Genomic DNA, 56,610 nt, shown 5'->3' on the forward strand with positions numbered 1-56,610 from the left:
CATGGCGACGAGCGTCCGCCGGAAGACCGCGCTGAGCGCCAGCCCCAGCGCGAACCCGAACAGCGCGTACCCGGCCTGCATCAGCGGCGCGGCCTCGAACGCGTCGGACCCGAACGGCCCGAACGGCAGGTACACCTGTTGCGTCGCGCGGGTCGACGCGACCCAGGCGTTCACCGCGCGCAGCAGCACCGTCGTGGCCGCGCCGAGGCCCGCCGCGAGGGCAACCGCCGGCACGACGAGCAGCACGACCTTGCCCGCCAGCCACCGCGTGGGCGAGAGGTCCTGCCCCCAGGCCAGGACGTAGGTGCGCTGCTCGTACTCGTGGGCCAGCAGCGGCGCGGCCCAGAACACCGCGACCAGCCCGCCGAACACGGTGGAGAGGATCACCATGTTCCGGCCCGTGGCGGTGAAGCCGATGACCTCGCGGAAGAACGCGGGCACGTCGGCGTCGGCCTGGCCGGAGAACGAGGCCATGACGAGGCTGAACGCCGACCCCAGCACGACCAGCCCGCCGAGGGCCACGACCGCCCAGCGGTGTTGCCGCCAGGTCAGCCACGCCAGGTCACCCCAGCCGATCCCGGTCCGCCGCCGCACGGGCGTGGACGTTGTGGTGGCGCTCATGCACCGTGCCCCTTCCTGGTGACCGCGAGCTGCGCGAGCACGTACTCCTCCAAGGTCACCGGCCGCTGCACCCACGGCTCGGCGACCGCCGGCCGGGACTGCCCCCCGGGCAGCTCGACGAGGAACGTCGACTGGGTGCCGGTGTGCCGGGCCTGCACGACCGCGCCCGCCACGGGCGGGGCGTCGGCGGTCGGACCGGCGTAGGACGCGTGCCGGGTGAGCAGCTCGTCCACGTCTCCCCCGGCCAGCAACCGGCCGCCGGCCAGCAGCAGCAGGTAGTCGGCGACGCCGGCCAGCTCCGCCACCACGTGGGTGGACAGCAGGACCGTCATGCCGGTCTCCTCGACCTCGGCGAGCAGCTCGGCGGTCACCTCGCGGCGGGCCAGCGGGTCGAGGTTGGCCAGCGGCTCGTCCAGCATCAGCACGGTCGGCCGCGCCCCGATGGCCAGCGCGAACGCGACCTGCGCCTGCTGGCCGCCGGAGAGCTTGCCGCACGGCCGGGTCAGCGGGATCTCGAAGCGCTCCAGCCAGCGGACCGCGCGGTCCTGGTCCCACACCAGGTTCAGCCGCTTGCCGACCTCCAGCATCTCGGCGGCGGTGAAGCGCCGGTAGACCGGCTTCTCCTGCGCCACGAACGCCACCCGGCCCGCCGTGCGCACGGTGCCCTCGTCGGCGTTGAGCAGGCCCTTGAGCACGCTCATCAGCGTCGTCTTGCCGGCGCCGTTCGCGCCGACCAGCGCGGCCACCCGCCCGGCCGGCAGCTCGAACGCGCACCCCCGCAACACCCACTTGGCGCCGTAGCGCTTGCCCAGGCCGTCCGCCCGCACCGCCGTCGCGGACTCGTCGACGGTTCCCGTCACGGCAGTGGTCATCCGACCCCCACCCCTTCCCCCTCGTTCTCGCCGGCGGCCACCACGGACCGCACCAGCGCGTCGATGTCCTCGTCCTCCAGGCCGGCCGCGCGCGCCCCGCGCACCCAGTCGGCCAGCCGCGCCCGCAGCACGGCCATCACCTCGGGGTCGGTCGTGCCCAGCCCCGCCTTCACGAACGTGCCCGAGCCCTGGCGTGCCTCGACCAGGCCGGACATCTCCAGTTCGCGGTACGCCTTGAGCACGGTGTTCGCGTTGACACCGCTGCTCGCCACCACGTCGCGCACGGTCGGCAGCCGGTCGCCCGGCCCCAACCAGCCGAGCCTGAGCGCCTCCCGCACCTGGCGCACGAGTTGCAGGTACGCCGGCAGCCCGCTGGACCGGTCGATGCGGAACTCCACCACCCGCCTCCTGAAGTGTTCTACTCAACTAAGACACTAGAAGACCAGAACGGTCGCCGACCTGTCAACCGGTCCGTCCCGGGAGCAGCGGGGGCAGTCCGAGGCGACCGACGCAGACACGGGTGACCTGGGAAAAGAAGAGACCCGCGACGTGGGGGGAACGTCGCGGGTCTCGGCGTGGAGGAACGGGCGGGCGCTGGACAGGGGGTGGATCAGCGCCCGAGCCCGGCCAACAGTTCGGCGGCCTGCTCATAGGTGGCCGGCAGCTCCTCCAGCCAAACCTCCGCCGGTCCGGTCGGGGCCACGTGGGGGTCCACCGCGAGCCGATCGGCCGTCAGCAGCCTGAGGTTGCCCACCGTCCGGCGCAGCCGGTCGTCCTTCCTGACCAGCACCGCCGCCAACGACGGGCCGAGGGACGCGATGGTCTGGCCCGAGTCGAACACCTCCCGCAGCGCGTCCGCCAGCAGCGTCATCGCCACCACCCGCGACCAGCCGGACGTCCGGCTCAGGTCCAGCGCGACGAGCACCAGCAGGTGGTCCTGGTGGCCGGTGGTGCGCGCCTCGGCGTACACCTCGCGCAGCCTGGTCCGCAGGTACGCGCCGGTCGCCAGGCCGGTCAGCGGGTTGTCCGCCGCGCAGGTCGACGCCTGCCTGCTCATCACGTCGCCCCAGCCCAGCGCGGTCGCGCGGAGCATCCGGGACGGGACGGCGTCGACGTCGGGCGAGACGATCCCGGTGGAGCCCGGCGGCTCCCCGACCACCGCGTGCAGCGCGGCCAGGTCCAGCAGGGTCTCCGCCAGCCCGGCGCCCGCCTCCGCCCGCGCGCCGCCCAACCGGTACAGCTCCGCGCCGGGGTCGGCGGTGCGCAGCACGGCGGCGCACACCTCGTCGACCTCGGCCAGCGGCCAGTCGGCCGGGTACGACCACCCGGCCGCCATGCTCGCCGTCCGCCACCTGGACCGGAGCGCCCGCGCGCCGTCCGCGCCGGACCGGCGCGTCATCGCCGGCTTGCCGGCCTCGCCGGCGGCTGCTTCCCGCACACCCACCCGGATGCCTCCTCGACCTCGGGATACGAATACGGGACGTCGCGGCGGCTGATCCATGACGGCACTCCACCGCCCCGGTTGGGGGGTTCCGGGTGACGGTCCGCTACGCCGTAGGTCACACTGGGCGCGCGAGGAGGGAAAACACGTGGCGACCGTTCCTGCTGAAGTCCAGGGACCGAGCGACGCGGAGCTGATCGACTCCGTGCGCGGCGGGGCGATCGACGCCTACGGGCAGCTCTACGAGCGCCACGTGGGCGCGGCCTACAACCTGGCCCGACAACTCGCCCGCTCCGCCGCCGAGGCCGACGACCTCGTGGCGGACGCGTTCGCCAAGGTGCTGGACACCCTGCGGGCCGGGCGCGGCCCGGACTCGGCGTTCCGCGCCTACCTGCTCACCGCGCTGCGGCACACCGCCTACGACAAGACCCGCCGGGACAAGAAGCTCGACCTCGCCGACGACGTCACCGCCGTGGCCGGGGCCGAGGCCACCTCGGTGCCGTTCCGGGACACCGCCGTGGCCGGGCTGGAGCGGTCGATGGCGGCCAAGGCGTTCGCCCGGCTCCCCGAGCGCTGGCAGACCGTCCTGTGGCACACCGAGATCGAGGGCCAGTCCCCCGCCGAGGTCGCGCCGCTGCTCGGGTTGACCGCCAACGGCGTGTCCGCGCTGGCCTACCGGGCGCGCGAGGGGCTGAAGCAGGCGTACCTCCAGGTGCACCTGGCCGAGACCCGGGCCGAGCGCTGCCGCGCCACCGCGGACCGGCTGGGCGCGTGGACCCGGGGCGGTCTGTCCAAGCGGGAGACCACCCAGGTCGAGGCGCACCTGGACGAGTGCGCCGACTGCCGGGGGCTGGCCGCCGAGCTGGCCGACGTGAACGGCGCGCTGCGCGCGTTCGTCGCGCCGCTGGTGCTGGGCCTGGGCGCGGGCGGCTACCTGGCCGCCACGGCCACCACCGCGAAGGCCGCCACGGCGGTGGCCGTGGGTGCCGGCGCGGGCGGTGTCGCGGGCGCGGCGGGGTCCGCGCCCCGGCAGCTCTTCGGCGCCGCCGCCTCCGTCGCGGCGCTGGCCGTCGCGGTGGCGATCGGGCTGGCGTCCGGCGGCGGGGACGAGCCGCCCGCCGCGCAGCCGTCGCCACCCCCGACCACGCAGGTGCAGACGACCCGGCAGACCCCGCCGCCGTCCCCGGCGCAGACCGCGCCGCCGCCACCCGCGACCTCCGTCGACCCGCCGTCGCCCACGCCGTCGCCCACCCCCGGGACCACATCCGAGACCCCGACGCCCACGCCGGAGCCCCAGCCCCAGCCCGAACCGCAGCCCCAGCCCGAACCCGGACCGACGCCCCCCTCGCTGGTGCCGACCGTGCCCAGCGGGTTCGCGCTCACGCCCGGTTCGCCGCCGGTCGACCTGCCGATCACCGTGCGCAACACCGGGGGGACGACATCGCAGCCCGCGAGCGCGGCGCTCGTCCTGCCGCCCGGCGTGCGGTCGGTGGGCCCGGCCGCGCGGCTGGTCGGCGGCCGGCTGCTGCAGGTCGACGGCGCGGCCGACGAGACGGTGCCGTGCCCGGCCGGCGAGGGCGCGATCACCTGCGCCACCGCGCAGGGCCTCGCGCCCGGTGGGTCCGCCACGTTCGTCTTCCGGCTGCTCGCCGCGCAGGACGCGGTGGGCGGCACGATCAACGGCACGGTGTCCGCCGGCACCACGATCTCCGTCGGCATCCGGCTGGACGTCGAGATCCGGCCCGTGGACGACGACCTGGACCTGCGGGCGCACAAGTGGCACCACGGCTTCTGGGACCCCCGCATCGACATCAAGGCCACCAACACCGGCGGCCGACCAGGCACGCTGCGGCTGGTGGTCGAGGCCGACGAGGACATCGTGCTCGTGGGCCTGCGGCCGGACTGCGAGCGCGGCCGGCAGCAGGTCGTGTGCGAGCGGGAGCTGGCGCGCGGCGAGTCGTTCCGGCTGTCGGTGTGGGCGTTCGGCCTGCCCCACCGGGGCGGGCAGGTCACCGTGACGGGCACCCTCGGCTCCGCCTCGAAGTCGGTCACCGTGCCGGTCTGGCAGCACCCCGGCCACGACGACCAGGCGCCCGAACCGCCCGTGGACGAGCCGGACACGCCCACCACCACGCCGACCACGACCACGACGGCACCGCCGACCACCACGACCCCGCCGACCACGCCCGTGTCGGAGCCGCCCGCCGGCACCACGACCGTCGAGCAGCCGCCCACGACCGACCCGGTCCCGCCGTCGACCGGGACACCGGAACCGCCGGCCACCACCCCGCCACCGGCCACCGACCCACCGCCCACCACCGCGCCGCCGACGCGCCTGGAGCCGCCGTGCGCGCCCGCGCCGACGTGGTGGCCGCCCGGCCTGGGCGACCTGCTGCCACCGGGGTTCTGCCGGCCCCCTCGGTGATCGACCGGGGCCGGCGTCGGTAGGCTGCCCCGGTGCTGCCACTAGTGCGCCGGATCTTCAGCCGCCTCCCCGAGCCCGTGCGGTTCCTGGCCAACAAGCACCGGGAGCTGATCAGGTTCGCCGTCGTCGGCGGCACGACGTTCCTCATCGACAACGGCATCTGGTACGCGTTGAAGCTGACCATCCTGCAGGACAAGGTGGTCACCGCGAAGGCCATCGCCGTGCTGGTGGCGGTGATCTCGTCCTACGTGCTCAGTCGGGAGTGGTCGTTCCACACCAGGGGCGGGCGGGAGCGGCACCACGAGGCCGCGCTGTTCTTCGTGGTCAGCGGGATCGGCATCGGCGTGAACCTCGCGCCGCTGACCGTGTCGCGGCACTTCCTCGACCTGCACAGCGAGTTCGCCGACTTCGTCAGCGGCTCGATCATCGGGATGCTGCTGGCGACCGCGTTCAAGTTCTGGGCGATGCGCAAGTTCGTGTTCCCGGAGGCCGACGCCCGGCCGGACGTGCGCCCGCTGCGGGCCCGGCCCGAGGACCGGCGCGACGTCGCCTGATCAGCGTTTCCGCCCGTTCTCCGTACACTCGACCGGGTGTCCGTAGTCGAGAGCGTCGTCCGCCGCCTGCCCGAGCCCCTGCGTTCGCTGGCGCTCAAGCACAGAGAGCTGCTCAAGTTCGCGGTGGTCGGCGGCACCTGCTTCGTGATCGACACCGCCATCTTCCTGGTGCTGAAGACCACGGTGCTCGCCGAGAAGCCCGTCACGGCCAAGGTGGTCGCCACCCTGGTGGCCACCATCGTGTCCTACGTGCTCAACCGCGAGTGGTCCTTCCGGACCAGGGGCGGCCGGGAGCGCCACCACGAAGCCGCGCTGTTCTTCCTGGTCAACGGCCTCGGCATCGCCCTGAACTCGCTGCCGCTGTGGGTGTCGCGCTACCTGCTGCACCTCCAGGAGCCGCACGTCGGCCGGCTGGGCGAGGAGGTCGCCGACTTCGTCAGCGCGCAGATCGTCGGCACCCTGATCGCCATGGCGTTCCGCTGGTACGGCTACAAGAAGTGGGTGTTCCCCGAAGCCGACGCCCGCCCCCGCGCCAAGCGCTCCTACGACTCGGCCGACGACGAGAACCTGGGCCACTCCTAGGCGGGCGTCCCGGTGCCGCCGCCCAGCAGGGTGAGCGCGGCGTCGTGCAGCAGGCCGTTGGTGGACAGCACGTTCCCGCCGTCGAAGCGGTCCACCCCGGACAGGTCGCTGAACCGACCGCCCGCCTCGCGCACCAGCACCTGGAACGGCGCCACGTCCCACGGGTTCACGACCGGCTCGGCGGCGACGTCGATCGCGCCCTCGGCCACCAGGCAGTGCTGCCAGAAGTCGCCGAACGCCCGGTTCTCCCAGCACGCGTCCACCAGCCGCAGGTACGCCTCCCGCGAGTGGTGCTCCACCCACGACCCGAGGTGCGTGGTCGACAGGTAGGCGTCCGCCAGGTCCGCCACGCCCGACACGGTGATCGCCCGCTCCCCCGTCGCGTCCCGGGTGAACGCGCCCCGCCCGGCGGCGGCCCACCAGCGGCGGCCCAGTGCGGGCGCGCTGACCACGCCGACCTCCGGCGTCCCGTCCACCACCAGGGCGATCAGGGTGGCCCACACCGGCACGCCGCGCAGGAAGTTCTTGGTGCCGTCGATCGGGTCCACGACCCACGTCCGGCCCGCGCCCACCACACCGCCGCGCTCCTCGCCCGCGACCTGGTCGCCGGTGCCCGCCAGCACCTCGCGGATCGCGTCCTCGACCGCCACGTCGGCGTCCGTCACGGGCGTGCGGTCGGGCTTGCGGGCCACCACGAGGTCGCCGGCGCGGAACCGGGCGGTGGTGATGGCGTCGGCGGCGTCGGCCAGTCGCAACGCCAGCGTGAGATCGGTGGACACGCGGGGATCGTGCCACGCCTACGCTGGGTGCCGTGAGCGTGGTCTTGCTGGCCGAGGACGACCCGGCCATCGCGGAGCCCCTGTCCCGCGCGTTGCAGCGGGAGGGGTACCAGGTGCACGTGGTCGGCGACGGCCCCGGGGCGTTGGAGGCGACCGCGCACGGCGGCATCGACCTGCTGGTCCTCGACCTCGGCCTGCCCGGGATGGACGGGCTGGAGGTGTGCCGGCGGCTGCGCGCGGGCGGCCGGGGCATCCCGGTGCTGATGCTGACCGCCCGGTCCGACGAGGTGGACTTCGTGGTGGGGCTGGACGCGGGCGCGGACGACTACGTCGCCAAGCCGTTCCGGCTGGCCGAGCTGATGGCCCGCATCCGGGCCCTGCTGCGCCGCCGCGCGCCGGGCACGCTGGAGGTCAACGGCGTGCGGGTGGACCTCGCGGCGCGGCGGGTCACCGTGGACGGGCAGGAGGTGCAGCTCGCCAACAAGGAGTTCGAGCTGCTCCGGGTGCTCATCCAGCGGGCCGGGCAGGTGGTGCACCGCGACGAGATCCTCTCCGAGGTGTGGAACGACCCGGAGCTGAAGAGCAGCAAGACCCTCGACATGCACATGTCGTGGCTGCGCCGCAAGCTCGGCGACGTGCGGTCGATGGAGCGCCGCATCGCCACCGTGCGCGGCGTCGGCTTCCGGTTCAACACGGCGGACTGACGTGCGCAGCCGCATCCTCCGCGCGATCCTGCTGGCCGTCGCGGTCACCGGCTTCGCGCTCGGCATCCCCCTCGGGTACGCCGCGCTGCGGCTGGTGGACGACGGCGCGCACGCCGACCTCCAGGCCCGCGCGCAGCGGATAGCGGCCTCCGTGGACGACCAGATCGCCGCCGGGCACGCGATCGACCTGGCCCCGCTGGAGGTCGGCGTGCCGACCGGCGGGCACCTGGTCGTCACCTCGGGCGGCGGGCGGCAGGAGTTCGGGATGTCGCCGGGTGAGGACGCGCTGGCCGTCGAGGTGCCGATCGCGCAGCAGGGCACCGTGCGGTTGGAGGTGTCCTCCGGGCCGATGAGGACCTCGCAGTACCAGGTGGCGGCGTTCGTGGTGCTGCTCGTGGTGCTGTCGGTGGGCACCGGGACCGTGGTGGCGACGGTGACCGCGCGCCGGCTCGCCAAGCCCCTGCGGCACGTGGCGGTGCGCGCGGCCCGGCTCGGCGCGGGCGACTTCCGGCGCGACGACCGGCGGCACGGCGTGCCCGAGCTGGACCTCGTCGCGGAGGCGCTGGACCGCTCGGCGGGTGCGCTGGCGCTGCTGGTGCAGCGGGAGCGCGAGCTGGTCGGCGACGTGTCGCACCAGCTCCGCAGCCGGCTGACCGCGTTGCAGCTCCGGCTGGAGGCGCTGGCGGAGCACCCCGACCCGGAGACGGCGGCCGAGGCGCGGGCGGCGCTGGAGCAGGCGGAGCGGCTGGCCGGCGTGCTCAACGAGCTGCTGGCGGCGGCGCGCGCGGCGCGGGCGGTCGGCGCGGAGCCGCTGGACCTCGGCGCGGAGCTGTCCGCGATCGCCGAGGAGTGGCGCGAGCCGCTGCGCGGCGTCGGCCGGGCGCTGCGGGTGCGGGTGCCCGAGGGGCTGCTGGCCCGCGCCACGCCCGCGCGGCTGCGCGAGGCCATCGGGGTGCTGCTGGACAACGCCCTGCGGCACGGTGAGGGCCAGGTCGTGGTGTCCGCGCGCAGCGACGAGGGCACGGTGGTGGTGGAGGTCGCGGACGGCGGCGCGGGCGTGCCCGACGAGCTGGCCGGGCACATCTTCGAGCGCGGCGTGTCCGGCGGCGGCTCGACCGGCGTGGGGCTGGCGCTGGCGCGGGCGCTGGTGGACGCGGACGGCGGGCGGCTGGAGCTGTCCACCGCCCGGCCCGCGACGTTCGCCGTCTACCTGCCGGTGCCGAAGGCCGACGACGTGGTGGGCGTGACCTGGCGTTCGGACCTCACGCCCCGCTAGCTCCCCGCGCGGCGGACTGCTCGACGGCTGGTGCGGCTGGTGCAGCAGTCGCGGCGGGCGCTTCGGTCGCCGTCGCCGTTGCGGGCGCGGTGGGGTCGGGCGCGGTGGGGTCGGTCGCCGGGGGCGCGGGTTGGGGCAGCAGGCCCACCGCGCCGCGCACCACCTGCGCCCACACCAGTCGGCCGAACAGGTAGTGGCAGGCGACGTCCTCGCTGGTGAAGCGCGCCCAGTCGTACCGGTTGCCCTGCTCGCGCCAGAACACCTCGACGCCCTCGTGGTCGGCGACCAGGCACCAGGCGTTGTCCGCCTCGGCCCCGATCGACACCACCTCGGCGGGCACACCCACGGCGAGCAGCCAGCCCTGGACGGACTCGGCGTTCATCGGACCTCCTCCAGGTAGCCCAGCGCGACCAGGTCGGCCACCGGGTAGGTCGTCCGGTACCGCACGCCGCCGCCCTCCTGCCCGAACCACTCGGCGGACAGCGTGAACCACACCGGCAGGTCCCGCGCCACGCGGTACCGGCGGTACCCGGCACCCAGCGCGGCGGGCGGCAGCGAGCGGCAGGTGAACGGCGTGCCCGACTCGGACAGCACCCGGCCCTCGGGGCCGCCGAACCGGTCCAGCTCGACGCCGGCCGCGAGCACGCCGGGCTGCCCGGCCTCGTAGCCGCCCTCGGGGAACAGCTCGGCGGGCGGCCACGCGTACTCCGGCGGGTCCGGGCGGACCAGGAACCGCCGGTCCCAGTCCCGCTCGTGCATCCCGGCCTGCGGGTCGTAGCCCGCGACCAGCGCCGCGCCCGGCACGCCGCCGGGAGCGCGCGCGAGCCTCGGCCGCTGCCGGGCCGACGCGTCGACCAGGTGCCCGTCCGGGTGGCCCTGCGGCTCGAACCGGAGGCCGGGCGCGAAGTCCCGCTCCTCGGGCGGCGCGGGCAGTTGCCGGGAGGGCGCGGTCTGCGCGGGCGGCAGGGTGCCACCGGGGAACACGTGCAGGAAGAACAGCGCGACCGACTCGTCGGACGGCTGCGCCCCCTGCCCGGCCCGCTGCGCCGCGACCACCTCGGTGGGCACGACGGCCGCACCCTGGCCGCCACCCGGCACACCGGACACCGGCCCGAACCCGGCCGGGAAGCCCCGGCCGCCGGTGACCGTGCCCGCGTCCGGGAAGCCCTGTGCCGGCACCGCTCCGGGACCGCCCCGGACGAGGGTGTCCCGCCCGCCGGTCGTCAGCGGCAGCACCGCGAAGCCCAGCGCGGCGTCGTCGCGCGCCTTGGCCGCGACGTCCTTCGCCGCCTGCGCCGCGTCTTTGGCGGCCTGGGCGGCGTCCTTCGCCTGGACGGCCTGCCCCCCGTCCTTCGCCTGGGTGGCCTGGTTGCCCGAGCCGGACTGACCGCCCTGGGTCGCCTGGCCGGACTGCGGTGCCTGGCCGGGGAGTTGGCCGGCGTCCTTGGTCAGCGCCGGGCCGCGCTGGTCCGCGCGCTGGCCGCCGGCCTGCTGCGCCTGCCCTTGGCCCTGCTGACCGGTCTGCGTCGCCGGGGACTGGGTCGCCGGAGACTGGGCGGTCGCGTTGTGGGCCACCGGACCGGCTGCCGCACCCGCCGCCGGGGCACCCGCCACCGCACCACCGGCCACCGCACCGCCGACCGGTCCGGACGGGACGCCGCCGGGAGCGCCGAAACCGGGCCCCTGCGGGGTGGTCGCGGCGGGAGCGGCCGGTTGCGGGGCCGGGGCGTGCGGCTCGACGGGCAGCACCGGGCGGTCCAGGACCGCCGCCGACGACGAGGTCACCGTGTCCGCCGCCCGGACCACCGGGTCGACGACCGGCCCGAGGTCCAGCGGACCGCCACCGACCGGGGCACCGCCCACCGGAGCGCCACCGGGCAACGGCACACCGCCGGTCAGCGGCGCACCACCGGTCAGCGGGGCCGTCACCTGGTTCACCAGGCCGGGACCGCGATCCGGGCCGTGGCCGGGCGCGCTGCCCGCGCCGTCGTCGTGACCGCGTCCGGGCGGCCCGTCCGCCCCGCCGTGCACCGCGCGGTCCACGGTGTCGGTGACGCCCTCGACAGCCCGGTCGACGGTGTCGGTGACGCCCTCGACGGTCCGGTCCACGGTGTCGACCGCGCCGTCCACGACCTCGCCGACCGTGCCGAGCACCGGTTCCACGACCGCCGCGACGGGCGGCACGACCGCGCCCACCAGGTCGCCGACCAATCCGCCGCCGCCCTGCGAACCGCCGCCGAGCAGGTTGCCGAGCAGGCCCCCGCCCCCCTGGCCGCCCTGCCCCTGGCCGCCGGACCCCTGACCGCCTTGACCAGGACCGCCGGAAGTCTGACCGCCTTGGCCCTGACCACCGGGCTGCCGGCCGCCGTCGCCTTGTCCCGCACTGCCCTGGCCGCCGGAACCGTCCTGGCCGGTGTCGGGCCGGCCGCCGCCCAGGAGGTTGTCCAGCAGGCCGCCGTTGCCGCGCTCGCGCACCGGGACGGGCACGTCGACCGGCGCGTGCACGCCCGGGTTGGCGTTCACCGGCGGCGGGCCGCCGACCTGCACGCCCGAGTCCAGGCGGATCGCGTCGGTCAGGGTGTTCGTCACGTGGCTGACGTTGGCCGCCGCGCCCTTGAGCACCGCGTCCAGCCCGAGCAGGGCGGTCGGGTGGCCGGCGGACGCGGCCTGGTTCGCGGCGTCCGTGTTCTTCGCCAGGTTCACCAGCTCGCGCACCAGCTCGACCTTCGCCGCGCCCACCTGCTGGGCGGCGTGGTCGAGCCGGTCGGCGGCGGCGGTGCAGCCGCGCGCGGTGGCGTTGAGCCTGCCGTCGGGCGCGGTGAAGCCGTTCCAGTGGGCGCGCGCCGCGTCGCCGGTCGCGCCGGTCATCGCGGACAGCGCCTTGCCGGCCGCGCCGTCCGACTCGCCGGCCAGCGTGCCCAGCTTCGCGCCCGCCTCGCGCCACGCGGCGGCGGAGGAGCGCAGCTTGTCCTCGTCGGCCTGCGGCCAGGTGACGCCGGCCCTGGCGGCGACCTCGGCGAGTTCCGCCGGCAGCTCGATGCCCATCTCGGTGCCCCCTGTGTCAGACCGCGCGGAAGGCGGCGCTGTTGCCGCCTTCGGCGGCGCGGTAGGTGCGGGCGGTCTCGGCGAACCGGTCGCCGACGCCGTCGAAGCCCTTGCCGAGGTCGCCGAGCCCGGTGAGCGCGTCGGACGACGGCCGCACGTGCGAGGAGGCGAAGCTCCGGCCGACCGCGTCGTCGCCCCAGCACGCGCCCAGCGCGTCGAGCGCCCCGCCCAGGTCGCCGAAGATCTTCCCGGCCCGCTCGGCGAACGTGCCGAAGTCCGCCGCGCCGGCCTCGATCCTGGCGAGGTCGGTTTCGAAGCCGGTCATCGCGGTCCCCCGGAGGTCTCGACGTTCAGCCAGTCGCGTTGTTCGAAGTCCTCGTCGTCCTCGACGGCGCGGCGGCGGCGCTCGACCGGCGGGGGCGCGAACTCGTCCGGGCGCAGGTCGGCGGTGCCGCGCACGAGCGCCTCGGGGTCGGTGCCGGCGGGCAGCACCGGGCTCAACGTCCGGTAGGTGCGCTCGGCGGCCCGTGCCGCCGCCTCCTGCGCGGTGCGCAGGACGACCTGAGCCAACTGCGCGGGGCGCAGCCGGTAGGCGGCGTCGGTGAGTTCCAGGTCGGTCAGGGCGCCCTGCGCGCCGACGGTCGCGGTGACCGCCCCGTCCGGGCTCGTCGCCGACGCGGTGATGCCCGCCAGGTCGCGCTGCACGGACGCGAGCTGGTCGCGGCTGCGGCGGTAGTCGGCCAGCAGTTCGTCAACCTGGGCGCGGTGATCGGTCGTCACACGGCCACCTCCGGTCTGCGCCGTCGCCGGGCATGGTCGTCGGTCGCGCGTTGGACGTTGCGACGCGCGGCCCGGTTCCCACCCGGTCGGGCGCATTTTCACCGAGCGCACCCGGCCGGTCACGGCCGACCGGCGCACCGGCGCGCGGCGACGGCCGGAGCGCCGCCGCGACCGGACGGCCTCAGCCCCGCAGCGCCCGCACGACCCGCGACGGGCTCGGGCGGCCGAGCCGCTCGGCCATCCACGCGCTGGTGTCGCACAGCTTGTCCAGGTCGACGCCGTGCGCGATGCCCAGGCCGTCGAGCATCCACACCAGGTCCTCGGTGGCGAGGTTGCCGGTGGCGGACTCGGCGTAGGGGCAGCCGCCCAGGCCGCCGGCGGACGAGTCGACGGTCCGCACGCCGGCCAGCAGCGCGGCGTAGGTGTTGGACAGCGCCTGCCCGTAGGTGTCGTGGAAGTGCACGGCCAACTGGTCGACCCGGTCGAACCCGCTGATCAGGCCGGTGACCTGGCCGGGCGTGGCGACGCCGACGGTGTCGCCCAGCGAGAGCTGGTCGCACCCCATGTCGAGCAGCCTCTTGCCGACGCCGACGACCTGCTCGCGCGGCACCGCCCCCTCCCACGGGTCGCCGAAGCACATCGACACGTACCCGCGCACCCGCAGCCCCTCGGCCTTGGCGCGGGCGACCACCGGGTCGAACATGCCGAACTGCTCGTCCAGCGTGGAGTTCAGGTTCCGGTTGGCGAAGGTCTCCGTGGCGCTGGCGAAGATCGCGACGTGCGAGACGCCCGCCCGCAGCGCCCGGTCGAGGCCGCGCTCGTTGGGCACCAGCACCGGGTACTCGACGCCGGGCCGCCGGGTGAGGCCGGCCAGCAGCTCCTCCGCGTCGGCGAGCTGCGGCACCCACTTCGGGTGGACGAAGCTGGTCGCCTCCAGGACCGCGCCGCCCGCGTCCGCGAGCCGGTCCAGGAACTCCAGCTTCACCGCGACCGGGACGGTCGAGCTCTCGTTCTGGAGGCCGTCGCGGGGACCGACCTCCCAGATGGTGACGCTCTCCGGCAACCCCCCGCCGACGACCCGGTCCGGCAGTCCGACCTCACGCGCGCCCATCGCTGACCCTGTCCTCCGGCTGGAAATCGTCGTCCGGGTTGTCGTTGATCCCCCGGTAGAGCAGGGAGTGCGCCCGCTCCACGTCGGGGATGTCGTCGAACTCCAGCGGCTCGTCCGACGCCGACTCGATGATCAGCGTGCCGCAGCCCAGCACCCGATCGAGCGGGCCGTGCTCGAAGCGCACGCTGGAGACGCGGGTGAGCGGGATGACCAGGCCGGTGCGCTTGAGCACGCCCTCCCGGTACATCACGCGGTCGCTGGTGATGGTGAAGTGCGTGGTGCGCCAGCGGACCACGGGCGTCAGCACCAGCCACGCGACCAGCACCGCCGCCACGGCGGCGATGACCAGCCAGGCGGTCGACGCCCAGGACAGGTCGGCCGCCCACACCGCCAGCGCCGCCGCCGCGCCGACCACGACGAGGAGCACCAGCGCCGGCAGCAGCAGCACCTTCCAGTGCGGGTGCTTGTGGATCACGACGTGCTCGCTCGGACCGAGCAGGTCGTCCGGGTAGGCCACGACGGTCCTTTCGCCAGGCGCGGGTGCCGGGCCTCACCGTACCCGCAGGTGCACCACGTCCCCGGCGGAAACCACGTGGTCCGCGCCGGCGTCGTCGCGCAGCGCGAGCGTGCCGTCCGCCCCGACCGACCGGGCCGTGCCGGCCAGGTGGCCGCCGGGCAGCTCCACCCGGACCGACCGGCCGATCGTGCCGCAGTGCGCCCGGTACTCGTCCAGCAGGCCGGTGCCGACGGGGTCGCCGCCCGCGTCGCGCCAGAGCCGTTCCAGCCGGTCCAGCTCGGTGAGCAGGGTGACCGCGACCTCGGCGCGGTCGACCGGACCGGGCGCGTGCTCGCCGAGGGCGGTCGGGGCGAGCCCGCCGACGCCCGGCGCGACCTCCGGCGGCAGCGCGGCGACGTTCAGGCCGATGCCGACCACGACGGCGTGCCCGGCGGTGATCTCGGCCAGCACCCCAGCCGCCTTCCGGTCGCCGACGAGCAGGTCGTTGGGCCACTTCAGGGTCGCCTCGACGCCCACCGACGCGGCGGTGCGCACCAGCGCGACCCCGGCCAGCAGGGTCAGCCACGGCAGCCGGGCGGCCGGCACGCCGGTCGGCGCGAACAGGGCGCTGAGGTAGAGGCCGCCGCCGGGCGACACCCAGCCGCGACCGCGCCGGCCCTGGCCCGCCGTCTGCTCCTCGGCGATCAGGACGGTCCGGTCCCGCGCGGTGTCGCGCAGGTCGGCGTTGGTCGAGCCGGTCGAGGCGACCACGTCGAGCTGCGCGTAGGGGCCGACGAGGCGGCGGCGGAGGTCTGCGGCGTCCAGTGGCGTGCTCACACCGGCAGCGTAGGAGCGGCCCGCCCCACCCGCTTCGTCGGAGCGGTGTGGAGGTGGGGCGGGCCGCCGGGCAAGCCTGCAACCTCCAGCGCGGTGGAGGTCAACACCCCGGGGTGAGGTGGGCTACTCGCCGGTCACTTCGCGGTGTGATCCTGGTTAAGCTGCCCGGTCATGAGCAGTGCGACCGCCCCCATCGGCGAGGAGCCGGACGTCCACACCACGGCCGGCAAGCTGGCCGACCTGCACCGCCGCAACGACGAGGCCGTGCACGCCGGGTCCGCCCGGATGGTGGAGAAGCAGCACGCCAAGGGCAAGAAGACCGCACGCGAGCGGATCGACCTGCTGGTGGACCCGGGCTCGTTCGTGGAGCTGGACGCGCTGGCCCGGCACCGCTCGACCAACTTCGGCCAGGACCGCAACCGCCCCTACGGCGACGGCGTGGTGACCGGCTACGGCACCGTCGACGGCCGCCCGGTGTGCGTGTTCAGCCAGGACGTCACGGTGTTCGGCGGCTCGCTGGGCGAGGTGTACGGCGAGAAGATCGTCAAGGTCATGGACCTGGCGATCAAGACCGGCCGACCGATCGTCGGCATCAACGAGGGCGGCGGCGCGCGCATCCAGGAGGGTGTCGTCTCGCTCGGCCTCTACGGCGAGATCTTCCGCCGCAACGTGGCCGCGTCCGGCGTCGTCCCGCAGATCTCGCTGATCATGGGCGCGAACGCGGGCGGGCACGTCTACTCGCCGGCGCTGACCGACTTCGTGGTCATGGTCGACCAGACCTCGCACATGTTCATCACCGGCCCGGACGTGATCAAGACCGTCACCGGCGAGGACGTGGGCTTCGAGGAGCTGGGCGGCGGGCGCGCGCACAACACCAAGTCCGGCAACGCGCACTACCTCGCGGGCGACGAGGAGGACGCCGTCGCCTACGTCAAGGACCTGCTGTCCTACCTGCCCGCCAACAACCTGTCCGACGCTCCGGTCCTCGACACCCCGGACGACCTGGTGGCCGGCGCGGTCGAGGACTCGGTCACCGACCTGGACCGCGAACTCGACACCCTGGTCCCGGACTCGGCGAACCAGCCGTACGACATGCACGAGGTGCTCACCCGCGTGCTGGACGACGGCGAGTTCCTGGAGGTCCAGCCGCTGTTCGCGCCGAACATCCTGGTCGGCTTCGGCCGGGTGGACGGCCGCTCGGTGGGCATCGTCGCCAACCAGCCCACCCAGTTCGCGGGCTGCCTGGACATCGACGCCTCGGAGAAGGCCGCGCGGTTCGTGCGGACCTGCGACGCGTTCAACGTGCCGGTGCTGACGTTCGTGGACGTGCCGGGCTTCCTGCCGGGCACCGACCAGGAGTGGAACGGCATCATCCGGCGCGGCGCGAAGCTGATCTACGCCTACGCCGAGGCGACCGTGCCGCTGGTCACCGTGATCACCCGCAAGGCGTACGGCGGCGCGTACGACGTGATGGGCTCGAAGCACCTCGGCGCGGACGTCAACCTCGCGTGGCCCACGGCGCAGATCGCCGTCATGGGCGCGCAGGGCGCGGCGAACATCGTGCACCGCAAGACGCTGGCCAACGCCCTGGCCGAGGGTCAGGACGTGGACGCGCTGCGCGCGCAGTTGCAGCAGGAGTACGAAGACGCGCTCTGCAACCCTTACGTGGCGGCCGAGCGCGGGTACGTCGACTCGGTCATCCCACCCTCCTACACGCGGTCGTACGTCGCGCGGGCGCTGTCGATGCTCCGCGACAAGCGCGAGGTGCTGCCGCCCAAGAAGCACGGGAACATCCCCCTATGAGCGAACGCCCTTACCTGAGCGTCGTGCGCGGCAACCCGGACGACGCCGAACTGGCCGCGCTGACCGCAGTGCTGGCGAACCTGGCCACCACGGGCGAAGCGCCCGACGCCCCGGCCCCCCGCTCGTCCTGGGCCGACCGGTCCCGCCTGGTCCGGCCGCCGTTGGCGCACGGGCCGGGCGCGTGGCGCGCATCCGGCCTGCCCCGCTGACACACCCGGACCGCCGCCCAGGGGTCGGTGGCGGGAGGTCAGCAGTCGACGCGGCGGCTGTTCACCTGGACGCCGTCGCCGAGGACCATCACCTCGCGGCACCGCGCGCCGTCCGGCAGGTGCAGGCGCACCCGCAGCCAGACGCCGCCGCCCGGTGGGTTCAGGTGGGTGTCCAGCACCTCGACGCCGTCCGCCGCCACGGCCCCGGGCACCCGCGCCGGGTCGCCCTGCGCCCTCGCGGACTCGGTGACGGCGTCCATGATCCGGTACTCGACCTGGTCGGAGCGGCTGGCGAACGGCCAGAGCGGCACGCCGTAGCCGACCGGGTCGGTGGACACGACCACCGTCGCCAGCGCGCCCAGCAGGGCGAGCGGCACGAACCACCACCACCGCCGCCGACCGCGGGGCCGGTCGGTCCGGCGGACCACCAGAGCCCGGCGCTGCACCACGTCACCGAGGGTGCCGAACCCGCGCGCCGCGCGCATCGGTAGTTCTACGCAGCGCGACCCGGGATCACCCGATCGCCCCTCGTTCGACGCGCGCGACGCCGCCCGCGTTCCGCCGGCGGTTAGGGTTCCGGGCGTGCGATTCGTGCTTGCTTCCGCTTCCCCCGCCCGGCTGACCGTGCTGCGCAACGCCGGCGTCGAACCCGTGGTCCGCGTGTCGGGCGTGGACGAGGACGCGGTGGCCGCCGCGCTGCCCGACCCCGAACCCGACGAGCTGGTCACCGCCCTCGCCGTCGCCAAGGCCGAGGCGGTCGCCGGCGACGAGCGGGACGCAGTGGTCGTCGGCTGCGACTCGATGCTGCTCACCCCGGACGGCGACGTCGAGGGCAAGCCCGGCTCGGTCGAGGTGGCGCGCGAGCGGTGGCGGCGGATGGCCGGTCGGACGGGCACCCTGCTGACCGGGCACGCCGTGCTGCGCGTGGTCGACGGGCGGGTCACCGCGCGCGTCGCCGACCACCAGGCGACCCGGGTCCGGTTCGGCACCCCGACGGAGGAGGAGCTGGAGGCGTACCTGGCCTCCGGCGAGCCGCTGGGCGTGGCCGGGGCGTTCACCCTGGACGGGCGCGGTGGCTGGTTCGTGGACGGCGTCGACGGCGACCCGTCCAGCGTGATCGGCATCAGCCTGCCGCTCACCCGCCGGCTGCTCGGTCGGGTGGGCGTGATGATGTCCGACATCTGGTAGCCGTTGTCACATTTCGCCTGATCGGGGAAGCTCCCCACCGGGTACCGCGTTGGGGGAGCCGATGAGCGAATTGCTGACGCGCCGCCGTCACATCGACTTCGGGCGCAGGACGAACACGGGCTGTCACGGCTGACCGCCGTCCCAGTCCTGCCCTGCGCACCCCCGGAGACCCGACATGTCGTTCGTCCGCACCTACACCAAGCCGAAGGTCTTCGGCGTCACCGTGCTCGTCGCGCTCGTGCTGGGCGCGCTCGCGGGCCGGCTCGCCAAGACCGCCGAACTGCCCTGGCTGACGACCGCGCTGGGCAAGATCGGCGGCACGTTCACCAGCCTGCTCCAGTTCACCGTCATCCCCCTGGTGTTCACCGCGATCGTCGTGGGCATCACCAGCCTGCGCCGGCTCGGCACCTCCCGGGCCGCGCGCCTGGGCGGCAAGACGCTGCTCTGGTTCGCCCTGACCTCGCTGATCGCCGTGCTGATCGGCCTGGCCATCGCGCTGATCTTCAAGCCCGGCTCGGGCGTGCAGGTGACACCGACGGAGGCGGCGCTCAAGCGGCTGTCCACCCGCGAGGGCGGCTCGTGGAGCAACCTGCTGGACACCCTGGTGCCGTCCAACCTGTTCAGCGCCTTCACCGAGGGCGAGGTGCTCCAGGTGGTGTTCATCGCCATCCTGGTCGGCTTCGCCGCGTACGCGCTGGGCGAGCGGGCCACGCCGTTCGTCACCTTCACCCGGTCGGCGTTCGACCTCGTCCAGAAGATCGTCGGCTGGATCGTGCTGCTCGCCCCGATCGGCGTGTTCGGCCTGATCGGCACCGCCTTCGCCACCTACGGCAACTCGTTCGTGCAGCCGCTGTTCAGCCTGATCGCCACGGTCTACGGCGGGACGCTGCTGGTGCTGTTCGTGGTGTACCCGGTGCTGCTGCGGTTCGTCGGCAAGGTCAGCCCGGTGACGTTCTTCTCGAAGGCGTGGACGGCGATCCAGTTCGCGTTCGTGTCCCGCTCGTCGGGCGCGACCCTGCCGCTGAGCAGGCAGACCGCCGCGAACCTCGGCGTGGACGACGACTACGCGTCCTTCGCGGTGCCGCTGGGCACGACCACGAAGATGGACGGTTGCGCGGCGGTGTACCCGGCGATCGCCACGGTGTTCATCGCGAACCTGTTCGGTGTGGAGCTGGGCCTGTGGCAGTACGTGGCGATCGTCGCGGTGGCGGTGTTCGGCGCGCTGGCGACGGCGGGCACGACCGGCTGGTTCACCATGCTGACGCTGACCCTCGGCGCGGTGAACATGCCGCCCGAGGTGATCGCCACCGGCGTGGCCGTGGTCTACGCGATCGACCCGATCCTGGACATGGTCCGCACCGCGACGAACGTGGCCGGACAGATCACCGTGCCGGTCCTGGTCGCCCGCTCGGAGGGCCTGCTGGACGACGAGGTGCTCAACGCGCCCAGCGAGCCGCCGCTGCTCACCGGCCCGCGCGAGCCCGTGGCCGCGCCCCGCGTCAGCCCGGCCTGACCCGACCCGCGCTCTCGGCCCGGGGACCCGCACGGGGTTCCCGGGCCGAGTCGCGAAGCGCGGCCGTCAGGTCCCGCAGGGGTGCAGCTGGGCCGGGCTCGGGTTCACGTCGGGCCAGCCCGGGAGCTGGTCCTGGTGGGCGACCACGGACGTGCAGCCGAGTTCCGCCTTCGCCCCCGCCAGCGAGAACACCTGCGCGAAGCGGCGCGGGCAGTCCGGTCCGGAGCCGCAGGCGCGCTGCACCGCCACCACGTCCTCCACGCCGTCCCCGTCGACGTCGCGCAGGCCCAGGTAGCCGCCGCTGGCCAGGTACGGGAGCTGCGCCCGCGACCACGCGCCCGCGCGCCGCACCAGCAGCTCGCCGCGCACCTCGCCGCCCGCCGCCCCGCGCACCAGGCACACCGACACGGCCGCGTCCGCGCACTCCAGCGAGTCGGCCGTGATGGCGGCCCCGGACTCGGCGATGGTCAGCTCGAAGATGTTGCGCCCCGACGCCCCGCCGGTGCGGATGCGCCCGACGCCCTGGCCGTAGAGCAGCTCCACGGTGTCCCCGCCCACGTCCGCGCGCACCACCGGCTGGCACGCGACCGACCCGCACCGCAGGTCGTCGGCGCCGGCCTCGGTGCTCGGGGCGGCGGGCTCGGGCGGGCGCAGCGACCAGGCGAAGGCCATCCCGGCGACGGTGGTGGCCACGGCGAGGCAGGCCACGAGCAGCGCGGCCACCGGGGGTCGGGTCACGGTCGCCGATTCTCCCACCTGCACGTGAGCTGTCTCTCCACCACGACTTACTGGCGAGTCACTAAGCTCCGTCCATTGCCACTCCCGCACCAGCGCTGCCAGGAGGTAGGACGTCGTGTCGCTGCGCAAGGTCCTCGTCGCCAACCGCGGGGAGATCGCCGTCCGGGTCATCCGCGCCTGCAAGGACGCCGGTCTGGCCAGCGTCGCCGTGTACGCCGACCCCGACCGGGACGCCCCGTTCGTCCGGCTGGCCGACGAGGCGTTCGCCCTGGGCGGCAGCACGCCGGGCGACAGCTACCTCTCGGTGGACAAGCTGCTCGACGCGGCCAAGCGCTCGGGCGCGGACTCGGTGCACCCCGGCTACGGGTTCCTGTCCGAGAACGCCGACTTCGCGCAGGCCGTGCTGGACGCGGGCCTGGTCTGGATCGGGCCGGCGCCGCAGGCGATCCGCGACCTGGGCGACAAGGTGACCGCGCGGCACATCGCGGTGCGCGCGGGCGCACCGCTGGTGCCCGGCACCAAGGACCCGGTGGCGGGCCCCGACGAGGTGGTGGCGTTCGCCGAGGAGCACGGCCTGCCGGTGGCGATCAAGGCGGCGTTCGGCGGCGGCGGGCGCGGGCTGAAGGTGGCCCGCACGGTGGAGGAGATCCCCGAGCTGTTCGACAGCGCGGTGCGCGAGGCGGTCGCCGCGTTCGGTCGCGGCGAGTGCTTCGTCGAGCGCTACCTCGACCGGCCCCGGCACGTCGAGGCGCAGGTGCTCGCCGACCAGCACGGCACCGTGGTCGTGGTCGGCACCCGGGACTGCTCGTTGCAGCGCCGGCACCAGAAGCTGGTCGAGGAGGCACCCGCGCCGTTCCTCACCGACGAGCAGCGCGCGGCCATCCACACGTCGGCGCGCGCGATCTGCAAGGAGGCCGGCTACCACGGCGCGGGCACCGTGGAGTACCTGGTGGCGCAGGACGGCACCATCTCGTTCCTGGAGGTCAACACGCGCCTGCAGGTCGAGCACCCGGTCAGCGAGGAGACCTCGGGGCTGGACCTGGTGCGCGAGCAGTTCCGGATCGCGGCCGGCGAGCCGCTGCGCTTCACCGAGGACCCGGCGCCGCGCGGCCACTCCATCGAGTTCCGGATCAACGGCGAGGACGCGGGCCGGGGCTTCCTGCCCGCCCCCGGCACGGTGACCGCGTTCGCCGCGCCGTCCGGTCCGGGCGTCCGGGTGGACGCGGGCGTGGAGAGCGGCACGGTCGTCGGCGGCCAGTTCGACTCGCTGCTGGCCAAGCTGATCGTCACCGGCGAGGACCGGACCCAGGCCCTGGAGCGGGCGCGGCGCGCGCTGGACGAGATGGTCGTGGAGGGCATGGCGACCGTCCTGCCGTTCCACCGCAGGATCGTCCGCGACCCGGCGTACGTGGGCACCGACGAGGGCTTCACCGTGCACACCCGGTGGATCGAGACCGAGTTCGACAACACGGTCGAGCCGTTCACCGGCGGCGCGGAGCCGGGCGAGGACGAGCCGAGGCGGACCGTGGTGGTCGAGGTCGGCGGCCGGCGGCTGGAGGTGTCGCTGCCCGGCGACCTGGCGGTCGGCGCGGCGGCCGGGAAGGCCCCGGCCAAGGCCGCGCCGCGCAGGCGGGGCGGCGGCAAGGGCGGCGCGGCGGTGTCCGGCGACGCGGTGACCGCACCCATGCAGGGCACCATCGTCAAGGTCGCGGTGCAGGAAGGGCAGCGGGTCGAGGCCGGCGAGCTGGTCGTCGTGCTGGAGGCGATGAAGATGGAGAACCCGGTGACCGCGCACCGGTCGGGCACCGTGACGGGGCTGGCCGCCGAACCCGGCACGACCGTCACCCAGGGCACCGTGCTCTGCGAGATCGCGGAATAAGCTCGACCCGTGGGCGAACGGGACATCCGGATCGGTGACGCGGACCGCGAACAGGCGCTGCGGCTGCTCGGCGAGCACCTCGGCGAGGGCCGGCTGGACGTGGACGAGTACGGCGACCGGTCGGCCCGGGTGACGGCGGCGAGGACCCGCGCCGAACTGCTCGCGCTGTTCGGCGACCTGCCGGCACCGCACCCGGTGTTCGCCCAGGTCGCCCCGCTGCCCTCGGCCACCCCCGCGCCGCGCGGCGCGTTCGGCCTGGACCAGCGGCTGGTCAACGCGGTCGTGCCCGCCGTGGGCATCGCGTGCGTGGCGGTGTTCGTCCTCGGGGTGCGCAGCCCGTTCATCTTCCTGCTGGTGCCGCTGGTGGCGCTGCTGGTCGGCCGGCTGGGCGGCCGGCGGTGACGCTGCTGCTGCTCGACCTGGACGGCGTGCTGCGCTCGTTCGGCCCCGACTGGCCGGTCGAGGACGCCTGGGGCCTGCCCCGGGGTTCGCTCGGCCCGCTCGCGTTCTCCCTGGTCGGTCCCGCGCTGGTGGGCGAGCAGCCGGACGCCGGGTGGCGGGCCTCGGTGCGCGACCGGCTCGCCGAGGACGTCGGGCCCGTCGTCGCGCAGGGCGCGGTGGACGCGTGGAGCCGGCTCGGCGAGGTCGTCCCGGAGGCGCTGGACCTGGTCCGGGTGGTGCGCCGGCGGCACCGGGTGGCGGTGTTCAGCAACGCCACCGACCGCCTGCCCGCCGACCTGCGCGCGCTCGGGTTGGACCGGGAGCTGGACGACGTGGTCACGTCGGCGGAGCTGGGCGCGGCCAAGCCGGACCCCGCCGCGTTCCACGGGGCCCTGGCCCGGCTCGGCGCGACGGCCGCCGAAACGGTGTTCTGCGACGACAGCGCGGCCAACGCCGCCGGGGCGGTCGCGGCCGGCATCGACGGCGTGCACACGCCGGACACCCGCTCGCTGCGCGCGGCCCTGGCCGGGCGGGGACTGCTCGGTGGCTGACTTCCTGCTGCTCGTCCTGCACGACCGGGACGAGGCCGAGCAGCTCGCCCGCGACCTGCGCGGCGCGGGCTGGACGCCGTGCGCGGTGCACAAGGACCTGCTGGCCGGCGAGGACGACGCCGAGGACGCGGACTGGGTGGTCGAGGTGACCGCCGCGCCCGACGGCACCCCCGCGCACGGGCGGAGGGCCGAACTCGAAGCGCTGGTCGAACGGCACGACGGGTTCGTGACGGACTAGTCTCGCCGGCCATGGAGCCGGTCGAGATCAACGCGGGCGAGTTCTACCTGCGCGAACTGCGGGTGGACGACCGGATCGACGACCGGGTCGCGCTGCGCGCGGGCGGCCGGTTCGACCACCTCGACGCGGCCGGCGCGCACGTGGCCGAGCAGCGGCGGCGGTGGGAGCGCGACGAGTCCTGCTCGTGGGCGGTGTGCGAGCAGCTGTCCAACACCGCGATCGGCGAGGTGTCGATCTCCGCGTCCGGCGAGCTGTCCTGCTGGATCACGCCGGAGCAGCGCCGCAAGGGCGTCGGGACGTGCGCGGTGCTGGCCGTGGCCGGGTTCGGGTTCGGCTTCCTGGAGCTGGAGCGCGTCACCACCACCCCCTCCGACGAGGCGGGTGAACGACTGGCCCGCGCCTGCGGGTTCGAGTCCAGGGGTCCACATGAAGTGTGGACACGGCTACGGTAGGTGCTCATGAGGGCTGCTCGCTTGATCGTCGCGCTCACCGCGTCGGCGCTCGTCGCGTGCACGCCCCTGCCCGACCGGAAGGCCGACGGCCGGGTCGACGAACCACTCAGCGTGACGACGACGCCGGAGATCTCGCTGCCGCCCCGGCCCCGGGAGGTCCCGCTCGACGGCCTGGACCCGTGCGCCGTGCTCTCCGCCGATCAGCGGGCCCAGCTCAGCCTGGACCAGCCGCCCAGCGGCTACCTGGAGGCGAGCTTCGGCAACGCGAAGGCGTGCACCATCCGCAGCGGCATCAGCGGCAACGTGCTGCGGCTGGCGCTGGTCACGGTCGAGGGCGTCGAGGTGTGGCTGAGCGAGAACGCGCAGGTCGACGCCCGGCCGACGACGGTGTCCGGCTTCCCTGCGCTCACCGTGCGCACGCCGGGGATCGAGGACGCGTGCACCGTGGAGGTGGACGTGGCGCGCGGCCAGTTCCTGGACGTGATGTTCCGCGACGGCGGCAACAAACCACAGGTGAAGCAGGACGTCCTCTGCCAGGGCGCCCAGCGCGCGGCGGAGGCGGCGGTCGCCGCGTTGCTGCAACGGGGCTGACCCGCGCGGGGGAGATGCGTTCCACCTACTCCCCGCTGTCGGACCGTGTGGCTAAAGTGACCGTGCCGAGGGAACCCGCCGGCGCGGCCGGGAGTCGAACCGAGGCAGACGACAGAGGCAGACGGGGAGGTCGTCCATGCCGTCGGAAGACCGCGGCCGTGGCGCGGACACGGGCGGCACACCGCCGGTGTCGCACACCTTGAACGTGGAACCCAGTGCCATACCCAGCCTCCGCAGCGCGTTCGCAGGCGCGTTGACGAAGCTGGACCAGCAGATCGAGCTGGCCATCACCGAGGTCAGGGTCCGGCCCTGGGCGGGCGACCCGGTCAGCGCGGACGCGGCCGAGCGGTTCAACGACCGCTCGCTGGAGTCCGGCGACTCGGCGCTGAGCGCGCTGCGCGACTACCAGCGGCAGCTCAAGGGCGCGATGGACGCGCTCACGCTGGTCGAACGGCAGTACCGGTCCATCGAAGACGACAACACCGGGTTGATGGAGCAGCAAGGCGGCTGCTGAGCGCACGCCGCAGGCAAGGGGAATCGTCATGCCCGATGGACACCGCTGGAACGGCTACAGCCACGAGGAGCTCTACCGGAAGATCAACGCCGGGCCGGGGCCGACCGCCTCGCACGCCTCGGTGGAGCGCTGGGAGGGCGTGTCGGCCGCGCTGGCCGAGATCAACTCCGAGCTGCACGCCGGCGTGCTGCGCTCCGGTGCGAGCTGGGAGGGCGCCGCCGCCGACCAGGCCCGGTCGGGGATGAACCCGCTGGCCGCGTGGGCGGACGACGCCCGCGCCGGCGCGGAGGTCATGCGCACGTCCGCCGAGCTCCAAGCCGACTACATCGCCAAGGCCCGCGCGGACATGCCGCCGCCGGTCAAGGTGACCGCCGAGGACCCGGGCGCGCTGCTGACCGGCCTGACCCACCTCGTGGGTGGCCAGACCGACTACGAGAAGCAGGAACGCGCGCACAACGCGGCCGAGCAGCGGGCCCGCGAGGTGATGACCACCTACGCGTCGTCCACCACGTCGAACGTGACCACGCTGGGCCAGTTCCACCAGCCCCCGCAGCTCGTCATCACCGCACCGGACGTGGTGCGCAACGACAGCGCGGGCGTCGGCGGCCCCGCCGGCTTCCACGGCGGCCCGCGCGGCGGGCGCGGGTGGGGCGGCCGGGGCGGCGGGCGCGGTGGCGGACGCGGCGGGTGGGCGCCGCAGCAGCCGCCCAGGCCCGTCGACCGGCACGGCGGCACCACCGGCACGTCGACCGCGCCGGCCGCCACGCACCCGACCACCACCGGGGCCGGCACCAGGCCCGCGAACAGCGTGCCCAGCGGTCCCCCGCACCCGACCTTCGGTCCGGGCGGCGTGATCGGCGGCGGCGGTCGGCAGGACCGCGACCGCAAGCCCACCGACACCACGACCGCCGAGCAGCACCAGGGCGGCGGCGGTGCCGGCGGCAACGGCTTCGCCGACCCCGCGCTGGGGCGCGGCAGCGGCATCACGTCGGCCAGCTCGGCGGAGTTCGGCGCGATCGCGGCGGCCAACGCCCAGCACGCCACCGCCTCACCCGGTCCCCACGCGGGCGGCCTGCCCGGCGCGGGCCAGCAGGGCGGCGGCGACACCGTCCACAAGCGGACGGTCGGCGTCCCCGTGCCGCAGCAGCAGGCGTTCGACCCGTTCGGCGGGCTGGGCGGCGCGCGGGCCGACGAGGAGGAGGACGGCGAGCACGACGGCGCCGACTACCTGCGCGAGACCGACGACATCTACGGCATCGGCGGGACCATCTCGCCACCGGTGATCGGGGAGAGCACCACCCGCTGATGACGACGTTCGGACTGGACCTGGGCACCAACGACCTGCGGGAACCGGTGACGATCTCCGCGCTGGAGTTCGACGTGCTCTGGGAGCACCTGCGCCTGGAGACGATGCCGCTGGTGCTCAAGGTCCCCTCACCCGGCAGGACGCACGCGGAGCGGGCGGAGCTGGAGCGCGCCGCGTGGGCGTCGCTGGACCGGCGCGGCCTGGGCCGCCCGGTGTCGCTGGACCCGATGCTGGAGGACCTCCTGCACCTGCTGAACCGGCCCCAGCAGGAGGTCGACGGCAGGCTGTGGCTGGGCCGCAGCGTGCGGGTGCTGGCGGCGGCGAAGGGCCAGTCGGCGGTGCTGGCGGTGCTGGACGGGGACCGGCTCACGCTGCGCCCGGCGTCCAGCGAGGGCCTGCCGCGCGAGGCGCTGGGCGTGCTGCCCGCCGCGCCGCCCGGTCCGGGGCACTCGGTGACGCTGCCGAGCGCGGACCTGGACGCGGCGGCTGCGGCGGCGGGCACCCCGGACCGGCTGGAGGCGGCGCTGCGGGCGCGCGGCGTGCGGCAGGAGGACGCGAAGGCGCTGGCCGAGATGTTCCTCGACGCGGGCAACCGGGGCCAGTTCGGCGCGGCGGTGCGCGACAAGTGGGGCAAGCGGGTGCGGCCGGAGCACGTGGTGGCGTTCTTCGACAACCCGCACGGCCGGTACGTGCAGTTGCGGCGGGCGACGCCGGGTCAGCAGCCGTGGAGCACGGTGTCCCCGACGGACCCGCGCCGGCTGGTGCAGCACCTGACCGACCTGCTTCCCTCGACCGGGTGAACCGGGTACGGCCGCCGGGTGCTCGTCGCTCGGTTGGTCGTGAACCCACCACCCGCTGGACCGCACGGAACCCGCTCCGCCGTCGAGGACCGGGCCCCGACCTCTCGCACCCCCGTCGGGGGTCGCTACGACCTGCCGGCCCGGGAGCGCGCCCCGGACTTCCGGGCCCGGTGCGCGGCGGCGCTGCTCGCCGCCGGGCCGCACGCCGTGCTGGCGCGGGAGACGGCGCTGGTGCTGCACGGGTGCACGGCCGCCCTCGGCGGGGCGCTGCACGTGCAGGTCCCGTACTGGGCCGGAGCCGGGCGGCTCGCCGGGGTGCGGGTGCACCGGGGCCGGGTGGGCGAGGTGTGCGAGGTGACCGGCCTGCGCTGCCGGCCGGTGGCGGGCGCGCTGTGCGACGTGCTCTGCCGGGGCGACCGGTACGTGGCCCTGGCCTGCGCGGACGAGGTGCTGGGCGGTCTGCCGCCGGCCGGGCGCGTGCGGTTGCGGGCCGCCGTCACGGCGGCGGTCGCCGACCGCGCCGACCCGCGCGGCACCCGCCGGGCGTTGGAGCTGCTGGCGCTGGCGACGGGCAAGTCACCGTGCCGGAGCCGCCTGCTGCTCACCCTGGTCGACGCGGGCCTGCCGACCCCGGCCCAGCACCACCCGGTGCCGGACGGGGCGGGCCTGCGCTCAGCCGACTTCGCCTGGCCGGCCGCCAGGCTGGCCCTGGACTACGCACCCGCGCACGCCCTCCGCCCCACTCCCCCGTGCGACGAGCCGGCTCGGGCGCACGCGTCCGACCCCGGGGTGAGCGGGTGCCGGGCTGCCGGAGGCTGGACGCTGCTGCGGGCCGGACCGGCGGACCTGCGGAACCCGGCGCCCCTGGTGTCGCGTCTGACCAGACGGCTGCACGCCGCGCTGCGACCGGGGGCACCCGGCCTGGGCCGGCCCTGACCCGGTGCCGGCCCCGCGACCCCGACACACGGGGTCGGCACCGACCTCCCGCACGCCATCCGGCACCCAGGAGGAGCCGCCGCACCGCCACCGGACCCGGCACCGTGGACGAACCGCCACCTGGCACGGGATCCCGCCGAGGCGGCGGGACCAGGGGCGGGTGGGGTCAGGAGCGGGTGGGGTCAGGGGCCGATGCCCTGGCAGGGTCGGGTGCGCAGGTCGGCCACGTAGTCGTCCGGTGCGCCGGCCGCCTCCGCCGCGTCCGCCACGACCCCGATGTAGCGGGCCGAGGGCAGGCCGCCCTCGTAGGCGTCGAGCACGTACAGCCAGGCGGTCACCGACCCCTCCAGGGTCTGCACCCGCAACCGGATCTTCTTGTACAGGCCGAGCGCACCCTCCCACCGGTCCAGGCGGGATTCGTCGCGCGGGCTCACGTCGTACAGGACGGCGAAGGTCTGGGAGCCCGGGTCCTCCACGATCGTGGCGAGCGCGCCCTCCCAGCCGAGGTCCTCGCCACCGAACGTCAGTCGCCAGCCGGCGAGCCACCCGGTCCCCGCCATCGGGGAGTACGGGGCTCGCTCCATCATCTGGTTCGGATCCATGTTGGACCCGTACGCGGCATAGAGCGGCACGACGACAGCCTAGCGACCCCGCGATCACCTGGAGAGACCGGAAGACCGGACGACACGCCCCGCAACCCGACCGCGTACGGTTGTCCCGGCCGCAGCCGTACGCGAGGAGGACTTGTCGTGACCCGCATCGTCATCATGGGCGGTGGTCCCGCAGGTTACGAAGCGGCGCTGGTCGCGGCCCAGCACGGGGCCGACGTGACCATCGTCGAGGCGGACGGCCTGGGCGGCGCGTGCGTGCTCTACGACTGCGTCCCGTCGAAGACCTTCATCGCCTCGGCCGGTGGCCGCAGCGCCTTCCGCAACGCCGGTGAGCTGGGCATCCGCACCGACGACACGACCGCCGCCGTCGAACTGCCGGTCGTGCACGGGCGGGTCAAGGGCCTCGCGCTCGCGCAGTCCGCCGACGTCCGCGCGCGGCTCCAGCGCGAGGGCGTGCGGATCATCACCGGCACCGCGAAGTTCTGCGACGACGAGCGCGGCCTGGCCCAGCACCGGGTGGTGGCGATCACCGGCGAGGGCGAGCCCGAGGTGCTGCCGGCCGACGTGGTGCTCATCGCGACCGGCGCGACCCCGCGCGTGCTGCCCGGCGCGGAGCCCGACGGCAAGCGCGTGCTGACCTGGCGGCAGATCTACGACCTGCCCGAGCTGCCCGAGCACCTGGCCGTGATCGGCTCGGGCGTGACGGGCGTCGAGTTCGCCTCGGCCTACACCGAGCTGGGCGTCAAGGTGACCATGGTGTCCAGCCGGGACCGCGTGCTCCCGCACGAGGACGCCGACGCCGCCGCCGTGCTGGAGGACGTGTTCGCCGAGCGCGGCACGGCCGTGGTCAAGCACGCCCGCGCGGACCGGGTGGAGAACGTCGGCGACGGCGTCCTGATTCACCTGGAGGACGGTCGCACGATCGAGGCGAGCCACGCCCTGATGACGGTCGGCTCGGTGCCCAACACCACCGACCTCGGCCTGGACAAGATCGGCGTCGAGCCCGGTCGCGGCGGGTACATCGCGGTGGACCGGGTGTCGCGCACGACGGTCCCCGGCGTGTACGCGGCGGGCGACTGCACGGGCGTGCTGCTGCTGGCCAGCGTCGCCGCCATGCAGGGCCGGATCGCCATGTGGCACGCGCTGGGCGAGGGCGTCAGCCCGATCAAGCTCAAGACGGTCGCGGCGAACGTGTTCACCAACCCGGAGATCGCGTCGGTCGGCATCAGCCAGCAGGCGATCGACTCGGGCGAGGTACCCGCGCGCACGGTCATGCTGCCGCTGGCCACCAACCCCCGGGCCAAGATGGAGGGCCTGCGCCGGGGTTTCGTGAAGCTGTTCTGCCGCCCGGCGACGGGTGTGGTGATCGGCGGCGTCGTGGTCGCGCCGAACGCCAGCGAACTGATCCTGCCGATCGCGCTCGCCGTGCAGAACCAGCTCACCGTCGAGGACCTGGCGACGACGTTCTCCGTCTACCCGTCGCTGACCGGCTCGATCACCGAGGCCGGCCGGCAGCTCATGCGCCACGACGACCTGGACTGACCGGCCCGACCCGGGCGAGCGGGACCCCGGGCCGGGCGTGCCGGTCGGGGTGCCGGCCCGCCCGGCCGTCGTGCTCGACCGTCACTCCACCCAGTCGAAGGTCCTGGTCACGGCCTTCTTCCAGGACTTGTACTCACGTTCGCGGGTGTCGTCGTCCATCGACGGCTCCCACTGCTTGTCCTGTGCCCAGTTCTGCCGGATGTCGTCCTCCGACTCCCAGAACCCGACCGCGAGCCCCGCCGCGTACGCCGCGCCCAGCGCGGTGGTCTCGTTTACCACCGGCCGGATCACCGGGACGCCGAGGATGTCGGCTTGGAACTGCATCAGCAGCTCGTTGACGACCATGCCGCCGTCGACCTTCAGCGAGGTCAGCGCCACCCCGGAGTCGGCGTTCATCGCCTCGATCACCTCTCGGCTCTGGAACGCGGTCGCCTCCAGCACCGCCCGGCACAGGTGGCCCTTCCCGACGAACCGGGTCAGGCCGACGATCGCGCCGCGCGCGTCGGAGCGCCAGTAGGGCGCGAACAGGCCCGAGAACGCGGGCACGAAGTACGCGCCGCCGTTGTCCTCGACCGAGCGCGCGTGCTGCTCGACCTCGGCGGCGGTGCCGATCAGGCCGAGGTTGTCGCGCAGCCACTGCACCAGCGAGCCGGTCACCGCGATCGAGCCCTCCAGCGCGTACACCGGGGCCGCCGAGCCGATCTGGTAGCACACCGTCGTGAGCAGGCCGTTCTCGCTCATGACCTTTTCCGTGCCGGTGTTGAGCAGCACGAAGTTGCCGGTGCCGTAGGTGTTCTTGGCCTCGCCCGGCGACAGGCACGCCTGCCCGAACGTGGCGGCCTGCTGGTCGCCCAGGATGCCCGAGATCGGCACCCCGGCCAGCGCGCCGCGCTCGCGGACGTGCCCGTACACCTCGGACGAGCTCTTGATCTCCGGGAGCATGGACAGCGGCACGCCCATGTCGGCGGCGATCTCCTCGTCCCAGGCCAGCGTGTCGAGGTCCATCAGCAGGGTGCGCGAGGCGTTCGTCGGGTCGGTGACGTGCACGCCGCCCTCGACGCCGCCGGTCATGTTCCACAGCACCCAGCTGTCCATGTTGCCGAACAGCAGGTCGCCGGCCTCGGCCCTGGCCCGCGCGCCGTCGACGTTGTCCAGCACCCAGCGGATCTTCGGCCCGGAGAAGTAGGTGGCCAGCGGCAGGCCGGTCCGGGCCCGGTACCGCTCCTGGCCGCCGCCCAGGCCGGCCAGCTCCTGGCAGATCCGGTCGGTGCGGGTGTCCTGCCAGACGATCGCGTTGTAGACCGGCTTGCCGGTGGTGCGGTCCCACACCACGGTGGTCTCGCGCTGGTTGGTGATGCCGACGGCGGCGATGTCGGCGATGGTCAGGTCCGCCTTGGCCAGCGCGCCCGCCGCCACCTGCCGGGCGTTGGTCCACACCTCGGCCGGGTCGTGCTCCACCCACCCGGCCTTGGGGAAGATCTGCCGGTGCTCGGTCTGGTCGACGGCGACCACCCGCCCCGAGTGGTCGAACACCATGCACCGGGTCGACGTGGTGCCCTGGTCGAGCGCGGCCACGTACTTCGTCATGCTGCGTCCTTTCCGTGCGGTCAGACCGGGAGGGCCAGGTACAGCAGCGCCGCGAGCAGGCCGCCGATCAGCGGGCCCGCCACCGGGACCCACGAGTAGCCCCACTCGGCGCTGCCCTTGTCCCGGATCGGCAGGACGGCGTAGGCGATGCGCGGCGCGAGGTCGCGCGCGGGGTTGATCGCGTACCCGGTCGGCCCGCCGAGCGAGGCGCCGATGCCGATCACGACGAACGCGACGCCCGCGTAGCCCAGCGCGGAGTTGCCGAACTGCGGGACGCCGTCCTGCGCCACCTTCGCGCCGGGGCTCAGCAGGACCCAGGCGACCAGCACGAACGTGCCGATGATCTCGGTGACGAGGTTCCAACCGCGTGCGGGGACGGTCGGGGCCGTGCAGAAGATGCCGCGCGTGTTGCGCGGGTCGTCGTGGGTGTCGAACTGCACCTTGTAGGTCAACCAGGCGAGCACCGCGCCGAGGAACGCGCCGAGGAACTGCCCGGCGACGTAGAACGGCACCGTGCCCCACTCGACCTTGCCGGCCACGGCGAGCCCGAGGGTCACCGCCGGGTTGAGGTGTGCGCCGCTGGGTGCGGCCACGCTGGCACCCGCGAAGACCGCGAGACCCCAGCCGAAGTTGATCAACAGCCAGCCGCCGCCGTTGCCGGTGGTCTTCTTCAGAACGACGTTGGCGACGACACCCGCGCCGAGCAGGATCAGGATCGCGGTGCCGAGGGTTTCCCACACGAAGATCGAGCCATTGCCCATCCGCCGACCTCCTTGCCTTGTGCCTGTGGCAGGGGGCGGCGCGGTGCCCGGGGTTCGGCGGCGCTGCCCGCCCGACTACGAGTGGTGACGCTAGTTCCGGTGGTGATCGGTTGTCCACGGTGGCGTACCGGCGGGTAACGTGGTCGAGTCAGTCCTGGTCGGACCCCGAGCCAGTATCAGGGAGGCGTTGAACAGTGGCCACGCGCAAGCCGCCGGCAGCACCCGCCACCCCCGGCCGCCTGGGGCCGGGAGACCGCGAGAGGAACTGGGAGCGGCTCGGGTCGGAGACCTTCGACCTGGTCGTCGTCGGCGGGGGCGTGGTCGGCGTCGGCGCGGCGCTCGACGCGGCCACCCGGGGCCTGAGAGTCGCCCTGGTCGAGGCCCGTGACCTGGCCTCCGGCACGTCCAGCCGGTCGTCCAAGCTCTTCCACGGCGGGTTGCGGTACCTGGAGCAGCTGGAGTTCGGCCTGGTCCGCGAAGCGCTGCGGGAACGCGAGCTGATGCTCACCAGAATTGCACCCCATCTGGTGAAACCGGTGAGCTTCCTCTACCCGCTGACCCACCGGATCTGGGAGCGCCCGTACACGGCGGCGGGCCTGCTGCTCTACGACACCATGGGCGGCGCGCGGTCCGTGCCGGGGCAGAAGCACCTCACCCGCGCGGCGGCGCTGCGGATGGTCCCGGCGCTCAAGCGGGACGCCCTGATCGGCGGCATCCGGTACTACGACGCCCAGGCCGACGACGCCCGGCACACCATGATGGTGGGCCGCACCGCCGCGCACTACGGCGCGGTCGTGCGGATGTCCACGCAGGTCGTGGCGTTCCTGCACGAGGCGGACCGGGTGTCGGGCGTCCGCGTCCGCGACGTCGAGGACGGCCGGGAGACCGACGTCCACGCGCACGCGGTGATCAACGCGACCGGCGTCTGGACCGACGAGCTGCAACGCCTGTCCGGCAGCCGGGGCCGCTTCCGGGTGCGGGCCAGCAAGGGCGTGCACATCGTGGTGCCCCGGGACCGGATCGTCTCCGAGTCGGGGATGATCCTGCGCACGGAGAAGTCGGTGCTGTTCGTGATCCCGTGGCGGAATCACTGGATCGTGGGAACCACGGACACCGATTGGAACCTGGACCTGGCGCACCCGGCGGCCACGAAGAACGACATCGACTACGTGCTGGACCACGTCAACACGGTCCTGGCCACCCCGTTGACGCACGAGGACATCGAAGGCGTCTACGCCGGCCTGCGCCCGCTGCTGGCGGGCGAGAGCGAGTCGACCTCGAAGCTGTCCCGCGAGCACGCGGTGGCCCGCGTCGCGCCGGGCCTGGTGGCGATCGCCGGCGGCAAGTACACCACCTACCGGGTGATGGGAGCGGACGCGGTGGACGCCGCGTCGGTCGACCTGCCGGGCCGGATCCAGCCGTCCATCACCGACAAGGTGCCGCTGGTGGGAGCGGACGGCTACCACGCCCTGGTCAACCAGGTGGACCAGTTGGCGCACCGCTACGGCCTGCACCCCTACCGCGTGCGACACCTGCTGGACCGGTACGGCTCGCTGGTGCACGAGGTGCTGGCGTCGGCCGACCAGGAACTGCTCAAGCCGGTGCCGAACGCGCCGGACTACCTCCAGGTGGAGGTCGTCTACGCGGCGTCGCACGAGGGCGCGCTGCACTTGGAGGACGTGCTCACCCGCCGCACCCGGATCTCGATCGAGTACCCGCACCGGGGCGTGGACTGCGCGGAGGCGGTGGCCGGCCTGATGGCCCGCGTGCACCACTGGGACGACGCCCGGATCGCCCGGGAGGTGGAGGTGTACACGGCCCGGGTGGACGCCGAACGCGCCTCCCAGACGGAACCGGACGACCAGGCAGCAGACGCAGTCCGCTCAGCCGCCCCGGAAGCCCGCCCACAGATCACCGAACCGGTGAGCTGAGGGGGTCGGTCGCGGAGGACTTCTGTGGGCGGTCCTGCGTGGCTGGGGCGTGGGGCGGTTCAGTGGCCATGCGGTGACTGCTCCACGGCGTCCGGCGAGCGAGTTCCGGGACTGGGTCGAACCGAATCAAAAAGTGGATACTGACGGGTAGACGCCCAGCTCACGAAGTGTCTTCCCCGCGCACGCGGGGGTGATCCGGCGTGCCCGGCACGACCGGCGTCACCTGGGCGGTCTTCCCCGCGCACGCGGGGGTGATCCCGGGGTCACGGCCAGGGCCGTCCCTCTCTACGTGTCTTCCCCTCACACACGGGGGTGGCCCGGCGGTCACCGCAGCGCCGCGCGCGGCGATGGAGTCTTCCCCGCACGCGGGCGTGGTCCTCGCCCGGCCGTCGCGTGGTCAGTCGGTGGCGGAGTCTTCCCCGCACACGCGGGGGTGGTCCGTCCCGCACGTCGGCCACCGCCACAGCGGGCGCGCCTTCTCCGCGCACGCGGGGGTGGTCCCTTCGCCGACCTGCGGCTGTTCCTGCACGATCAGTCTCCCCCGCGCACGCGGAGGTGTTCCGGACGCGCCCCGGCCGCCGGTCTTGTTGAGCACGTCTTTCCCGTGCACGCGGGAGTAGCCCTAGCTTCATGATGGTCTTGACGGTGCTGTGGGCGTCTTCCCCGCACATGGAGGGGGTGATCCCGGGCTGTCTGGATCACACAGCCACCGATCGAGGCCCTCCCCGCGCACGCGGGGGTTGTCGGCTGGAGAGCGGCAGGTTCGTCGTGCACCGCGGTTTGCGTGCCGGACGAGTCGGCGACCGACTAAATACGCAGGCGTGGAGAACCGGCGGCCCAGAAGCCGAGGAGGGGCGCGACGGCGCGCTCGGCGAGGTGGTCGAGCACGAGCAGCGGACCGGCTGAAGCCGGGGCGGAGGCGAAGCGTGCGGTCGCGCCGTGAACTCACCTCGACACCAGACCGGCCACCGGACAGCACCGTCGACGCGCGTGCGGAGACGCAGGTCGACGGTGCTTCGGAACAACCCCCAGAACAGGACTGATCAGGCCAGGGCCGCCAGGGCCGCGTGGACCATCACCCGCACGCCGACCAGCAACGCCCGCTCGTCCAGGGCGAAGGTCGGCTGGTGCAGGTCGCGCTGCTTGCCGACGCCGTCCCACACGCCCAGCCGGGCGAACGAGCCCGGCACGTGCTCCAGGTACCAGCCGAAGTCCTCGCCGCCGGAGGACTGCTCCGTGCCGGCCAGGGCGTCTTCGCCCAGTGCGGCTTCGATGCCCGCCCTCAGCAGCGCGGTGCTCTCGCGGTCGTTGACCACGGGGGGCACGCCGCGTCGGTGGTGCAGGTCGAAGCCCACGCCGGTCGGTGCCAGCAGGGCGCCCACCAGCTCCTTGATCAGCGGCTCCAGCTCGGCCCAGATGTCGCGGTCGCCGGTGCGCAGCGTGCCGCGCAGCACGCCGTCCTGCGGCACCGCGTTGGCGGCCTCGCCGGCGTGCACCGCGCCCCACACCAAAACCGTGCCCGACCGGGGGTCGACCCGGCGGGAGAGCAGGCTCGGCAGGCCGGTGATCACCGTGCCCAGGGCGTGCACCAGGTCGGCCGTGAGGTGGGGCCGCGAGGTGTGGCCGCCGGGCGAGGTCAGGCGCAGCTCCAGCAGGTCGCTGGCCGAGGTGATCGGCCCGATCCGGGTGCCGATCCGGCCGACCGGCAGGCGGGGGTCGCAGTGCAGGCCGAAGATCCGCTCGACGCCGTCCAGGCCGCCCGCCGCGAGCACGTCCAGCGCGCCGCCGGGCATGACCTCCTCGGCGGGCTGGAAGACCAGCCGCACCCGGCCGGGCAGCTCGGTGGCCGAGGCCAGTGCGAGCGCCGCACCCAACAGGACGGTGGTGTGCGCGTCGTGCCCGCACGCGTGCGCCACGCCGTCCACTGTGGACGCGAACGGCACGCCGCTGTTCTCGGTGATCGGCAGGGCGTCGATGTCCGCGCGCAGCGCGACGCACCTCGGGCCGCTGCCGACGTCGCAGACCAGGCCCGTGCCGCCGGGCAGCACCCGGGGCTTGAGACCGGCCGAGCGCAGCACGTCGCAGAGCAGCTCGGTGGTGTTGTGCTCCTGGCGGGACAGTTCCGGGTGGGCGTGCAGGTGCCGCCGCCACGCCACCACCTCGGTGGCGTTGGCGGCCAGCCACTCGTCCAGCCAGGAGGGGCCGCGCCCCTCACCCGGATCGTCCACAGGGGCAATGCTGACCCCGCGCTCGGTCAACAGCACCTCGGGATCCTCCTCCCCCGGCAGCTCGGGACGCGAGTCGAGAACCGTCACGCCGCACCGCCCACGAGCCGGTCCCGCTGCGCGTCGTCACGCGCGGCGGCGATGGTTGTCCAGGCAAGGGCGAGCGCTCCGTCGAGCACGGCCCGGTCGGCCGAAGCCGAGGCACAGGCGGTCGCAAACTCGATTTGGTGGTTCACCGCGTCTCCGCAGTCGATGGCGATGGTCGGGTGGATGGCGGGCAGCGCACGGGTCACGTTGCCCATGTCGGTGCTGCCGATCCGCCGGCCCCGCTCCTCGGCGGGGCTCAGCGGCGTGCGCCCGAGTTCCGTGGCGGCACGCCGGTAGGCGTCGGCCAGCCACGGGTCGGGGGTGAGCTCGGCGTAGACGGGCGAGACCTTGACGACCTCGTGCGTGCAGCCGGTGGCCAGGGCGCCGGCGGAGAAGCAGCGGTTGATCCGCTCCTCCAGCCGGTGCAGCGATTCGAGGTCCTCGGCCCGCAGGTCGAACATGGCCGTCGTGCGGGCCGGCACCACGTTGGGCACGGTGCCGCCCCGGGTGACGATCCCGCTGACCATCTGGCCGGGCTCCAGGTGCTGCCGGGCCAGGCCGATGGCGACCTGGGCGACGGTGATGGCGTCCGCCGCGTTGACCCCCAGGTGCGGCGCGGCGGCGGCGTGCGAGGGCTTGCCGGTGTAGTGCACCTCGACGTCGGTGATCGCCAGCGAGCCCGCCGCGATCGCCTCGTACGGCGCGGGGTGCACCATCATGGACAGCGAGACGTCGTCGAACACGCCCCGTTCGAGCATCAGCACCTTGCCGCCGCCGACCTCCTCGGCGGGCGTGCCCACGACCCGGACCGTGAGGCCCAGCTCGTCGGCGACGTCGCGCAGCGCGAGGGCCGCGCCGGCCGAGGCGGCGGCGATCACGTTGTGCCCGCAGGCGTGGCCGACCTCGGGCAGCGCGTCGTACTCGGCGCACAGGCCGAGCACGAGGTCACCCGAACCGTAGGAGGCGGTGAACGCCGTCTCCAGGTCGGCAACGCCGCGCTCCACCTCGAAGCCCTCGCCGGCCAGCAGGTCCGCCACCTTGGCCGCGCTGCGGTGTTCCTCGAACGCGAGCTCGGGCTCGGCGTGGATGCTGTGCGAGAGCTCCACCAGCACGTCCGAGTACCGCTCGACGGCCGAGCGCGTCCTCATCTGGAAGTCGGTACCCATTTGCGTCCATCCTGCAACAGCCCCAGTAGCTCCGTCGCCCGTCGCGTTGATCAACCGCCGGCCGGTCGCGCGGTTGCGCTGAGCGGTGCGCGAGATTCGGTCGGACCGATCAAGACCGCGCAGGAGCCCCTACAGGAGGACCATATAACGACACTCGAATCCCAACTACTGGGATTCAGGCCGCCCCCACGACCCCGTCAGCCGGATTTCCGACCTTTCCGCCACTTGTCCCAGCGCTTCTTGTTACGCCAGTAAACGAGGGCGAACAGCACCAGCGCGATACCACCGATCCACAACTTTCTCTTCGTCTCGGAGGCGATCCCCGGATCGGTCTGCTGCGGTGCGTTGACATCAGGCCCAGGTGGAACCGATTCAGCCGTCTGGGCGGCGACGACCTGCCCGGTGCGCGAGGAAGGAGTGGCCTGCGTCACTCCGGTCACGGTGAGCACACCGGCGAGCACGAAGAGGCACGCCACGAGCACGGATCGCCACTTGGTCACGGTTACGAAGACTAGCCATCGCCCAGACCGGATACCACTCTCAGTGGTCACTCAAACCGGGATGGACCTCACGGCCCGTGAACGCCGCCAGGATGCGCTCTGCGGCCAGCGTGGCGGTCAGCTCGCCGTCCCGGACCTGTCGTTCCAGGTCGGGGACCACCGCCCGGACCGCCGGATCCGCGCGCAGGCCGCCCAGGAGCTGGTCGTGCACCATGGCCCAGGTCCACTCGACCTGCTGACGCCGCCGCCGTTCGGCCAGCTCACCGGCATCCCGCAGGGCCGTGCGGTGCAACTCCACCTGCTCCCACACGGTCTCCAGCCCGGCCCCGGTGAGCCCGCTGCACGTGAGCACCGGCGGGTGCCACACCGCGTCCGGCGGGCGCAACAGGCGCAGCGCGCCCGCCAGCTCGCGGGCCGCCTTCCGCGCGTCCTGCTCGTGCGCGCCGTCGGCCTTGTTCACCGCGATCACGTCGGCGAGTTCCAGCACGCCCTTCTTGATGCCCTGGAGCTGATCACCGGTGCGCGCGAGCGCGAGGAAGAGTGAACAATCCGTCATGTTCGCCACGGCGACCTCGGACTGGCCGACGCCGACCGTCTCCACCAGCACCACGTCGAAACCGGCCGCCTCCACCAGCACCACGGTCTCCCGGGTCGCCTTCGCCACGCCGCCGAGCGTGCCGGAGGTGGGCGAGGGCCGGATGAACGCCGCCGGGTCCACCGCGAGCCGGGCCATCCGGGTCTTGTCGCCGAGGATCGAGCCGCCGGTCCGCGTGGACGACGGGTCGACCGCCAGCACGGCCACCCGGTGCCCCCGCCCGGTGAGCATCGAGCCGAACGCGTCGATGAACGTCGACTTGCCCACGCCGGGCACGCCGGTGACGCCGATCCGATGCGCGCCGCCCGCGTGCGGCAGCAGCTCCACCAACAGCTCCTGGGCCAGCCGGCGGTGGTCCGCGCGGGTCGACTCGACCAGCGTGATGGCCCGCGCGAGCGTGCCCCGGTTCCCGGCGAGCACGCCCTCGGCGTACGCGCGGACGTCGACCACCCCGGCCACCCGGTCAGCCGTGCCCGAGCTGGGCGGACAGCTTGCGCAGCAGGTCGCCCGCCGCGTCCGCGATGACCGTGCCGGGAGGGAAGATCGCCGCCGCCCCCGCCGCGCGCAGCGCGTCGAAGTCCTGCGGCGGGATCACGCCGCCGACCACGATCATGATGTCCTCGCGGTCCAGCCCGGCCAGCGCCGCGCGCAGCGCGGGCACCAGGGTGAGGTGCCCGGCGGCCAGCGACGACACGCCGACGACGTGCACGTCCGCCTCCACCGCCTGGCGCGCCACCTCGTCCGGCGTCTGGAACAGCGGGCCGACGTCCACGTCGAAGCCGAGGTCGGCGAACGCCGTGGCGATCACCTTCTGCCCCCGGTCGTGCCCGTCCTGGCCCATCTTCGCCACCAGGATGCGCGGCCGGCGGCCCTCGTCCTCGGCGAACCTCGCCACGACCTCCCGGGTCGCGTCCACGTTCGACACCGAGCCGACCTCCTCCCGGTAGACGCCGGTGATGGTGCGGATCTGCGCGGAGTGCCGGCCCCAGACCTTGCCCAGCGCCTCGGAGATCTCGCCGACGGTGGCCTTGGCGCGGGCCGCGTCGACGGCCAGCTCCAGCAGGTTGCCCCCGCCGCCCGCCGCGCGGGTCAGCGCGTCCAGCGCGCCGTCCACGGCGGACTGGTCGCGCTCCTCGCGCAACCGGGCCAGCTTGGCGAGCTGCTGCGCCCGCACGCCGGCGTTGTCCACCTTGAGCACGTCGATCTTCTCGTCGAACTCCACCTGGTACTTGTTCACGCCGATCACCGGCTGCCGGCCGGAGTCGATCCGCGCCTGGGTGCGCGCGGCGGCCTCCTCGATGCGCAGCTTGGGGATGCCCGCGTCGATCGCCCGCGCCATCCCGCCGGCCGCCTCGACCTCGGTGATGTGCGCCCACGCGCGGTGCGCGAGGTCGTGGGTCAGGCGCTCCACGAACGCGCTGCCGCCCCACGGGTCGATCACCCGCGTGGTGCCCGATTCCTGTTGCAGCAGCAGCTGGGTGTTGCGCGCGATGCGCGCGGAGAAGTCGGTGGGCAGCGCCAGCGCCTCGTCCAGGGCGTTGGTGTGCAACGACTGCGTGTGCCCCTGGGTCGCGGCCATCGCCTCCACGCAGGTGCGCGCCACGTTGTTGAACACGTCCTGCGCGGTGAGCGACCAGCCGGAGGTCTGGCAGTGCGTGCGCAGGCTCAGCGACTTGGGCGACTTCGGCTCGAAGCCCTTGACCAGCTTGGCCCACAGCAGCCGGGCCGCCCGCATCTTGGCGACCTCCATGAAGAAGTTCATGCCGATCGCCCAGAAGAACGACAGCCGGGGCGCGAACGCGTCGACGTCCAGCCCCGCGTCCCGCCCGGCCCGCAGGTACTCCACGCCGTCCGCCAGCGTGTAGGCCAGCTCCAGGTCGGCCGTCGCCCCGGCTTCCTGCATGTGGTAGCCGGAGATGGAGATGGAGTTGAACTTCGGCATCCGCCGCGAGGTGAACGAGAAGATGTCGGAGATGATCCGCATCGACGGGCCCGGCGGGTAGATGTAGGTGTTTCGGACCATGAACTCCTTGAGGATGTCGTTCTGGATGGTCCCGGCGAGCAGCTCGGGCGCGACGCCCTGCTCCTCGGCCGCCACGACGTAGAGCGCGAGCACCGGCAGCACCGCGCCGTTCATCGTCATGGACACCGACATCCGGTCCAGCGGGATGCCGTCGAACAACTGGCGCATGTCGTAGATGGAGTCGATGGCCACGCCCGCCATGCCGACGTCGCCGGCGACGCGCGGGTGGTCGGAGTCGTAACCCCGGTGCGTGGCCAGGTCGAACGCCACGGACAGGCCCTTCTGCCCGGCCGCGAGGTTGCGGCGGTAGAAGGCGTTGGACTCCTCGGCGGTGGAGAAACCCGCGTACTGGCGGATGGTCCACGGCTGGTTCACGTACATCGTCGGGTACGGGCCGCGCAGGTAGGGCGCGATGCCCGGGTAGGTGCCGAGGAAGTCCAGGCCCTCGGTGTCCGCCCCGCTGTACACCGGCTGCACGCCGATGCCCTCCGGGGTCTCCCACGCCAGCGCATCCGCGCCCTTGCCGGTGGCCTCGTGCAACGCCTCGCGCCACTGCGCGGCCGTGCCGCCGACCGGGTCGCCCAGCTCGACGTCGGCGAAGTTCGGGATCATCGCTGCACTCCGAGGAGGTCGAAGGTCTGCTCCAGCACGCGCAGCGCCGGGCACCCGGTGTACACGTACCCGTCGATCGCCGCGCCCTCGGGGACGGCTCCGGACTGCTGTCCCGCCAGCAGGACGCGCTCCGCGCCGGCGGCGCGCAGGGCCTGCGCGACGGGTCCGGCCAGCTCGGCGTAGCTCTTCTCGCTGCCGCACAGGCACGCGATCCGCGCGCCGCTGTCCCGGAACCGCGCCACGACGTCCTCGGCGGTCCGCGTCGCGCCCGCGTTCGGCGTCTCGATCCCGCCCGCCTGGAACAGGTTGGCCGCGAACGTGGCGCGCGCGGTGTGCGCGGACACCGGGCCGAGCGTGGCCAGGAAGACCCGGGGGCGCACGGGTGCGGCGTCCGCCGCGTCCCGCAGCGCCTCGAACGCCTGCGCGTAGCGGACGCGCGGCAGCCCGCCGGACGGCTCGGGCGGCGCGGGGTCGCGGCGCACCGGCACCTCGGCGAGGTTCGGGAACTCGCTCACCCCGGTGATCGCGTCCGAGCGGTCCGCCAGGTTCGCCGACCGGGCCTCCCAGGTCGCCGCGAGCCGGTCCGCGACGAGCGGGAACGCGGCGGGCAGGCCGCCGGCGGCCTCGATCTCCCGGAACCACGCCCACGCGGCGTGGGCGAGGTCGTCGGTCAGCCGCTCCACGTACCAGGAGCCGCCCGCCGGGTCGATCACGCCCGCCAGCCTCGACTCCTCCAGCAGCAGCGACCCGGTGTTGCGCGCGATCCGGCGGGAGAAGTCGTCCGGCAGGCCGATCGCGTGGTCGAACGGCAGCACGGTCACCGCGTCCGCGCTGCCCAGCCCCGCGCCGAAGCACGCGATCGTGGTGCGCAGCATGTTCACCCACGGGTCGCGGCGGGTCATCATCGCCGGCGACGTGACGGCGTGCTGGAGCTGCGGCTGCGGAACGCCCACCACCTCGGTCACCCGCGCCCACAACCGCCGCGCGGCGCGGAACTTCGCGATGGTGAGGAACTGGTCGGCGGTCGCGGCGTACCGGAACTCCAGCAGCCGCGCGGCCCGTGCCGGGTCCAGCCCCGCCCCGGTCAGCTCCCGCAGGTACGCCACGCCGGCCGCGAGCGACGCGCCCAGCTCCTGCGCGTCCGAGCCGCCGGCCTCGTGGAACGGCAGGCCGTCCACCACGACCACGCGCAGCGCCGGGAAGTCGCGGGCCGCGCGCACGAGGTCGTGCAGCGCGGCGAAGTCGGCGGCGGCCCCGGTGCGGGCCTGCACGCCGAGCGGGTCCGCGCCCACGTTGCCCCGCACGTCGCCGGGCAGCACGGGCCGCTGCCCCCAGACGCGCAGCATCGCCAGGCCGGACTCCCGGAAGTCCGCGCCGGCGTCCACGACGACCGGCGCGAGGTCCAGGTAGACGTCGGCCAGCACGTCGTCCAGCCGGTCGGCGGGCAGGTTCCTCAGCCACAGGGAGCCGACGCCGTTCTCCAGGTCGGCCATGACCGCCTCGCGGTCGGCGACGGCGTGCTGCTGGCGGACCTCCCAGCCGTCCACCGCGCCCTGCGGCCGGCCGCCCCGGGTGAACGGCGGCAGTCCCGGGAACCCGGGCGCCGGCGCGGCGTCCTCGGCGGTGTAGAGCGGCTGCACCCGGATGCCGTCGTAGGTGGTGGTCACCAGCGAGTCGAAGTCCGCGCCCGACTTGCGGAGCACGCCCCGCACCAGCTCCAGCCACTGCTCCCGGTCGGGTGCGGGGAATTCGGCGGCCAGCGCCAAGTCGCCAGTCGGCTCCATCATGCTCCGCAGTGTTACCCAGTAGTAGTACGACGGCTATGTGAGCTGCACCGCCGTGACCGATGCAGTCCACCACCCACCCTAACCGCGCACCCGCGACCCCCCGCTGATGAACAATGGCGGGGGTGGAGACCGAACGCCTGATCGCGGGCCGCTACCGCCTCCGGCACGTCCTGGGACGCGGCTCGATGGGCACGGTGTGGGCCGCCCACGACGAGGTGCTCCGCCGCGACGTCGCCGTCAAGGAGGTGCTGGTCCCGCCCGGCACGCCGGACGCGGAGGCCGACCTGCTGCGCGAGCGCACCCTGCGCGAGGCCCGCTCGGTCGCCCAGCTCACCCACCCGAACGTGGTCACCCTGTACGACGTGGCGCAGGTCGACGGCGACCCGTACGTGGTGCTGGAACTGGTGCCCTCCGCGTCGCTGGCCGACCTGGTGCGGCAGCGCGGCCCGCTCGACGCCGAGCAGGGCGCGGTGGTCGCGGACGCCGTGGCCGCCGCCCTGGAGGCCGCCCACCGCGCGGGCATCACCCACCGCGACGTGAAGCCGGGCAACGTCCTGGTCGCCGACGACGGGCGGGTCAAGCTCACCGACTTCGGCATCGCCCGCAACCTCGCCGAGGCCACCCTGACCAGCCGGGGCATCGCGCTGGGCACGCCCGCGTTCATCGCGCCCGAGGTCGCGGCGGGCGGCGCGGTGTCCGAGGCGGCCGACCAGTGGTCGCTGGGCGCGACCCTGTTCGCCGCGATGACCGGCCGGCAGCCCTACGAGGGCGGCAACGTCATGCAGACCATCAACCAGGTGATCCACGGCGAGGCCCCGCCCGCGTCGGCGTGCGGCGCGCTGGAGACGGTCGTGGCCGGGCTGATGACCAAGGACCCGGCCGAGCGGATGCGGCTGTCCGAAGTGCGCCGCCGGGTGCGCGCGCTGCTGCCCGAGCCGGGCACCGACGTCTTCCCGTCCGACGTCACCCGGCCGGTCGTGGAGGTGGTCCGCCCGCCGCTGGTGAAGGCACCGATCCCGCCGGACACCCCGCTGGCCGCCGACCCGGGCCCGCTGCCGTTCACCCCGACGCCCGCCCCGCCCCGCCGGCCGCTGACGGCGCTGGTCGCGGTGGCGGCCGTGGTGCTGTTCGCCATCGGCGGCAGCGCCGGGTTCGCCCTGACCCGCGCGCTCGCCGGCACGCCACTGCTGCCGCCGCCCGCCGTCGGCGCGCAACCGGTGCCGACGGTGACCGGCGAGGTGGACCTGCGCCCCACCACGGCGTCCGCCGCCACCGCGAACGGCGAGCAGGGCGCGGAGTTCACCATCGAGGTGGGCGAGGACTGGACGTCCTTCCTGGAGCAGCGGACCAACAAGGGCCTGGCGCCCAGCACGGTCGTGCACCTGGTCGCACCGAGCGGCACGTACGAGGTGACCGTGCAGCGCTTCCCCGACTTCTACCCGAAGCGGTCCCTGGACGAGTACCTGGCGCTGGTCCGCGCCCGCTGGCCCGACGGCCGGCTGTTCGGCGAGACCACCGACGTCACCGACCCGATCGACCCGACGGCACCGGAGGCGCCGGTCCAATTCGGCTACCGCACCGTCGAGACGGCGACCGACCTCGGCCGCAGCTCCGCCGACGCCGGCCCCGACCAGCGCCGCACCCGCTACTCGCGGGTCCTGCCGCGCGGCACCGACCTGTGGGTGGTGGAGGTCGTCTTCCCGACCGAGCAGGAGGAGATGGGCCGCAACGAGCTGTTCCCCGGCATCGCCGGCACCTTCACGGTCATCGGCTGACGCGGTCGTCGGCTGATCGCGGCCGGCGGCTGACGCGGTCGTCTGCGGTGGGGCGAGCCGGGGGCGCGACGACCGCCGGGGTGGGTGGTGAGTGGTCCGCAGCACTGCGGACCACGGGACATTAGGCTCGCGGCCGTGACCGCCATCAGTGAGAACAGCGCCCTTGAAGCCCAGGCCGCCGAGGCCCTCGCCGAGCGGACGGGGGTGGACCGGCACGACGTCGCCGTGGTGCTCGGCTCCGGGTGGCGGCCGGCCGCCGACCTGATCGGCGAACCCGCCGCCGAGGTGCCCATGGGCGAGCTGCCCGGGTTCGAGGCCCCGACCGCGTTCGGCCACGGCGGGACCATCCGGTCCGTGCCGGTCGGCGACAAGAACGTGCTGGTCCTGCTGGGGCGCACGCACGGCTACGAGGGCAAGGGCGTGCAGAAGGTCGTGCACGGCGTGCGCACCGCCGCCGCGACGGGCGTCCGCTCCGTCGTGCTCACCAACGCCGCCGGCGGCCTGCGCCAGGGCATGTCCGTCGGCCAGCCGGTGCTGATCAGCGACCACCTGAACCTGACGGCGTCGTCACCGCTGGTCGGGGCGCGGTTCGTGGACCTCACCGACCTGTACTCGACGCGGCTGCGCGCCATCGCCCGGGAGATCGACCCGTCGCTGGAGGAAGGCGTCTACGCCGGCCTGCCCGGACCGCACTTCGAGACGCCCGCCGAGATCCGGATGCTGGGCACCCTCGGCGCGGACCTGGTCGGCATGTCCACCGTGCTGGAGGCCATCGCGGCCCGCGCGGAGGGCGTCGAGGTGTTCGGGCTGTCGCTGGTCACCAACCTCGCGGCGGGCATCACCGGCGAGCCGCTCAACCACGAAGAGGTGCTGGAGGCCGGTGCCGCCGCCGCCGGGCGGATGGGCGCGCTGCTGCGCGAACTGGTGGCCCGCGCATGACGGTGACCCCGGCGCTGCGCGACGCCGCGTTCCGGTGGATCGCCGACGACCCGTCGCCCGAGTCGCGGGCCGAGCTGCAAGGCGTGCTGGCGCGCGCCATGGGCGGCGACCCCGCCGCGCTGGACGACCTGGCCGACCGGATGGCCGGCACGCTCACCTTCGGCACGGCGGGCCTGCGCGGCCCGGTCCGCGCGGGCTCCAACGGCATGAACCGGGCCGTCGTGGTGCGGACCACGGCCGGGCTCGCCGCGTGGCTGAAGGCCCGGGGGCGCACCGGGACCGTCTTCGTCGGCCGGGACGCCCGGCACGGCTCGGAGGAGTTCTGCACCGCCGCCGCGTCGGTGCTCGCGGCGGAGGGCTTCACCGTGCGGGTGCTGCCCGGCCCGCTGCCCACGCCCGTGCTCGCGTTCCTGGTGCGCAGGCACGACGCCGTTGCGGGCGTGCAGATCACCGCCTCGCACAACCCGCCGGCCGACAACGGCTACAAGCTCTACCTCGCCGGCGGCGGTCAGATCGTGCCGCCCGCCGACCGCGAGATCGAGTCCGCCATCGCCTCGGTGCCGGCCGCCGTGTCGGTGCCGACGTCCGACGCCTTCCTGCCGGTCGGCGACGCCGAGGTGGACGAGTACCTGGAACGGGTCGCGTCGCTGCCCCGGGGCACGTCCCGCGACCTGCGCGTGGTGCTCACCCCGATGCACGGCGTCGGCGGCCAGGTGGCCGTGGAAGCGTTGCGGCGCGCGGGTTTCACCGACGTGCGCGTGGTGCGCGAGCAGGCCGTGCCGGACCCGGACTTCCCCACCGTGTCGTTCCCGAACCCGGAGGAGCCCGGCGCGGCCGACCGCCTGCTGGAGCTGGCCGCCGCCGAGGACGCCGACCTGGCCGTCGCGCTGGACCCCGACGCCGACCGCTGCGCGCTGGGCGTGCGGGACCGCGACGGCACGTGGCGGATGCTGCGCGGCGACGAGACCGGCGTGCTGCTCGGCTCCCTGGTACTGTCCACTGTGGACACTCCGGACCCGTTGGTGGCCACGACGATCGTGTCGTCGTCGCTGCTCAAGTCGATCGCCGCCGCGCACGGCGCGCGCTACGCCGAGACGCTGACCGGCTTCAAGTGGCTGGTGCGGGCCGGTGACGGGCTGGTGTTCGCCTACGAGGAGGCGCTGGGCACCTGCGTCGACCCGCAGCACGTCAACGACAAGGACGGCATCTCGGCGGCCGTCGTCGCGTGCGACCTGGCGGCGGGGCTGAAGGCGTCCGGCCGGACGCTGCTGGACGCCCTGGACCAGCTGGCCGTGGACCACGGGCTGCACCTGACCGACCAGGTGTCGCTGCGGTTCACGGACCTGAGCCGGATCGGCGCGCTGATGGCGCGGCTCCGGCAGGACCCGCCGGACGGTTTCGCGTTCGAGGACCTGCTGCCGGACGCGGACGTCGTGCGCCTGACCGCCGAGGGCGTGCGGGTGGTCGTGCGGCCGTCGGGCACCGAACCCAAGCTCAAGGCGTACCTGGAGGTCGTGGAACCGGTGGACGACCTGGCGGCGGCCCGCACCCGGGCGACCGAACGCCTGGACGCGCTCCGCACCCAGGTCGCCGACCTGCTGCGCTGACCGCTCGGCACCCGCCGGTTCCCGCCACGCGCGGGAGCCGGCGGGCCGGCTCTCGCTGCTGCCGCCGGACGCGCTTCCGCCCGGCGGCCGAGGTCACGAGGCGAAGGCGATCAGCAGGCAGAGCACCGCGATCGCCAGCGCACCACCCGCCACCAGCCACGGACGCCTGGTCGGCGGGCTGACCCGGTTGTCGGTCGCCGCCGCGACGGCGATCCGGACCGCGATGTAGCTGACCGTGAGCAGGCTGACCCCGGTGGCCAGGATCATCGTGTTGACGTCCCACGGGCTGTGGTCCACACCGGGCCACACCCCGATGAACACCAGCGGGAACCCGATGAGGCCCACCCCGATGCCGACCCCACCACCCCAGGTGATCTTCCGGTTGCGGGTCATCGTGGCGATGCTGCGAGTGTCCATGTCTCCCTCCCGTATACCTGAACAGACGCACGGGACCTGCGGAGGTTCCTCTCGTACGCCGGATCAGGGTAGCGAGAGCGGGTCGATCATGCGGTTGCGACGACGGGGTTGGGGATGTCGCCGCCCGGCGACCTGGGCGGTCGGCGCGGCGGTGACGGTGATGGCGGTGGCGGCGGCGGCCCGCCCGTCCCGGCGGCGGCAACCGGAGGCGACTCGCGGCCTCGCCCCTGGCCCGGCACCGGCTCGGTTGCGGCTCGGGGCGTGGGGCGGCAACGTCTGCGGCGTGCCCAGGCTGCTGATCGTCCACCACACCCCCTCGCCGAACCTCCAGGCGCTGTTCGAGGCAGCGGTCGAGGGTGCCACCGACCCGGAGGTGGGAGGTGTCGACGTGGTGCGGCGGGCGGCGCTGGCGACGACGGCCGTCGACGTGCTCGAAGCGGACGGCTACCTGCTCGGCACCCCCGCGAACCTGGGGTACATGAGCGGCGCGCTGAAGGTCTTCTTCGACACCGTCTACTACCCGTGCCTCGACTCGACCAGGGGCCGCCCGTTCGGCCTGTACGTGCACGGCAACGACGACACCGCCGGGGCCGTGCGGGCCATCGACGGGATCGTGCGGGGTCTGGGCTGGTCGAAGGTCGCCGCGCACGTGCTGACCAGCGGTGAGCCGTCCCGGGACGACCTCCGGTCGTGCCGCGACCTCGGCGCGACCGTGGCCGCGAACCTCCTGTGACCAACCCCCGGTGCCCCAGGAAAGAAGGGAGCCGGGACCTCCGAGGCCCGAACGGGGTCGGGGCTGCCCGACCACGCTCGGCTCGGCCGGCCGCTGCGCGGGTGGTGAGAACTACTTGTTGGACAGGCGCAACATCTCCGGCGGGTAGCGGTCGCCGGCGGCGGCCGGGGCGGCGGCCTCGATCGAGCGGAGGTCGGCGGCGGACAGCTCCAGGCTCGACGCCGCGACGTTCTCCTCCAGGTACTCGATCCTCTTCGTGCCGGGGATGGGGACGACGTGGTCGCCCTGGTGCTGCACCCAGGCGAGGGCGAGCTGCCCGGCCGTGACGCCGCGTTCGGCGGCCAGCGCACCGAGCGCCTCGACGATCGCCAGGTTGCGGTCGAAGTTGCCCTCGGCGAACCGGGGCATGGCGCGGCGGGCGTCGTCCTGGTCGAGCGCCTCGGTCGACGTCACCCGGCCGGTCAGGAAGCCGCGACCGAGCGGCGAGAACGGCACGATCCCGATGCCCAGCTCCTCGCACGTCGGCACGATGACGTCCTCGATGTCCCGCGTCCACAGCGACCACTCGCTCTGCAAAGCGGTGATCGGGTGCACGGCGTGCGCACGGCGGATCGTTCCGGCGCTCGCCTCGGACAGGCCCAGGAAGCGAACCTTGCCCTCGGCGACCAGCTCGGCCATCGCGCCGACCGTCTCCTCGATCGGCACGACCGGGTCGACCCGGTGCTGGTAGTAGAGGTCGATGTGGTCGACGCCCAACCGGCGCAGCGACGCCTCGCACGCCTGCCGCACGTACGCGGCGTCACCGCGCGGGCGGCGATCGGGGTCTCCGAGGGCGAACTTCGTGGCCAGGACGGCCTGATCGCGGCGGTCCGCGACGGCCCGGCCGACCAGTTCCTCGTTCGCGCCCGCGCCGTAGACGTCGGCGGTGTCCAGGAGCGTCACGCCCAGTTCCAGCGCCCGGTGCACGGTCGCGATGGACTCGGCGTCGTCGCCCTTGCCGTAGGACTGGCTCATGCCCATGCAGCCCAGGCCCTGGGGGCCGACTTCCAGGGCGGTGCCCAGCAGTGTCACGCGGTGATCCCTTCCACGAACTGGTGCTCGATCTGCTCGTAGTGAGGTCGGTTCGGGACGCCCTGCCGACGTTGCCGTCGGTGGGTTTTCCCGAACCGCCTCCCGAACCCGCCGTGCGCCTCTCAACGCAGCGGGCTCTCCACAAGTCCCGACGGGTTCCCGTTATGTCCTCATCCTGCCAGCAGCCATGGGCCTGGGATCGCCGCGCCCCGGTACGGGTAGCGTGTTGTTGCTACCTTCGCGGGGTTGAACAGCTCTCCTCGGCCTGTGACCGGCCACCATTCCCCGCGACAGTAGATGCGGCGGATGGTCTTCCAGTTGGCCTTGGGATGTTTGCGTCTCGCCCAGCGGATCACCGTTTGCCACGCATAGTGGCGCAGGTACTGGAACGTCGCGCTCGACACGCCTGGCCGGAAGTAGGCGCACCAACCTCGCAGCACGGGGTTGAGTTCGTGCAGCAGCGCCGACAGCGGCAGGTTGTTACCCTTGCGGCAGGCCGTCTTGACCTTGTCCATCACCGAGCGCAATGCCTTCTTCGATGGGTAGGTGTAGACGTATCGCCTGTTGGTTCCTCGTTTGGCGTGGCGTTGGATACGCCATCCCAGGAAGTCGAAGCCCTCGTCGACATGGGTGACCCTGGTCTTGGCCATCGACAGGCTCAGGCCCATTGGTGCCAGGACTTCCGCCACCTCGGTGCGCAACTCCTCTGCATGGTCGCGGTTGCCCGCCACCATCACCAGGAAATCGTCGGCATACCGGATCAACCGGTAGTTCGCCTTTCCCTGGCGTTTGCGTTTGGCCCGCTCTCCCTGCGCGGCATTCGGTCCCCCCGGTGCCTGGTCCACGTACTCGTCCAGGACGCCGAGGGCAACGTTCGCCAGCAGTGGCGACAAGATTCCTCCTTGCGGCGTGCCGGTGTGGGTGTCCCTCGTCAGGCCGCCCTCGGAGAGGATTCCCGCCTTCAGGAACGCCTTCACGAGATCCAGAACCCGCTTATCTTCGATGCGTCGACGCACGCGTCCCATCAGGGCCGTGTGGTCGATGTTGTCGAAGCAAGCCTCGATGTCCCCTTCGACCGCCCACTCGTAGTGGTGGGAGGCGAAGAATCGCGTCTCGGCTACCGCGTCGTGGGTCCGGCGCTTCGGACGGAACCCGTAGGAACACGGGAGGAAATCCGCCTCGAAGATCGGCTCCAACACCAGCTTCAGGGATGCCTGCACCACTCGGTCCGTGATGGTCGGGATACCCAGGCGGCGGCGTTTGCCGTTCGCCTTCGGGATCATCCGTTCGCGCACCGGGACCGGATGGAATTCGCGGCTCTTAATCAGCAGTCGCAGTCGGTCGAGGAACATCTCGACCCCAGGCCCCGCCTGGACCGACACCACGGTTCGACCGTCGATGCCAGCCGTCCGGGCTCCCTTATTACTCCGCACCCGATCCCACGCCACCAGAAGGAAGGCGGGATCGGCCACGAGGTTGAACAGGTCATCAAACTTGCGTTGAGGATCATCATTCGCCCAACGGTGCAGTTTGGTCTGGATCTCCAGTACCCGGCGTTCAGCCTTGAACAAGGCCGCCTCCAGTTCGTCGGTATTCACCAACGCCCTCCTGGCATTCCAGAATCCTCTCTGCCGACTTGCTGGCCCCCTTCGCCATGTACGCGGCTCTCCCGCGCCCGGACTACTACGGGGCCTCCGCCCCGCCCCACGGCCATCGGTCGGCGATGGACCTACCCCTCCCTCCGGGCTGGAGGCCCGGCGAGGGGAAGCCGTGAGGCGGTTCCCACGTTCACTGAACAACCGTTCGACCAGGTAGGCACCCGGCTTTACCCCGGCAGCATCTTCACGCCTACGCCGCAGACCTTCGGCGTGACCTCCCTGCCGGAAACACACAATCCGACAGGAAGTCGGCCCTCCACCCAGAGGAGGAACCGCGCACTGCACATCGGCCCAAATCCACCAGGTTCGAGCCGACACAAGACTTACGGGGCTTCAACCACCGGTTCACTCACGTTGTACCTTCTGGTCTCGCTAGCCGGACCCACACCGTCTGGTGGTGCCGATATGTCCCGGCGTTGTCGGGGCTGCTTCCCGCCCTCACCGGCATCCCCCGGATCAGACTGCCCCCAGCTTCTACGCGGCTGCTGCGACAGCCACGCGATGAAGGTCTTGCACCTCCATACGGTCATTCAGCGCCTCGTGGCGCACGTGCGCGATCTTGTACTCCAGCACGTCCAGGCAGGACTGGAGTTCGGCGATCCGCTCGCGCACCGACGCCCGGTGCTCGAACAGCATCTGCCGGCGGCGACCGGCGGTCGCCGCGCCCCGCCGCCGGAGCTGCGCGTACTCGCGCATCATCCGGATCGGCATCCCGGTGGTGCGCATCCGGGTGAGGAAGGTCAGCCAACCCAGGTCGTCGTCGCTGTAGCTGCGCCGCCCTCCCGAGTCGCGCGCCGGCGGGTCGACCAGGCCGATCCGTTCGTAGTAGCGCAGCGTGTCGATGGACAACCCACTGCGCTCAGCCGCCTGAGCGATCGAGTAAGTCACCCCACGACGGTAGGAGCTGGAGTGCACTCCAGGTCAACCCGGTTCGCGCCACACCTCCGCGCGATTCCACACCTCGGAACCACCACGAGCCCGCCGAAGCCACCCCGACCAGCCCGGACCAACCCTGAACAGCCCGGTCGGACCGCACCGACCCGCACCCCGATGCCCGACCCGCACCCCGATGCCGGCAGGGTGCGGTGCAGAGCGACGGGCAGGAGCAGCGGCAGCGGTGCCGCGACGGCCGCCGGCGCCGACCACGGCCGAGCCCTCGCGCCCACCGGCACCGGCGACGGCCGAGCCCTCGTACGCACCGGCGACGGTGACGCGCGGGCCGGGATGCGGCCGGGATCGCAGCGGTGGTCTGACCTGGCGATCAGGATCGGCCCACCGCGCCGCTCCGCGACAGCCCGGCCCGAAGACCACCCTGCCCAGCCCGGCCCCAGCCCGGCCCGGCCCCGGCCCGGCCCCAACCCGGCCGAAAGCCGGGGATCAGTCGCTTTTGGGGGTGCCCCACGCCTCCAGGTGTGCCGCCATGCCCGCCACGTCGATCTGCTCGCGGCCCAGGGCGCGGACCAGGTCCAACGCCTCGTCCTCCTCGGCGTCCACCCACCAGCCGTTGATGTCGCACAGCGTCACCGCCGCCACCCAGCCCAGCCGCCAGTTGCCCTCGACCAGGGGCCGGGTGCGGACTATCGAGTCGAGCAGGGCCGAGGCTTTCAGCCAGAGCGTGTCGTACGCCTCGACACCGAGCACGGTGGCACGGGGCCGGTGTGCGGCGGAGTCGAGGAGACCTAAGTCGCGCACGACCAGATCTCCACCGGTGACGGCGGTCGCCAGCACGAGCAAGTCGCCGGCGTCGAGGTAGTTGACCACTGCTTGACGCGCTCCCTGTCCTGGGGGTCGAGGACGTCGGCGCGGCCATGCCGCGTCCGGGATGCCACCGGCATCACGGCCCACCACCTCAGGTCCGTATCGCCTGACCGCCCGTCCGGCGGCGAGGATGTTGTCGGCCGCGCGGGGCACCTGGGCGGTGCACTCCGGACGCGGCCCGATCTTCAACGGCGCACCATACCCGGGCGCCGGCGATCGGCGTGGGCGTTCGCAACGGTGGACGAGGGACGGAAGCCGGTGGCGTCGGTTGAGCTGCATGAACCCAGACTATCGAACACCAGTTCGAACGTCAGGGTGGATCACTCGAACGTGTGGAGCAGTCACATACGCCGTGCGGGGCAACCGCCGGACGCTCAGGCCGACCCCAGCCGGTCGAGCAGGCCCCGGTACTTCGGCAGCACCCGACCCAGCACCTCGGAGAGTTGCTCCTCCTTCTGCAACCGCGCCCAGCGCTCGGCCAGCGCCAGGCGCACGACCTCCTGCTTCGACCGACCCTCAGCGGCGGCGAGCTCGTCGAGCCGCCGGTTCTCCTCGTCGCTCAGACGCAAGGTCATCGCCATGCCACCGACGGTACCAAGTTGATACCACGCTGACCAGACCGAGTTTTATAACGCTGTTGCTATACCATGGCCCGGTGCCTAGACCCAAAACCCACGATGACGCCCTGCGGGTGCGCCTGCTCGACCGCGCGGGCGAGTTGTTGTCCAGTGAAGGACCGGGTGCACTGAGCTTGCGCAGGCTCGCAGCCGATGTCAACACGTCCACCACCGCCGTGTACTCCCTGTTCGGGGGCAAGCCCGCCCTGCTCGACTCGTTGTACGAGGAGGCTTTCCGCCGGTTCGGGGACCGGCTCGCCGCGCTGCCCGAGACCGACGACCCGGTCGAGGACATCATCCGCATCGGGTTGACCTACCGGGCCAGCGCGCTGGCCGACCCGCAGTTCTACCTCGTCATGTTCAGCAAGGTGGTGCCGAACTTCGAACCCTCCGAGGAGACCCACGCCGCCGCCGCCGACACGTTCGTACCGCTGGTCGAGAACGTCGGCCGCGCCGTCGACGCCGGGGTGTTCGTCGACGCCCCGCACGTCCAGATCGCACTGGCCCTGTGGGGCATGGTGCACGGCCTGGTCAGCCTGGAGCTGAACGGGAACCTCCCGCCGGGCGTGGAGATCGCGCCCGCCTACGAGAGGGCGATCCGCGCCTGCGCGGACGGCTGGCGCCGCAGGTGACGGGGTGCACGCCCGCGTGCCGGCCGGGCGTCGCCGTCTCCAGCGAAGCGCGTGCGAACGCCACCGGCGGACCCCCGTGAGGGGATCCGCCGGTGGCGAGAAGGTGGGGTCCGGGGAGGCGGCCGCCGCGAAACCTCCCCGGACCCCGGTGAACTGCCCCGATCAGGACAGTCCGTTCTTGAGGGCGCGGATGAGCTCGCCTTCGGCGGTGTCGCTGTCCAGCGACCAGATCATCGCGCCGCCCAGCCGGCGGTCTGCCACGTAACGACCCTTGCGCTTGAGCTCCACCGGGTCGTCCCAGGTCCAGAACGTCGTGCCGTCGAACAGCCACGCGTGCCCGGCCTTCGGGTCGCGGTGGACGGTGAACTTGTCGAGCTGCTTCTTGAGGGTCCGGTAGTCCTCGTACCCGGCCTCGTAGGTGCCGGGCGCGGCACCGGTCGCGGGCTGGAACAGCCCGTTGTTCTCGTTGCGCACGCCGGTCCAGCCCCGGCTGAAGAACGGCACGCCCATCACGATCTTGTCGCGCGGGGCGCCCTTCTTCAAGTAGTGGTCGATCACGACCTGCGTGCTGAAGCCGGGGGACGTCGGGTCGCCGGCAGGGGTCCGCAGCGCGGACTGCTGGTTGGTCAGCGGGTCCCACGAACCGTGGTAGTCGTAGCCCTGGGTGGTGCCGAAGGTGAGCAGGCTGAACACCTTGGGCACGTCGAAGCCACGGTCGATCATGCCCGGGTTCGCGGGCAGGAACGCGGTGAGGTCGTAGAGCTTGCCGGTCCGCCAGGAGAGCTGCCCGAGCTGCTTGCGGTACTCCTTGAGCAGCGCGGTGAAGTTGTCCTTGTCCTCCGGCCGGATCACGTTGCCCGGGGCGCCCTCGCTGGACGGCCACTCCCAGTCCAGGTCGATGCCGTCGAACAGGCCCGCCGCCGCGCCGGGCGCAGCGCCGACCAGGTTGCCCTTGAGCCACAGGTCGACGCAGGACTTCACGTGCGCCGCGCGGGACTCGGGGGTCAGCGCCGCGTCGGAGAAGTGCTTGGAGCCCGACCACCCGCCGAGGGAGATGTAGACCTTCAGCCTCGGGTACTTCGCCTTGAGCTGCTTGAGCTGGTTGAAGTTGCCCAGCAGGGGCTGGCCCGCCGCGTCGGCCTTGCCGTTGACGCTCTGCTCCGCGCTGAAGGGGCGCTGGTAGTCCGCCCACGGGTCGGAGCTGACGCACTTGCCGGCGTCGTCGAGGAACCCGAACGCGTAGTTCAGGTGGGTGAGCCTGGACGCCGTCCCGTTCTTGACCAGGTCCTTCACC

The 56,610-nt window shown here is 73.6% G+C and carries 56 protein-coding genes and 1 pseudogene (2 of these 57 cut by a window edge); 27 read left to right on the forward strand and 30 right to left on the reverse strand.

The window, feature by feature from the left end:
* The 4 genes from AB0I60_RS17355 to AB0I60_RS17370 all read right to left on the reverse strand — a co-directional run.
* A protein-coding gene (locus AB0I60_RS17355; RefSeq protein WP_360730956.1) for a hypothetical protein crosses the window boundary here: on the reverse strand, positions 1–621 show its 5' portion. The gene continues 396 nt to the left of window position 1, outside the view; 621 of the gene's 1,017 nt are visible here — the first part of the coding sequence; the start codon lies at positions 619–621; the stop codon falls past the left edge of the window.
* Entirely contained in the window at positions 618–1,493 is an 876-nt protein-coding gene (locus tag AB0I60_RS17360; protein ID WP_360730959.1) for an ABC transporter ATP-binding protein, read from the reverse strand. Before AB0I60_RS17360 ends, AB0I60_RS17355 begins: the two co-directional genes overlap by 4 nt.
* Positions 1,490–1,894: a GntR family transcriptional regulator gene (locus AB0I60_RS17365; protein ID WP_360730961.1), complete on the reverse strand. Its 405-nt coding sequence runs from the start codon at positions 1,892–1,894 to the stop codon at positions 1,490–1,492. Before AB0I60_RS17365 ends, AB0I60_RS17360 begins: the two co-directional genes overlap by 4 nt.
* Before the next feature lie 209 nt (positions 1,895–2,103).
* Entirely contained in the window at positions 2,104–2,937 is an 834-nt protein-coding gene (locus tag AB0I60_RS17370; RefSeq protein ID WP_360730964.1) for a GGDEF domain-containing protein, read from the reverse strand.
* Positions 2,938–3,082: 145 nt separating this feature from the next.
* Between AB0I60_RS17370 and AB0I60_RS17375 the strand changes: the two genes are divergently transcribed.
* The 3 genes from AB0I60_RS17375 to AB0I60_RS17385 are packed head-to-tail and all read left to right on the forward strand — an operon-like array spanning position 3,083 to position 6,495.
* Entirely contained in the window at positions 3,083–5,359 is a 2,277-nt protein-coding gene (locus tag AB0I60_RS17375; protein WP_360730967.1) for a sigma-70 family RNA polymerase sigma factor, read from the forward strand.
* A gap of 35 nt (positions 5,360–5,394) precedes the next feature.
* Positions 5,395–5,913, forward strand: a complete 519-nt coding sequence (locus AB0I60_RS17380; RefSeq protein WP_360731343.1) for a GtrA family protein — start codon at positions 5,395–5,397, stop codon at positions 5,911–5,913.
* 36 nt (positions 5,914–5,949) lie between these two features.
* Positions 5,950–6,495, forward strand: a complete 546-nt coding sequence (locus tag AB0I60_RS17385; protein WP_360730970.1) for a GtrA family protein — start codon at positions 5,950–5,952, stop codon at positions 6,493–6,495.
* On the opposite strand, the gene AB0I60_RS17390 is transcribed toward AB0I60_RS17385, so the two are convergent.
* Positions 6,492–7,274 (reverse strand): inositol monophosphatase family protein, encoded by a 783-nt coding sequence (locus AB0I60_RS17390; RefSeq protein WP_360730973.1) that lies wholly within the window; start codon positions 7,272–7,274, stop codon positions 6,492–6,494. The genes AB0I60_RS17385 and AB0I60_RS17390 overlap by 4 nt on opposite strands.
* Positions 7,275–7,312: 38 nt before the next feature.
* Between AB0I60_RS17390 and AB0I60_RS17395 the strand changes: the two genes are divergently transcribed.
* The gene (locus AB0I60_RS17395; RefSeq protein ID WP_360731345.1) at positions 7,313–7,978 is read left to right on the forward strand and encodes a response regulator transcription factor; all 666 of its coding nucleotides are present in this window, start codon (positions 7,313–7,315) and stop codon (positions 7,976–7,978) included.
* Between the two features lies 1 nt (position 7,979).
* Positions 7,980–9,254 (forward strand): ATP-binding protein, encoded by a 1,275-nt coding sequence (locus tag AB0I60_RS17400; RefSeq protein WP_360730975.1) that lies wholly within the window; start codon positions 7,980–7,982, stop codon positions 9,252–9,254.
* 133 nt (positions 9,255–9,387) lie between these two features.
* Here the strand turns inward: AB0I60_RS17400 and AB0I60_RS17405 are convergent.
* From AB0I60_RS17405 to AB0I60_RS17435, 7 genes and pseudogenes are all read right to left on the reverse strand, one after another.
* A pseudogene (locus AB0I60_RS17405) lies at positions 9,388–9,636 on the reverse strand (hypothetical protein); the annotation flags it as partial.
* Positions 9,633–12,299, reverse strand: coding sequence for a TNT domain-containing protein (locus AB0I60_RS17410; RefSeq protein WP_360730977.1), 2,667 nt, complete (start codon positions 12,297–12,299; stop codon positions 9,633–9,635). The gene AB0I60_RS17410 and the pseudogene AB0I60_RS17405, both read right to left, overlap by 4 nt.
* A 16-nt stretch (positions 12,300–12,315) precedes the next feature.
* Entirely contained in the window at positions 12,316–12,624 is a 309-nt protein-coding gene (locus AB0I60_RS17415) for a hypothetical protein (RefSeq protein WP_360730978.1), read from the reverse strand.
* Positions 12,621–13,079, reverse strand: a complete 459-nt coding sequence (locus tag AB0I60_RS17420; protein WP_360730980.1) for a YbaB/EbfC family nucleoid-associated protein — start codon at positions 13,077–13,079, stop codon at positions 12,621–12,623. The genes AB0I60_RS17415 and AB0I60_RS17420 overlap by 4 nt, the downstream gene beginning before the upstream one ends.
* A 181-nt stretch (positions 13,080–13,260) precedes the next feature.
* Entirely contained in the window at positions 13,261–14,190 is a 930-nt protein-coding gene (locus tag AB0I60_RS17425; RefSeq protein ID WP_360730982.1) for a hydroxymethylglutaryl-CoA lyase, read from the reverse strand.
* Positions 14,177–14,707: a PH domain-containing protein gene (locus AB0I60_RS17430; protein WP_360730984.1), complete on the reverse strand. Its 531-nt coding sequence runs from the start codon at positions 14,705–14,707 to the stop codon at positions 14,177–14,179. The genes AB0I60_RS17425 and AB0I60_RS17430 overlap by 14 nt, the downstream gene beginning before the upstream one ends.
* A gap of 33 nt (positions 14,708–14,740) precedes the next feature.
* On the reverse strand, positions 14,741–15,523 hold the full coding sequence (locus AB0I60_RS17435) for a biotin--[acetyl-CoA-carboxylase] ligase (protein ID WP_360730986.1): 783 nt from the start codon (positions 15,521–15,523) through the stop codon (positions 14,741–14,743).
* A 171-nt stretch (positions 15,524–15,694) separates the two neighbouring features.
* Between AB0I60_RS17435 and AB0I60_RS17440 the strand changes: the two genes are divergently transcribed.
* Both AB0I60_RS17440 and AB0I60_RS17445 read left to right on the forward strand, forming a co-directional pair.
* Complete coding sequence (locus AB0I60_RS17440; RefSeq protein WP_360730988.1) at positions 15,695–17,326, forward strand: acyl-CoA carboxylase subunit beta; 1,632 nt, start codon at positions 15,695–15,697, stop codon at positions 17,324–17,326.
* Positions 17,323–17,535 carry an acyl-CoA carboxylase subunit epsilon gene (locus AB0I60_RS17445; RefSeq protein WP_360730989.1) on the forward strand — a complete coding sequence of 71 codons (213 nt, stop codon included), beginning with the start codon at positions 17,323–17,325 and terminating at the stop codon, positions 17,533–17,535. Before AB0I60_RS17440 ends, AB0I60_RS17445 begins: the two co-directional genes overlap by 4 nt.
* A 38-nt stretch (positions 17,536–17,573) precedes the next feature.
* Here the strand turns inward: AB0I60_RS17445 and AB0I60_RS17450 are convergent, their stop codons facing one another.
* Positions 17,574–18,020: a hypothetical protein gene (locus tag AB0I60_RS17450; RefSeq protein ID WP_360730991.1), complete on the reverse strand. Its 447-nt coding sequence runs from the start codon at positions 18,018–18,020 to the stop codon at positions 17,574–17,576.
* 97 nt (positions 18,021–18,117) lie between these two features.
* Here AB0I60_RS17450 and AB0I60_RS17455 point away from each other — a divergent pair, with 97 nt between their 5' ends.
* Entirely contained in the window at positions 18,118–18,723 is a 606-nt protein-coding gene (locus AB0I60_RS17455; RefSeq protein ID WP_360730993.1) for a Maf family protein, read from the forward strand.
* A 175-nt stretch (positions 18,724–18,898) separates the two neighbouring features.
* Positions 18,899–20,236, forward strand: a complete 1,338-nt coding sequence (locus AB0I60_RS17460; RefSeq protein WP_360730994.1) for a dicarboxylate/amino acid:cation symporter — start codon at positions 18,899–18,901, stop codon at positions 20,234–20,236.
* Positions 20,237–20,302: 66 nt separating this feature from the next.
* Here AB0I60_RS17460 and AB0I60_RS17465 read toward each other — a convergent pair whose 3' ends face one another.
* On the reverse strand, positions 20,303–20,974 hold the full coding sequence (locus AB0I60_RS17465; protein ID WP_360730996.1) for a hypothetical protein: 672 nt from the start codon (positions 20,972–20,974) through the stop codon (positions 20,303–20,305).
* A 115-nt stretch (positions 20,975–21,089) separates the two neighbouring features.
* Here AB0I60_RS17465 and AB0I60_RS17470 point away from each other — a divergent pair, with 115 nt between their 5' ends.
* From AB0I60_RS17470 to AB0I60_RS17515, 10 genes are all read left to right on the forward strand, one after another.
* Positions 21,090–22,853, forward strand: coding sequence for an acetyl/propionyl/methylcrotonyl-CoA carboxylase subunit alpha (locus AB0I60_RS17470; protein WP_360730997.1), 1,764 nt, complete (start codon positions 21,090–21,092; stop codon positions 22,851–22,853).
* 9 nt (positions 22,854–22,862) lie between these two features.
* Positions 22,863–23,255 carry a DUF1707 domain-containing protein gene (locus AB0I60_RS17475; RefSeq protein ID WP_360730999.1) on the forward strand — a complete coding sequence of 131 codons (393 nt, stop codon included), beginning with the start codon at positions 22,863–22,865 and terminating at the stop codon, positions 23,253–23,255.
* Positions 23,252–23,845 (forward strand): HAD family hydrolase, encoded by a 594-nt coding sequence (locus tag AB0I60_RS17480; protein ID WP_360731001.1) that lies wholly within the window; start codon positions 23,252–23,254, stop codon positions 23,843–23,845. The genes AB0I60_RS17475 and AB0I60_RS17480 overlap by 4 nt, the downstream gene beginning before the upstream one ends.
* Positions 23,838–24,083 (forward strand): hypothetical protein, encoded by a 246-nt coding sequence (locus AB0I60_RS17485; protein ID WP_360731003.1) that lies wholly within the window; start codon positions 23,838–23,840, stop codon positions 24,081–24,083. Before AB0I60_RS17480 ends, AB0I60_RS17485 begins: the two co-directional genes overlap by 8 nt.
* 11 nt (positions 24,084–24,094) lie before the next feature.
* Positions 24,095–24,535, forward strand: coding sequence for a GNAT family N-acetyltransferase (locus AB0I60_RS17490; protein ID WP_360731004.1), 441 nt, complete (start codon positions 24,095–24,097; stop codon positions 24,533–24,535).
* A gap of 6 nt (positions 24,536–24,541) precedes the next feature.
* The gene (locus tag AB0I60_RS17495) at positions 24,542–25,126 is read left to right on the forward strand and encodes a DUF3558 domain-containing protein (protein WP_360731005.1); all 585 of its coding nucleotides are present in this window, start codon (positions 24,542–24,544) and stop codon (positions 25,124–25,126) included.
* 253 nt (positions 25,127–25,379) lie between these two features.
* Positions 25,380–25,640 carry a hypothetical protein gene (locus AB0I60_RS17500; RefSeq protein WP_360731007.1) on the forward strand — a complete coding sequence of 87 codons (261 nt, stop codon included), beginning with the start codon at positions 25,380–25,382 and terminating at the stop codon, positions 25,638–25,640.
* Between the two features lie 28 nt (positions 25,641–25,668).
* A complete protein-coding gene (locus tag AB0I60_RS17505; RefSeq protein ID WP_360731009.1) occupies positions 25,669–26,946 on the forward strand; it encodes a PPE domain-containing protein in 1,278 nt (425 codons plus the stop codon).
* The gene (locus tag AB0I60_RS17510) at positions 26,946–27,746 is read left to right on the forward strand and encodes an ESX secretion-associated protein EspG (RefSeq protein ID WP_360731010.1); all 801 of its coding nucleotides are present in this window, start codon (positions 26,946–26,948) and stop codon (positions 27,744–27,746) included. The genes AB0I60_RS17505 and AB0I60_RS17510 overlap by 1 nt, the downstream gene beginning before the upstream one ends.
* An 18-nt stretch (positions 27,747–27,764) precedes the next feature.
* Entirely contained in the window at positions 27,765–28,682 is a 918-nt protein-coding gene (locus AB0I60_RS17515; RefSeq protein ID WP_360731011.1) for a hypothetical protein, read from the forward strand.
* Between the two features lie 182 nt (positions 28,683–28,864).
* On the opposite strand, the gene AB0I60_RS17520 is transcribed toward AB0I60_RS17515, so the two are convergent.
* Entirely contained in the window at positions 28,865–29,314 is a 450-nt protein-coding gene (locus AB0I60_RS17520) for a gamma-glutamylcyclotransferase family protein (RefSeq protein WP_360731013.1), read from the reverse strand.
* Positions 29,315–29,431: 117 nt separating this feature from the next.
* On the opposite strand from AB0I60_RS17520, the gene AB0I60_RS17525 reads away from it, so the two are divergent.
* Entirely contained in the window at positions 29,432–30,835 is a 1,404-nt protein-coding gene (locus AB0I60_RS17525) for an NAD(P)H-quinone dehydrogenase (protein ID WP_360731014.1), read from the forward strand.
* Positions 30,836–30,916: 81 nt separating this feature from the next.
* Here AB0I60_RS17525 and glpK read toward each other — a convergent pair whose 3' ends face one another.
* A complete protein-coding gene (gene glpK, locus AB0I60_RS17530) occupies positions 30,917–32,422 on the reverse strand; it encodes a glycerol kinase GlpK (protein ID WP_360731015.1) in 1,506 nt (501 codons plus the stop codon).
* Between the two features lie 20 nt (positions 32,423–32,442).
* Complete coding sequence (locus AB0I60_RS17535; RefSeq protein WP_360731017.1) at positions 32,443–33,183, reverse strand: MIP/aquaporin family protein; 741 nt, start codon at positions 33,181–33,183, stop codon at positions 32,443–32,445.
* A gap of 194 nt (positions 33,184–33,377) precedes the next feature.
* Between AB0I60_RS17535 and AB0I60_RS17540 the strand changes: the two genes are divergently transcribed.
* Positions 33,378–35,114: a glycerol-3-phosphate dehydrogenase/oxidase gene (locus AB0I60_RS17540; RefSeq protein WP_360731019.1), complete on the forward strand. Its 1,737-nt coding sequence runs from the start codon at positions 33,378–33,380 to the stop codon at positions 35,112–35,114.
* Positions 35,115–35,894: 780 nt separating this feature from the next.
* The gene (locus AB0I60_RS17545) at positions 35,895–36,020 is read left to right on the forward strand and encodes a hypothetical protein (RefSeq protein WP_360731020.1); all 126 of its coding nucleotides are present in this window, start codon (positions 35,895–35,897) and stop codon (positions 36,018–36,020) included.
* Positions 36,021–36,157: 137 nt separating this feature from the next.
* Here AB0I60_RS17545 and AB0I60_RS17550 read toward each other — a convergent pair whose 3' ends face one another.
* The 6 genes from AB0I60_RS17550 to AB0I60_RS17575 all read right to left on the reverse strand — a co-directional run bounded on the left by AB0I60_RS17550 (position 36,158) and on the right by AB0I60_RS17575 (position 44,106).
* Entirely contained in the window at positions 36,158–37,429 is a 1,272-nt protein-coding gene (locus tag AB0I60_RS17550) for an amidohydrolase (protein WP_360731022.1), read from the reverse strand.
* Positions 37,426–38,574, reverse strand: coding sequence for a M20 family metallopeptidase (locus tag AB0I60_RS17555; protein WP_360731024.1), 1,149 nt, complete (start codon positions 38,572–38,574; stop codon positions 37,426–37,428). The genes AB0I60_RS17550 and AB0I60_RS17555 overlap by 4 nt, the downstream gene beginning before the upstream one ends.
* Positions 38,575–38,789: 215 nt before the next feature.
* Entirely contained in the window at positions 38,790–39,092 is a 303-nt protein-coding gene (locus AB0I60_RS17560) for a hypothetical protein (RefSeq protein ID WP_360731025.1), read from the reverse strand.
* Between the two features lie 40 nt (positions 39,093–39,132).
* Entirely contained in the window at positions 39,133–40,146 is a 1,014-nt protein-coding gene (meaB, locus tag AB0I60_RS17565) for a methylmalonyl Co-A mutase-associated GTPase MeaB (RefSeq protein ID WP_360731027.1), read from the reverse strand.
* A 4-nt stretch (positions 40,147–40,150) separates the two neighbouring features.
* Positions 40,151–42,322 carry a methylmalonyl-CoA mutase gene (gene scpA / locus AB0I60_RS17570; RefSeq protein ID WP_360731029.1) on the reverse strand — a complete coding sequence of 724 codons (2,172 nt, stop codon included), beginning with the start codon at positions 42,320–42,322 and terminating at the stop codon, positions 40,151–40,153.
* Positions 42,319–44,106: a methylmalonyl-CoA mutase family protein gene (locus AB0I60_RS17575; RefSeq protein ID WP_360731346.1), complete on the reverse strand. Its 1,788-nt coding sequence runs from the start codon at positions 44,104–44,106 to the stop codon at positions 42,319–42,321. Before AB0I60_RS17575 ends, scpA begins: the two co-directional genes overlap by 4 nt.
* 116 nt (positions 44,107–44,222) lie before the next feature.
* On the opposite strand from AB0I60_RS17575, the gene AB0I60_RS17580 reads away from it, so the two are divergent.
* The 3 genes from AB0I60_RS17580 to AB0I60_RS17590 all read left to right on the forward strand — a co-directional run bounded on the left by AB0I60_RS17580 (position 44,223) and on the right by AB0I60_RS17590 (position 48,430).
* The gene (locus AB0I60_RS17580) at positions 44,223–45,884 is read left to right on the forward strand and encodes a serine/threonine-protein kinase (protein WP_360731031.1); all 1,662 of its coding nucleotides are present in this window, start codon (positions 44,223–44,225) and stop codon (positions 45,882–45,884) included.
* 144 nt (positions 45,885–46,028) lie between these two features.
* Positions 46,029–46,823, forward strand: coding sequence for a purine-nucleoside phosphorylase (locus tag AB0I60_RS17585; protein WP_360731348.1), 795 nt, complete (start codon positions 46,029–46,031; stop codon positions 46,821–46,823).
* Positions 46,820–48,430 (forward strand): phospho-sugar mutase, encoded by a 1,611-nt coding sequence (locus AB0I60_RS17590; RefSeq protein ID WP_360731033.1) that lies wholly within the window; start codon positions 46,820–46,822, stop codon positions 48,428–48,430. Before AB0I60_RS17585 ends, AB0I60_RS17590 begins: the two co-directional genes overlap by 4 nt.
* Positions 48,431–48,523: 93 nt before the next feature.
* Here the strand turns inward: AB0I60_RS17590 and AB0I60_RS17595 are convergent, their stop codons facing one another.
* A complete protein-coding gene (locus tag AB0I60_RS17595) occupies positions 48,524–48,847 on the reverse strand; it encodes a hypothetical protein (protein ID WP_360731034.1) in 324 nt (107 codons plus the stop codon).
* 283 nt (positions 48,848–49,130) lie between these two features.
* On the opposite strand from AB0I60_RS17595, the gene AB0I60_RS17600 reads away from it, so the two are divergent.
* Complete coding sequence (locus AB0I60_RS17600) at positions 49,131–49,580, forward strand: flavodoxin family protein (protein WP_360731350.1); 450 nt, start codon at positions 49,131–49,133, stop codon at positions 49,578–49,580.
* Positions 49,581–49,691: 111 nt separating this feature from the next.
* On the opposite strand, the gene AB0I60_RS17605 is transcribed toward AB0I60_RS17600, so the two are convergent.
* From AB0I60_RS17605 to AB0I60_RS17625, 5 genes are all read right to left on the reverse strand, one after another.
* Positions 49,692–50,600, reverse strand: coding sequence for an aldo/keto reductase (locus tag AB0I60_RS17605; protein WP_360731352.1), 909 nt, complete (start codon positions 50,598–50,600; stop codon positions 49,692–49,694).
* A gap of 221 nt (positions 50,601–50,821) precedes the next feature.
* Positions 50,822–52,249: a group II intron reverse transcriptase/maturase gene (ltrA, locus tag AB0I60_RS17610; protein ID WP_360731036.1), complete on the reverse strand. Its 1,428-nt coding sequence runs from the start codon at positions 52,247–52,249 to the stop codon at positions 50,822–50,824.
* Between the two features lie 534 nt (positions 52,250–52,783).
* Complete coding sequence (locus tag AB0I60_RS17615) at positions 52,784–53,197, reverse strand: MerR family transcriptional regulator (protein ID WP_360731037.1); 414 nt, start codon at positions 53,195–53,197, stop codon at positions 52,784–52,786.
* A 489-nt stretch (positions 53,198–53,686) separates the two neighbouring features.
* Positions 53,687–54,070 carry a Fic family protein gene (locus AB0I60_RS17620; protein WP_360731039.1) on the reverse strand — a complete coding sequence of 128 codons (384 nt, stop codon included), beginning with the start codon at positions 54,068–54,070 and terminating at the stop codon, positions 53,687–53,689.
* A gap of 371 nt (positions 54,071–54,441) precedes the next feature.
* Positions 54,442–54,648: a type II toxin-antitoxin system VapB family antitoxin gene (locus tag AB0I60_RS17625; RefSeq protein ID WP_015105038.1), complete on the reverse strand. Its 207-nt coding sequence runs from the start codon at positions 54,646–54,648 to the stop codon at positions 54,442–54,444.
* Positions 54,649–54,722: 74 nt separating this feature from the next.
* Here AB0I60_RS17625 and AB0I60_RS17630 point away from each other — a divergent pair, with 74 nt between their 5' ends.
* Positions 54,723–55,316, forward strand: coding sequence for a WHG domain-containing protein (locus AB0I60_RS17630; RefSeq protein WP_360731042.1), 594 nt, complete (start codon positions 54,723–54,725; stop codon positions 55,314–55,316).
* A 162-nt stretch (positions 55,317–55,478) separates the two neighbouring features.
* On the opposite strand, the gene AB0I60_RS17635 is transcribed toward AB0I60_RS17630, so the two are convergent.
* Positions 55,479–56,610: the 3' portion of a glycoside hydrolase family 18 protein gene (locus tag AB0I60_RS17635; protein ID WP_360731043.1), read on the reverse strand. It continues 152 nt past the right edge of the window; 1,132 of the gene's 1,284 nt are visible here — the last part of the coding sequence; its start codon lies beyond the right edge, outside the window; the stop codon is at positions 55,479–55,481.

It is taken from the genome of Actinosynnema sp. NPDC050436 (assembly GCF_040655415.1).
Taxonomy (GTDB): Bacteria; Actinomycetota; Actinomycetes; order Mycobacteriales; family Pseudonocardiaceae; genus Actinosynnema.

Coding starts and splice junctions, on each gene's coding strand:
- AB0I60_RS17360 (WP_360730959.1), bottom strand. CDS start 1,493: ATGACCACTGCCGTGACGGGAACCGTCGACGAGTCCGCGACGGCGGTG.
- AB0I60_RS17410 (WP_360730977.1), bottom strand. CDS start 12,299: ATGGGCATCGAGCTGCCGGCGGAACTCGCCGAGGTCGCCGCCAGGGCC.
- AB0I60_RS17415 (WP_360730978.1), bottom strand. CDS start 12,624: ATGACCGGCTTCGAAACCGACCTCGCCAGGATCGAGGCCGGCGCGGCG.
- AB0I60_RS17425 (WP_360730982.1), bottom strand. CDS start 14,190: ATGGGCGCGCGTGAGGTCGGACTGCCGGACCGGGTCGTCGGCGGGGGG.
- AB0I60_RS17440 (WP_360730988.1), top strand. CDS start 15,695: ATGAGCAGTGCGACCGCCCCCATCGGCGAGGAGCCGGACGTCCACACC.
- AB0I60_RS17445 (WP_360730989.1), top strand. CDS start 17,323: ATGAGCGAACGCCCTTACCTGAGCGTCGTGCGCGGCAACCCGGACGAC.
- AB0I60_RS17450 (WP_360730991.1), bottom strand. CDS start 18,020: ATGCGCGCGGCGCGCGGGTTCGGCACCCTCGGTGACGTGGTGCAGCGC.
- AB0I60_RS17460 (WP_360730994.1), top strand. CDS start 18,899: ATGTCGTTCGTCCGCACCTACACCAAGCCGAAGGTCTTCGGCGTCACC.
- AB0I60_RS17490 (WP_360731004.1), top strand. CDS start 24,095: ATGGAGCCGGTCGAGATCAACGCGGGCGAGTTCTACCTGCGCGAACTG.
- AB0I60_RS17495 (WP_360731005.1), top strand. CDS start 24,542: ATGAGGGCTGCTCGCTTGATCGTCGCGCTCACCGCGTCGGCGCTCGTC.
- AB0I60_RS17505 (WP_360731009.1), top strand. CDS start 25,669: ATGCCCGATGGACACCGCTGGAACGGCTACAGCCACGAGGAGCTCTAC.
- AB0I60_RS17510 (WP_360731010.1), top strand. CDS start 26,946: ATGACGACGTTCGGACTGGACCTGGGCACCAACGACCTGCGGGAACCG.
- glpK (WP_360731015.1), bottom strand. CDS start 32,422: ATGACGAAGTACGTGGCCGCGCTCGACCAGGGCACCACGTCGACCCGG.
- AB0I60_RS17535 (WP_360731017.1), bottom strand. CDS start 33,183: ATGGGCAATGGCTCGATCTTCGTGTGGGAAACCCTCGGCACCGCGATC.
- AB0I60_RS17555 (WP_360731024.1), bottom strand. CDS start 38,574: ATGAGGACGCGCTCGGCCGTCGAGCGGTACTCGGACGTGCTGGTGGAG.
- scpA (WP_360731029.1), bottom strand. CDS start 42,322: ATGATCCCGAACTTCGCCGACGTCGAGCTGGGCGACCCGGTCGGCGGC.
- AB0I60_RS17575 (WP_360731346.1), bottom strand. CDS start 44,106: ATGGAGCCGACTGGCGACTTGGCGCTGGCCGCCGAATTCCCCGCACCC.
- AB0I60_RS17580 (WP_360731031.1), top strand. CDS start 44,223: ATGGCGGGGGTGGAGACCGAACGCCTGATCGCGGGCCGCTACCGCCTC.
- AB0I60_RS17590 (WP_360731033.1), top strand. CDS start 46,820: ATGACGGTGACCCCGGCGCTGCGCGACGCCGCGTTCCGGTGGATCGCC.
- AB0I60_RS17595 (WP_360731034.1), bottom strand. CDS start 48,847: ATGGACACTCGCAGCATCGCCACGATGACCCGCAACCGGAAGATCACC.
- AB0I60_RS17605 (WP_360731352.1), bottom strand. CDS start 50,600: ATGGGCATGAGCCAGTCCTACGGCAAGGGCGACGACGCCGAGTCCATC.
- AB0I60_RS17625 (WP_015105038.1), bottom strand. CDS start 54,648: ATGGCGATGACCTTGCGTCTGAGCGACGAGGAGAACCGGCGGCTCGAC.